General features: G+C 48.8%; 62 protein-coding genes and 2 tRNA genes (1 of these 64 cut by a window edge). 24 read left to right on the plus strand and 40 right to left on the minus strand.

The features are described 5' to 3' along the window. Nucleotides 1-1,692: the 3' portion of an FUSC family protein gene (locus tag ABVN44_RS00290; RefSeq protein WP_000777612.1), read on the plus strand. 348 nt of this gene lie to the left of the window's left edge; the window shows 1,692 of its 2,040 coding nt (coding positions 349-2,040); its start codon lies beyond the left edge, outside the window; the stop codon is at nt 1,690-1,692. On the opposite strand, the gene sodC2 is transcribed toward ABVN44_RS00290, so the two are convergent. The 3 genes from sodC2 to ABVN44_RS00305 form a co-directional block, all read right to left on the minus strand. Beyond that, nucleotides 1,668-2,189, minus strand: coding sequence for a superoxide dismutase [Cu-Zn] SodC2 (gene sodC2 / locus ABVN44_RS00295; protein ID WP_000826812.1), 522 nt, complete (start codon nt 2,187-2,189; stop codon nt 1,668-1,670). The two genes, ABVN44_RS00290 and sodC2, sit on opposite strands and share 25 nt — an antisense overlap. Before the next feature lie 79 nt (nt 2,190-2,268). After that, entirely contained in the window at nt 2,269-3,165 is an 897-nt protein-coding gene (locus ABVN44_RS00300) for an aldo/keto reductase family oxidoreductase (protein ID WP_063054242.1), read from the minus strand. 50 nt (nt 3,166-3,215) lie between these two features. Beyond that, nucleotides 3,216-3,455, minus strand: a complete 240-nt coding sequence (locus ABVN44_RS00305) for a DUF1289 domain-containing protein (protein WP_001538148.1) — start codon at nt 3,453-3,455, stop codon at nt 3,216-3,218. A gap of 102 nt (nt 3,456-3,557) precedes the next feature. On the opposite strand from ABVN44_RS00305, the gene ABVN44_RS00310 reads away from it, so the two are divergent. The 4 genes from ABVN44_RS00310 (at nt 3,558) to rnt (ending at nt 6,537) form a co-directional block, all read left to right on the plus strand. Continuing rightward, complete coding sequence (locus ABVN44_RS00310) at nt 3,558-4,157, plus strand: TetR/AcrR family transcriptional regulator (RefSeq protein ID WP_048348850.1); 600 nt, start codon at nt 3,558-3,560, stop codon at nt 4,155-4,157. Nucleotides 4,158-4,215: 58 nt separating this feature from the next. Next, entirely contained in the window at nt 4,216-5,313 is a 1,098-nt protein-coding gene (locus tag ABVN44_RS00315) for an alkene reductase (protein WP_023232036.1), read from the plus strand. A 68-nt stretch (nt 5,314-5,381) separates the two neighbouring features. Next, nucleotides 5,382-5,789 carry a lactoylglutathione lyase gene (gloA, locus tag ABVN44_RS00320; RefSeq protein ID WP_001237787.1) on the plus strand — a complete coding sequence of 136 codons (408 nt, stop codon included), beginning with the start codon at nt 5,382-5,384 and terminating at the stop codon, nt 5,787-5,789. A gap of 100 nt (nt 5,790-5,889) precedes the next feature. Beyond that, nucleotides 5,890-6,537: a ribonuclease T gene (gene rnt / locus ABVN44_RS00325; protein WP_001282272.1), complete on the plus strand. Its 648-nt coding sequence runs from the start codon at nt 5,890-5,892 to the stop codon at nt 6,535-6,537. A 77-nt stretch (nt 6,538-6,614) separates the two neighbouring features. Here the strand turns inward: rnt and grxD are convergent, their stop codons facing one another. Continuing rightward, entirely contained in the window at nt 6,615-6,962 is a 348-nt protein-coding gene (gene grxD, locus ABVN44_RS00330; protein ID WP_000108176.1) for a monothiol glutaredoxin 4, read from the minus strand. Nucleotides 6,963-7,296: 334 nt separating this feature from the next. On the opposite strand from grxD, the gene ABVN44_RS00335 reads away from it, so the two are divergent. Together ABVN44_RS00335 and sodB are read left to right on the plus strand one after the other, a co-directional pair. Beyond that, nucleotides 7,297-8,118 carry a C40 family peptidase gene (locus ABVN44_RS00335; protein WP_048348851.1) on the plus strand — a complete coding sequence of 274 codons (822 nt, stop codon included), beginning with the start codon at nt 7,297-7,299 and terminating at the stop codon, nt 8,116-8,118. A gap of 126 nt (nt 8,119-8,244) precedes the next feature. Next, nucleotides 8,245-8,826, plus strand: coding sequence for a superoxide dismutase [Fe] (sodB, locus tag ABVN44_RS00340; RefSeq protein WP_000007299.1), 582 nt, complete (start codon nt 8,245-8,247; stop codon nt 8,824-8,826). A gap of 81 nt (nt 8,827-8,907) precedes the next feature. On the opposite strand, the gene ABVN44_RS00345 is transcribed toward sodB, so the two are convergent. Next, the gene (locus ABVN44_RS00345; protein WP_000102277.1) at nt 8,908-8,997 is read right to left on the minus strand and encodes a YnhF family membrane protein; all 90 of its coding nucleotides are present in this window, start codon (nt 8,995-8,997) and stop codon (nt 8,908-8,910) included. A gap of 295 nt (nt 8,998-9,292) precedes the next feature. On the opposite strand from ABVN44_RS00345, the gene purR reads away from it, so the two are divergent. Continuing rightward, complete coding sequence (gene purR, locus ABVN44_RS00350) at nt 9,293-10,318, plus strand: HTH-type transcriptional repressor PurR (protein ID WP_000190992.1); 1,026 nt, start codon at nt 9,293-9,295, stop codon at nt 10,316-10,318. Here purR and punR read toward each other — a convergent pair. Continuing rightward, on the minus strand, nt 10,315-11,247 hold the full coding sequence (gene punR / locus ABVN44_RS00355) for a DNA-binding transcriptional activator PunR (protein ID WP_000269513.1): 933 nt from the start codon (nt 11,245-11,247) through the stop codon (nt 10,315-10,317). The two genes, purR and punR, sit on opposite strands and share 4 nt — an antisense overlap. 112 nt (nt 11,248-11,359) lie before the next feature. On the opposite strand from punR, the gene punC reads away from it, so the two are divergent. Both punC and cfa read left to right on the plus strand, forming a co-directional pair. After that, complete coding sequence (gene punC, locus ABVN44_RS00360; protein ID WP_393954233.1) at nt 11,360-12,565, plus strand: purine nucleoside transporter PunC; 1,206 nt, start codon at nt 11,360-11,362, stop codon at nt 12,563-12,565. Between the two features lie 289 nt (nt 12,566-12,854). Continuing rightward, entirely contained in the window at nt 12,855-14,003 is a 1,149-nt protein-coding gene (gene cfa, locus ABVN44_RS00365) for a cyclopropane fatty acyl phospholipid synthase (RefSeq protein WP_000098879.1), read from the plus strand. Between the two features lie 41 nt (nt 14,004-14,044). Here cfa and ABVN44_RS00370 read toward each other — a convergent pair whose 3' ends face one another. Continuing rightward, nucleotides 14,045-14,686: a riboflavin synthase gene (locus ABVN44_RS00370; protein WP_000493971.1), complete on the minus strand. Its 642-nt coding sequence runs from the start codon at nt 14,684-14,686 to the stop codon at nt 14,045-14,047. A gap of 216 nt (nt 14,687-14,902) precedes the next feature. Here ABVN44_RS00370 and mdtK point away from each other — a divergent pair, with 216 nt between their 5' ends. From mdtK to ABVN44_RS00385, 3 genes are all read left to right on the plus strand, one after another. Continuing rightward, on the plus strand, nt 14,903-16,276 hold the full coding sequence (gene mdtK / locus ABVN44_RS00375) for a multidrug efflux MATE transporter MdtK (RefSeq protein WP_024148470.1): 1,374 nt from the start codon (nt 14,903-14,905) through the stop codon (nt 16,274-16,276). Between the two features lie 151 nt (nt 16,277-16,427). Beyond that, nucleotides 16,428-16,504, plus strand: a tRNA-Val gene (locus ABVN44_RS00380). 10 nt (nt 16,505-16,514) lie between these two features. Continuing rightward, nucleotides 16,515-16,591: transfer RNA gene (locus ABVN44_RS00385), tRNA-Val, on the plus strand. A gap of 158 nt (nt 16,592-16,749) precedes the next feature. Here ABVN44_RS00385 and ssaU read toward each other — a convergent pair. The 30 genes from ssaU to spiC form a co-directional block, all read right to left on the minus strand. After that, complete coding sequence (gene ssaU, locus ABVN44_RS00390) at nt 16,750-17,808, minus strand: SPI-2 type III secretion system apparatus protein SsaU (RefSeq protein ID WP_001291715.1); 1,059 nt, start codon at nt 17,806-17,808, stop codon at nt 16,750-16,752. Beyond that, a complete protein-coding gene (gene ssaT, locus ABVN44_RS00395) occupies nt 17,805-18,584 on the minus strand; it encodes an SPI-2 type III secretion system apparatus protein SsaT (RefSeq protein ID WP_023232000.1) in 780 nt (259 codons plus the stop codon). Before ssaT ends, ssaU begins: the two co-directional genes overlap by 4 nt. Next, nucleotides 18,585-18,851, minus strand: coding sequence for an SPI-2 type III secretion system apparatus protein SsaS (gene ssas / locus ABVN44_RS00400; RefSeq protein ID WP_000999982.1), 267 nt, complete (start codon nt 18,849-18,851; stop codon nt 18,585-18,587). Next, complete coding sequence (gene ssaR, locus ABVN44_RS00405; protein WP_000056367.1) at nt 18,848-19,495, minus strand: SPI-2 type III secretion system export apparatus protein SsaR; 648 nt, start codon at nt 19,493-19,495, stop codon at nt 18,848-18,850. The genes ssas and ssaR overlap by 4 nt, the downstream gene beginning before the upstream one ends. A gap of 67 nt (nt 19,496-19,562) precedes the next feature. Beyond that, nucleotides 19,563-20,531 (minus strand): SPI-2 type III secretion system cytoplasmic ring protein SsaQ, encoded by a 969-nt coding sequence (ssaQ, locus tag ABVN44_RS00410; RefSeq protein WP_023231999.1) that lies wholly within the window; start codon nt 20,529-20,531, stop codon nt 19,563-19,565. Then, nucleotides 20,512-20,886: an SPI-2 type III secretion system apparatus protein SsaP gene (ssaP, locus tag ABVN44_RS00415; RefSeq protein WP_023231998.1), complete on the minus strand. Its 375-nt coding sequence runs from the start codon at nt 20,884-20,886 to the stop codon at nt 20,512-20,514. The genes ssaQ and ssaP overlap by 20 nt, the downstream gene beginning before the upstream one ends. Next, entirely contained in the window at nt 20,867-21,244 is a 378-nt protein-coding gene (ssaO, locus tag ABVN44_RS00420; RefSeq protein ID WP_129339501.1) for an SPI-2 type III secretion system apparatus protein SsaO, read from the minus strand. The genes ssaP and ssaO overlap by 20 nt, the downstream gene beginning before the upstream one ends. Nucleotides 21,245-21,246: 2 nt before the next feature. Further along, entirely contained in the window at nt 21,247-22,548 is a 1,302-nt protein-coding gene (gene ssaN / locus ABVN44_RS00425) for a SctN family type III secretion system ATPase SsaN (protein ID WP_048348852.1), read from the minus strand. Further along, nucleotides 22,538-24,583 (minus strand): SPI-2 type III secretion system apparatus protein SsaV, encoded by a 2,046-nt coding sequence (gene ssaV, locus ABVN44_RS00430; protein WP_023232143.1) that lies wholly within the window; start codon nt 24,581-24,583, stop codon nt 22,538-22,540. Before ssaV ends, ssaN begins: the two co-directional genes overlap by 11 nt. Then, complete coding sequence (ssaM, locus tag ABVN44_RS00435; RefSeq protein WP_000383706.1) at nt 24,568-24,936, minus strand: SPI-2 type III secretion system apparatus protein SsaM; 369 nt, start codon at nt 24,934-24,936, stop codon at nt 24,568-24,570. Before ssaM ends, ssaV begins: the two co-directional genes overlap by 16 nt. Before the next feature lie 57 nt (nt 24,937-24,993). Next, the gene (gene ssaL / locus ABVN44_RS00440; protein WP_000238886.1) at nt 24,994-26,010 is read right to left on the minus strand and encodes an SPI-2 type III secretion system apparatus protein SsaL; all 1,017 of its coding nucleotides are present in this window, start codon (nt 26,008-26,010) and stop codon (nt 24,994-24,996) included. Further along, entirely contained in the window at nt 25,976-26,650 is a 675-nt protein-coding gene (gene ssaK / locus ABVN44_RS00445) for an SPI-2 type III secretion system apparatus protein SsaK (RefSeq protein ID WP_023232142.1), read from the minus strand. The genes ssaL and ssaK overlap by 35 nt, the downstream gene beginning before the upstream one ends. Then, entirely contained in the window at nt 26,647-27,195 is a 549-nt protein-coding gene (locus ABVN44_RS00450) for a type III secretion system domain-containing protein (RefSeq protein ID WP_023199466.1), read from the minus strand. Before ABVN44_RS00450 ends, ssaK begins: the two co-directional genes overlap by 4 nt. Before the next feature lie 17 nt (nt 27,196-27,212). Next, nucleotides 27,213-27,962, minus strand: coding sequence for an SPI-2 type III secretion system apparatus lipoprotein SsaJ (gene ssaJ / locus ABVN44_RS00455; protein ID WP_000862878.1), 750 nt, complete (start codon nt 27,960-27,962; stop codon nt 27,213-27,215). Beyond that, nucleotides 27,959-28,207: a SctI family type III secretion system inner rod subunit SsaI gene (gene ssaI / locus ABVN44_RS00460; RefSeq protein WP_023232141.1), complete on the minus strand. Its 249-nt coding sequence runs from the start codon at nt 28,205-28,207 to the stop codon at nt 27,959-27,961. The genes ssaJ and ssaI overlap by 4 nt, the downstream gene beginning before the upstream one ends. Before the next feature lie 11 nt (nt 28,208-28,218). Next, the gene (locus ABVN44_RS00465; protein WP_000444713.1) at nt 28,219-28,509 is read right to left on the minus strand and encodes an EscG/YscG/SsaH family type III secretion system needle protein co-chaperone; all 291 of its coding nucleotides are present in this window, start codon (nt 28,507-28,509) and stop codon (nt 28,219-28,221) included. After that, nucleotides 28,487-28,702 (minus strand): type III secretion system needle filament protein SsaG, encoded by a 216-nt coding sequence (gene ssaG, locus ABVN44_RS00470; RefSeq protein ID WP_000350226.1) that lies wholly within the window; start codon nt 28,700-28,702, stop codon nt 28,487-28,489. Before ssaG ends, ABVN44_RS00465 begins: the two co-directional genes overlap by 23 nt. A 93-nt stretch (nt 28,703-28,795) precedes the next feature. Further along, on the minus strand, nt 28,796-29,485 hold the full coding sequence (gene sseG, locus ABVN44_RS00475; RefSeq protein ID WP_000805835.1) for a pathogenicity island 2 effector protein SseG: 690 nt from the start codon (nt 29,483-29,485) through the stop codon (nt 28,796-28,798). Beyond that, nucleotides 29,482-30,264, minus strand: a complete 783-nt coding sequence (gene sseF, locus ABVN44_RS00480; RefSeq protein WP_023232140.1) for a type III secretion systems effector SseF — start codon at nt 30,262-30,264, stop codon at nt 29,482-29,484. The genes sseG and sseF overlap by 4 nt, the downstream gene beginning before the upstream one ends. Before the next feature lie 15 nt (nt 30,265-30,279). Further along, the gene (sscB, locus tag ABVN44_RS00485) at nt 30,280-30,714 is read right to left on the minus strand and encodes a SycD/LcrH family type III secretion system chaperone SscB (RefSeq protein WP_000979962.1); all 435 of its coding nucleotides are present in this window, start codon (nt 30,712-30,714) and stop codon (nt 30,280-30,282) included. Nucleotides 30,715-30,765: 51 nt separating this feature from the next. After that, on the minus strand, nt 30,766-31,182 hold the full coding sequence (gene sseE, locus ABVN44_RS00490) for an LcrR family type III secretion system chaperone SseE (protein ID WP_000249606.1): 417 nt from the start codon (nt 31,180-31,182) through the stop codon (nt 30,766-30,768). Nucleotides 31,183-31,184: 2 nt separating this feature from the next. Beyond that, nucleotides 31,185-31,772 (minus strand): SPI-2 type III secretion system translocon protein SseD, encoded by a 588-nt coding sequence (gene sseD, locus ABVN44_RS00495; RefSeq protein WP_023232139.1) that lies wholly within the window; start codon nt 31,770-31,772, stop codon nt 31,185-31,187. A gap of 15 nt (nt 31,773-31,787) precedes the next feature. Next, the gene (locus tag ABVN44_RS00500) at nt 31,788-33,242 is read right to left on the minus strand and encodes a type III secretion system translocon protein (RefSeq protein WP_048348853.1); all 1,455 of its coding nucleotides are present in this window, start codon (nt 33,240-33,242) and stop codon (nt 31,788-31,790) included. A gap of 2 nt (nt 33,243-33,244) precedes the next feature. After that, nucleotides 33,245-33,718, minus strand: a complete 474-nt coding sequence (gene sscA / locus ABVN44_RS00505) for a SycD/LcrH family type III secretion system chaperone SscA (protein WP_000711023.1) — start codon at nt 33,716-33,718, stop codon at nt 33,245-33,247. Beyond that, the gene (gene sseB, locus ABVN44_RS00510) at nt 33,715-34,305 is read right to left on the minus strand and encodes an SPI-2 type III secretion system translocon protein SseB (protein ID WP_023232138.1); all 591 of its coding nucleotides are present in this window, start codon (nt 34,303-34,305) and stop codon (nt 33,715-33,717) included. The genes sscA and sseB overlap by 4 nt, the downstream gene beginning before the upstream one ends. Nucleotides 34,306-34,311: 6 nt before the next feature. Beyond that, nucleotides 34,312-34,638 (minus strand): SPI-2 type III secretion system chaperone SseA, encoded by a 327-nt coding sequence (gene sseA, locus ABVN44_RS00515; RefSeq protein WP_023232137.1) that lies wholly within the window; start codon nt 34,636-34,638, stop codon nt 34,312-34,314. A 262-nt stretch (nt 34,639-34,900) separates the two neighbouring features. Continuing rightward, complete coding sequence (ssaE, locus tag ABVN44_RS00520) at nt 34,901-35,143, minus strand: YscE family type III secretion system co-chaperone SsaE (protein ID WP_023232136.1); 243 nt, start codon at nt 35,141-35,143, stop codon at nt 34,901-34,903. A 7-nt stretch (nt 35,144-35,150) separates the two neighbouring features. Continuing rightward, nucleotides 35,151-36,362, minus strand: a complete 1,212-nt coding sequence (gene ssaD, locus ABVN44_RS00525) for a SctD family type III secretion system inner membrane ring subunit SsaD (RefSeq protein ID WP_023232135.1) — start codon at nt 36,360-36,362, stop codon at nt 35,151-35,153. Continuing rightward, nucleotides 36,343-37,836 carry an SPI-2 type III secretion system protein SpiA gene (spiA, locus tag ABVN44_RS00530; protein ID WP_393954235.1) on the minus strand — a complete coding sequence of 498 codons (1,494 nt, stop codon included), beginning with the start codon at nt 37,834-37,836 and terminating at the stop codon, nt 36,343-36,345. Before spiA ends, ssaD begins: the two co-directional genes overlap by 20 nt. Before the next feature lies 1 nt (nt 37,837). Beyond that, nucleotides 37,838-38,239 (minus strand): SPI-2 type III secretion system protein SpiC, encoded by a 402-nt coding sequence (spiC, locus tag ABVN44_RS00535; RefSeq protein ID WP_001562740.1) that lies wholly within the window; start codon nt 38,237-38,239, stop codon nt 37,838-37,840. Between the two features lie 400 nt (nt 38,240-38,639). Between spiC and ABVN44_RS00540 the strand changes: the two genes are divergently transcribed. The 4 genes from ABVN44_RS00540 (at nt 38,640) to mlrB (ending at nt 44,109) form a co-directional block, all read left to right on the plus strand. Continuing rightward, complete coding sequence (locus ABVN44_RS00540; protein ID WP_048348854.1) at nt 38,640-41,402, plus strand: two component system sensor kinase; 2,763 nt, start codon at nt 38,640-38,642, stop codon at nt 41,400-41,402. A gap of 30 nt (nt 41,403-41,432) precedes the next feature. Beyond that, nucleotides 41,433-42,071: a two component system response regulator gene (locus ABVN44_RS00545; RefSeq protein WP_000666334.1), complete on the plus strand. Its 639-nt coding sequence runs from the start codon at nt 41,433-41,435 to the stop codon at nt 42,069-42,071. 178 nt (nt 42,072-42,249) lie between these two features. After that, nucleotides 42,250-42,978 carry a MerR family transcriptional regulator gene (locus ABVN44_RS00550; protein WP_000122318.1) on the plus strand — a complete coding sequence of 243 codons (729 nt, stop codon included), beginning with the start codon at nt 42,250-42,252 and terminating at the stop codon, nt 42,976-42,978. Nucleotides 42,979-43,149: 171 nt separating this feature from the next. Next, nucleotides 43,150-44,109 carry a transcriptional regulator MlrB gene (mlrB, locus tag ABVN44_RS00555; RefSeq protein ID WP_001060723.1) on the plus strand — a complete coding sequence of 320 codons (960 nt, stop codon included), beginning with the start codon at nt 43,150-43,152 and terminating at the stop codon, nt 44,107-44,109. 95 nt (nt 44,110-44,204) lie between these two features. On the opposite strand, the gene fumD is transcribed toward mlrB, so the two are convergent. From fumD to ttrS, 3 genes are all read right to left on the minus strand, one after another. Then, nucleotides 44,205-44,417 (minus strand): fumarate hydratase FumD, encoded by a 213-nt coding sequence (gene fumD / locus ABVN44_RS00560; RefSeq protein WP_000165779.1) that lies wholly within the window; start codon nt 44,415-44,417, stop codon nt 44,205-44,207. 97 nt (nt 44,418-44,514) lie between these two features. Beyond that, on the minus strand, nt 44,515-45,135 hold the full coding sequence (ttrR, locus tag ABVN44_RS00565) for a tetrathionate respiration response regulator TtrR (RefSeq protein WP_000190927.1): 621 nt from the start codon (nt 45,133-45,135) through the stop codon (nt 44,515-44,517). Beyond that, nucleotides 45,110-46,888, minus strand: coding sequence for a tetrathionate respiration histidine kinase TtrS (gene ttrS / locus ABVN44_RS00570; protein WP_077248401.1), 1,779 nt, complete (start codon nt 46,886-46,888; stop codon nt 45,110-45,112). The genes ttrR and ttrS overlap by 26 nt, the downstream gene beginning before the upstream one ends. Before the next feature lie 181 nt (nt 46,889-47,069). Here ttrS and ttrB point away from each other — a divergent pair, with 181 nt between their 5' ends. The 7 genes from ttrB (at nt 47,070) to ABVN44_RS00605 (ending at nt 56,497) form a co-directional block, all read left to right on the plus strand. Beyond that, entirely contained in the window at nt 47,070-47,804 is a 735-nt protein-coding gene (gene ttrB, locus ABVN44_RS00575) for a tetrathionate reductase subunit TtrB (RefSeq protein ID WP_023206656.1), read from the plus strand. Beyond that, nucleotides 47,805-48,827: a tetrathionate reductase subunit TtrC gene (ttrC, locus tag ABVN44_RS00580; protein ID WP_000149774.1), complete on the plus strand. Its 1,023-nt coding sequence runs from the start codon at nt 47,805-47,807 to the stop codon at nt 48,825-48,827. After that, nucleotides 48,820-51,882: a tetrathionate reductase subunit TtrA gene (gene ttrA, locus ABVN44_RS00585; protein ID WP_048348855.1), complete on the plus strand. Its 3,063-nt coding sequence runs from the start codon at nt 48,820-48,822 to the stop codon at nt 51,880-51,882. Before ttrC ends, ttrA begins: the two co-directional genes overlap by 8 nt. Nucleotides 51,883-52,204: 322 nt before the next feature. Beyond that, nucleotides 52,205-53,431: a PfkB family carbohydrate kinase gene (locus ABVN44_RS00590; protein WP_000471822.1), complete on the plus strand. Its 1,227-nt coding sequence runs from the start codon at nt 52,205-52,207 to the stop codon at nt 53,429-53,431. Between the two features lie 11 nt (nt 53,432-53,442). Beyond that, nucleotides 53,443-54,180, plus strand: a complete 738-nt coding sequence (locus ABVN44_RS00595; RefSeq protein WP_023232085.1) for a glutamine amidotransferase — start codon at nt 53,443-53,445, stop codon at nt 54,178-54,180. A 58-nt stretch (nt 54,181-54,238) separates the two neighbouring features. After that, nucleotides 54,239-55,132 (plus strand): proline iminopeptidase-family hydrolase, encoded by an 894-nt coding sequence (locus ABVN44_RS00600; protein WP_001000508.1) that lies wholly within the window; start codon nt 54,239-54,241, stop codon nt 55,130-55,132. A 21-nt stretch (nt 55,133-55,153) separates the two neighbouring features. Further along, on the plus strand, nt 55,154-56,497 hold the full coding sequence (locus ABVN44_RS00605) for an APC family permease (RefSeq protein WP_000756089.1): 1,344 nt from the start codon (nt 55,154-55,156) through the stop codon (nt 56,495-56,497). Nucleotides 56,498-56,673: the final 176 nt, after the last annotated feature.

Below are 56,673 nucleotides of genomic sequence, written 5' to 3' on the forward strand. Positions count from 1 at the left end.
AATGCCGCTTATGCTTTCCAGTTGTCCGGCTACACGGCGGCGATCATCGCGTTCCCGATGGTTAATATTGTAGAAATCACGCAGTTGTGGGATATCGCCCAGGCACGTGTATGTGAAGTTATCGTCGGCATCCTCTGTGGCGGCATGATGATGATGATCCTACCCAGCACATCGGATGGCACTGCCCTGCTCACCGCGTTGAAAAACATGCATGCACGCTTGCTGGAACATGCCAGTCTACTGTGGCAGCCGGAGACTACCGACGCTATCCGCTCCGCGCATGAGGGCGTGATTGGGCAAATCCTGACCATGAACCTGCTGCGTATTCAGGCCTTCTGGAGTCACTACCGTTTTCGCCGCCAGAATGCATTGCTAAATGCATTGTTACACCAGCAATTACGGCTAACCAGCGTGATCTCCAGTCTGCGTAGAATGCTTTTAAACTGGCCGACGCCGCCGGAAAACAGCCGCGAAGTTATTGAACAACTCTTAGCCGCGCTAGCGAAACCGCGCGCGGACAGCTACACCGTGGCGCGGATTATTGCGCCGCTACGCCCGCAGGATGAACAGGATTATCGTCACCTCGCGTTCTGGCAGCGATTACGCTATTTTTGCCACTTATATCTGCGCAGCAGCCGCCAGTTATATCTGATCGAAAGCGGCGCGCCGGTGGATCAAATCCATATCCGCCGCACTCCCGGCCTTGCACGGCATACGGATAACGCAGAGGCCATCTGGAGCGGCGTACGTACCTTTTGCACGCTCACGGTGATTGGCGCCTGGAGTATTGGCGCGCAATGGGAATCCGGGCCCGGCGCATTAACCCTGGCGGCGATCAGTTGCGTTCTCTACTCCATCGTCGCCACGCCGTTTAAGTCGCTCACCTTATTGATGCGTACTTTAGTGCTGCTGTCCTTATTCAGCTTCGTGGTGAAATTTGGCCTGATGGTGCAAATCACCGATCTGTGGCAATTCTTGCTTTTCCTTTTTCCGCTGTTCGTCACGATGCAACTGCTTAAACTGCAGATGCCTAAGCTGGCGGGACTGTGGGGGCAGCTTATCGTTTTTATGGGCTCATTCATCGCCGTGACCAATCCGCCGGTGTACGACTTCGCCGACTTCCTTAACGATAATACCGCCAAGATCGTCGGCGTCGCGATTTCCTGGCTGGCGTTTGCGATTTTGCGCCCCGGTTCCGATGCCGTAAAAAGCCGCCGCCATATCCGCGCGCTACGCCGGGATTTCGTCGATCAGCTTAGCCGTCACCCTTCCCATAGCGAAAGCGAGTTTGAGTCGCTGACCTATCATCACGTCAGTCAGCTCAGCAATAGCCAGGATGCGCTGGCGCGCCGGTGGTTATTACGTTGGGGAGTGGTACTGCTGAACTGCTCGCATGTGGTGTGGCAGCTGCGCGCCTGGGAGTCGCGTTCCGATCCGCTTTCCCGGGTGCGGGATATTTGTATATCCCTGCTGCGCGATGTGATGAGCGAGCGCGGCGTGCAGCAACGCCCGCTTGCCGTCACGCTACAGGAACTACAGCGTATCTGCGACACGCTCGCACATCATCATCAACCCGCCGCGCATGAGCTGGCGGCGATTATCTGGCGTTTACACTGTTCGCTGTCGCAGCTGGAACAGGCTCCAGCACAGGGAACGCTGTCTCCGGGTTATTTAATGACGCCGCAGGCGTAACGCATTCCGCCGCCGCCGAGCGGTTTCGGCTGATCGGACATGTTATCGCCGCCCACATGGATCATGAGCGCTTTATCTTTCACTTCATCAAGAGACTTCAGACGCGGCGCAGTAACCGGTTCGGTGGCGATACCATCATTATTAACGACTAACACCGGGAGGTCGCCCAGATGCCCCTGGCCTTCCGGTCCTTCATGCTTACCGGTATTTTGTGGGTCCAGATGACCACCAGCGGCTTCTGCGGCAACCGCTTTGCCGTCTTTAATCGCGGGCTGGCAGCTACCGTTGGCATGAATGTGAAAACCATGCTCGCCCGGCGGCAACGCTTTAAGGTGTGGGGTAAATTTTAAGCCGCCTTCGGTTTCATCGATGACGACGGTGCCGATAGACTGTCCTACGCCTTGCGCCGTCACCAGGTTCATCTCTACTTTCTCGCTGGCGGCCTGCGCACCCGCGCAGGCCAACAGCGTTACTATCGCTAAACTTAATCGCTTCATAAAACCTCCGTTACATGTGGTCGCCTGTTAAGTGTAAACCACTGGCGAAAACATGAACGGAAAGTCAACGAGTTGGCGATTACGGCACGTCATAACCCAGTGCCGCCTTGCGGATTCGGAACCACTGTTGACGCGACAATGACAGCGTTTCCGCTTCTAGTGCGGCGCGTACGCGTTCGATTTTACCCGAGCCAATAATCGGCAGCGGCTGCGACGGCAAACGTAAAATCCAGGCATAGACCACCTGTTCAATAGAACTGGCGTTGAGTTCTTGCGCGATAACGGAAAGTTCCTGGCGCAACGGCTGATAAGCCTCATCATTAAACAGACGACCGCCGCCAAGACATGACCAGGCCATCGGACGAATACGCAGTTGCTGTAATTGATCTAATGTGCCGTCCAGCAACAAAGGCTGGTGAACCGGCGAGATCTCCACCTGGTTGGTCGCCAGGGTGAACGGCAGGCGCGATTGCAGTAACGTAAATTGCGCTGGCGTAAAATTAGAAACGCCAAAATGGCGCACTTTGCCGCTTTGGTGCAGATGTTGAAACGCCTCGGCGACGTCATCCGCATCCATTAACGGATCGGGACGGTGAATTAACAACATATCCAGATAATCTGTCGCCAGATTTTTTAATGACTGTTCGGCGCTCAGAATAATATGGCGGCGATCGGTAATATAATGACCGAGCCTATTTTCCGCTCTGGCGGTGGTCGCAATACCGCATTTGGTAACGATTTGCAGTTTTTCCCGCAAATGCGGCGCCAGCGTTAGCGCCTCGCCAAACGCCGCTTCGCACTGATAACCGCCATAAATGTCCGCATGGTCAACGGTGGTGACGCCCAAATCCAGATGTTCTTCGATAAAACTCACTAACTGACGCGCGGAAATATTCCAGTCCATCAAACGCCAGTAACCCATGACAAAACGCGAAAACTCCGGGCCTTGTGGAGCGATGGTGACACGCTGAACCATAACAGATTCCTCATAGAGAATAATGAGGTTGAGTATACGCAATTCCGCGTTTAAAAGAGTGAAGGTTGTTGAGGATCTTCCGATGGGAGAGGCTTATTTGCGCGTATTTTACGCAAGAAACGCTGGCGACAAAGCCGCAGTACATTTTGTTTCTCGGCATCGCTCATTTTTTGCCAGTTAAAGCGTTCGTCGCGGCTGCGCATACATCCCCGACAAAAGCCACGCTCATCAGACTGACAGATACCGCGACATGGGCTTGCTACAGGAAAAAACTCCAACTGCTCGGCCACATCCCCTCCTCAACGTTTGGCGCTTATGACTATTGAAGACGCTAACTGACATTATGGCAACTCTGCTTGCAGTAGACCGACTGGTCTACTATACTGCCTGTCATGAATAAGCAAACCGAACACGATACCCGCGAACATCTGCTGGCCACCGGCGAGCAGCTTTGTATGCAACGGGGTTTTACCGGCATGGGGCTTAGCGAGTTGCTCAAAACCGCCCAGGTGCCTAAAGGGTCGTTTTATCACTACTTTCGCTCGAAAGAAGCCTTCGGCGTCGCCATGCTTGAGCGACATTACGCCTGCTATCATCAGCGTCTTACGGCGCACTTCACCTCCGGTCCCGGTAATCATCGCGATCGTCTTCTCGCCTGGTATCAGGAAACGTTAAAGCAGTTTTGCCAGCAAGGCGCCATTAGCGGTTGCCTGACGGTGAAACTGTCAGCGGAGGTCTGCGATCTGTCGGAGGATATGCGCTCTACGATGGATAAAGGGGCGCAGGAGATCATGGCACTGCTTGCACGCGCGCTGGAAGATGGCCGTAATAGCCACTGTTTACATTTCACCGGCCAGCCGTTGCCACAGGCGCAGGTACTTTATGCCCTGTGGCTGGGCGCCAATTTGCAGGCCAAAATATCCTGTAGCGCCGCGCCGCTGGAAAATGCGTTGGCGCATGTTAAGACCATCATTGCAACGCCTGAGCAGTAACGGGCGTTTTTATTTCCTTTATTACAAGACGACCGGTCTACTTATATCAGGAGCCACTATGTCATCAGCAAAACTGTTTACCCCCCTCAAGGTGGGTGCCATCACGGCGACAAATCGCGTATTTATGGCGCCTTTGACGCGTTTGCGGAGTATTGAACCGGGCGACATTCCTACGCCGTTAATGGCGGAATATTACCGTCAACGCGCCAGCGCCGGATTGATCATCAGCGAAGCCACACAAATCTCCGCACAGGCGAAAGGCTATGCCGGCGCACCGGGATTACACAGCGATGAGCAGATCGCCGCCTGGAAAAAAATCACTCAGGGAGTCCATGCCCAGGGCGGCCATATGGCGGTGCAACTGTGGCATACGGGCCGTATTTCACACGCCAGCCTGCAACCAGGCGGACAAGCGCCCGTCGCGCCATCCGCTATCAATGCGGGAACCCGCACCTCTTTGCGTGACGAAAACGGCCAGGCCATCCGCGTAGAAACTTCCACGCCGCGCGCGCTGGATACTCATGAGATCCCCGGGATCGTCAACGATTTCCGCCTGGCTATCGCCAATGCCCGAGAGGCAGGCTTCGATCTGGTGGAGCTGCACTCCGCGCACGGTTATCTGCTGCACCAGTTCCTCTCACCGTCTTCTAATCACCGTACCGATCAGTACGGCGGCAGCGTAGAGAATCGCGCCCGTCTGGTGTTGGAGGTGGTTGATGCCGGCATTAAGGAATGGGGCGCGGACCGTATCGGCATCCGCCTTTCTCCTGTCGGCACTTTCCAGAATGTCGATAACGGCCCGAATGAAGAAGCTGACGCCCTTTATCTGATTGAAGCGTTAGGCAAACGCGGCATTGCTTATCTGCATATGTCTGAACCAGACTGGGCGGGCGGCGAACCGTACAGTGACGCGTTCCGTGAAAAAGTGCGCGCGCGTTTCCACGGTCCCATCATCGGCGCGGGCGCCTATACGCCAGAAAAAGCGGAAGATCTGATCGAAAAAGGGCTGATTGACGCCGTGGCGTTTGGTCGCGATTACATCGCTAACCCGGATCTGGTAGCGCGTCTGCAATGTAAAGCGAAACTCAATCCACAGCGTCCCGAAAGTTTTTATGGCGGCGGCGCGGAAGGCTACACTGACTACCCTACTCTGTAATTTCATTGATAGCGGCCGCACATCGCCGCTATACTTTGAATATCTTGACTATTTTAAGGACAACGAAAATGCGTTTATTGCATACTATGCTGCGCGTCGGCGATTTGCAGCGTTCCATCGCTTTTTACACTAACGTTCTGGGCATGAAATTGCTGCGTACCAGTGAGAATCCGGAATACAAATACTCGCTGGCCTTTGTGGGATATGGTCCGGAAACGGAAGAAGCGGTCATCGAACTAACTTATAACTGGGGCGTTGAGAGCTACGACATGGGCAATGCGTACGGGCATATCGCGCTGAGCGTTGACAATGCTGCTGAAGCCTGTGAACGCATTCGTCAGAACGGCGGTAACGTGACCCGTGAAGCGGGGCCGGTAAAAGGCGGTTCGACCATCATCGCCTTCGTTGAAGATCCGGATGGCTATAAAATCGAATTGATTGAAGCTAAAGACGCAGGCCGCGGTCTGGGTAACTGATCCCCCGCCGGGCGCAGGTCACTGCGCCCGTTGTTTTACTGCATCCCGGCGTAAAATTTGCCATAATACGCGCTGCATTTTTTCGTATTAAGAGACTCAGATGTCCGATAACGCTCAACTTTCCGGTCTGTGCGACCGTTTTCGTGGTTTTTATCCTGTCGTCATCGACGTTGAAACTGCAGGATTTAACGCTAAAACCGATGCGCTGCTCGAAATCGCCGCCATCACGCTGAAAATGGATGAACAAGGCTGGCTGATGCCGGACACGACGCTGCATTTCCATGTGGAGCCGTTCGCTGGAGCCAACTTACAGCCGGAAGCGCTTGCGTTTAACGGTATCGATCCCTCTAACCCGCTACGCGGCGCGGTGAGTGAATATGAGGCGCTACACGCTATTTTCAAAATGGTGCGTAAAGGTATCAAAGACAGCGGTTGTAGCCGCGCCATTATGGTCGCGCATAACGCCACTTTTGATCACAGTTTTATGATGGCCGCCGCAGAGCGCGCCTCGCTGAAACGTAACCCGTTTCATCCGTTCGTCACCTTTGATACTGCGGCATTGAGCGGACTGGCGCTGGGACAAACGGTGTTATCAAAAGCGTGCCTGGCGGCAGGTATGGAGTTTGACGGTGAAAAGGCCCACTCCGCTTTGTATGATACCGAGCGGACAGCGGTGCTGTTTTGTGAAATTGTCAATCGCTGGAAGCGCCTGGGCGGCTGGCCGTTACCTTTGCCGACGGACAAATAACGAGGCTAACAACGCCGCTCTTGCTCACGATGGCGGTAAAAAAGCGACCTTTACAGGTCGCTTTCTCCTTGCACAGATTACTCTGCGTCCGGCTCCTGAGTTTTATATTTTGCCGCAGTTTCTTTAATAAGCTGCTGCAACTCACCACGCTGATACATTTCAATCACAATATCACACCCGCCGACCAGCTCGCCGTCCACCCACAGTTGTGGGAATGTCGGCCAGTTGGCGTATTTCGGTAATTCAGCGCGAATATCCGGGTTTTGCAGGATATCAACATAGGCAAAACGTTCCCCGCAGGCTGAAAGCGCCTGAACGGCCTGCGCAGAGAAACCACAGCTTGGCAGTTTCGGTGAACCTTTCATATACAGGAGAATCGGGTTTTCAGCGATCTGGCGCTGAATTTTTTCGATAGTGGTGCTCATTGTCTCGCTTCCTTAAACTACTTTTACGACTGAAGCCTGTCATTGTAACGGGTCAGGCTGGCAACGGAAAATAACATTTTCATCATGCCTTATTATTTTACCGTCTGCGGGAATAAGTTGTATACAAAATATCTTTTAAGCGGGTTGCCGCGCAGTGATTTGTAGATAACGCGTTCGTGTTTAGCATTAATTGCTATTTTTTTACATCTGTTAACGAAACATAGCTTCAGAAACCAAAAGCAATTACCAATCTGTGCTTTTGTAGATTAGAATTATCAGGTTTTGTAAATCATACGCAGGCATGAATTGCCTGCCTTTAACAGAGGATTGCTCAGTGGCGCGGATAAACAAAATCTCGATCACGCTCTGTGCTTTACTTTTTACTACTCTCCCCTTTACGCCAATGGCCCATGCTTCCAGGCAAGCCAAAGCGACGCCTGCTGTTTCTCATGTCACGAAAACGGCAGATAAAAAGAAAAGCACAACTAAAAAGATCAGTAAAACCAGCAAAAAAAACGTAAAAAAAACCTCAAAAACCAGCCATTCTTCTTCCGCTTCTACGCCAAAACGTACCACCGCCTCCACAAAATCTCGTCATACGACGCATCGTCGTAACAGAACCGCGCCCACGTCAATCGCCGCCCTCGACGTAACGGAAAAATGCACGACGCGTAAAGGCCGTAAGCCGCACTGCGTGAAGGGGAAAGGAACATTGCCGGTCTCTATTGCCGATGCGCATCGTGCAAAAGTACAAAAAGCGACGAAAACCGCGATGTCCAAGCTCATGAATCAGATTGGTAAACCGTATCACTGGGGAGGCGCATCGCCGCGCACCGGTTTTGATTGCAGCGGTCTGGTTTATTATGCCTATAAAGATTTAGTGAAGATCCGTATCCCCCGAACGGCGAATGAGATGTATCACCTGCGTGACGCGGCGCCCATTGAGCGTAGCGAGTTGAAAAACGGCGATCTGGTGTTCTTCCGTACGCAGGGGCGCGGCACCGCCGATCACGTTGGCGTCTATGTCGGCAACGGTAAGTTTATCCAGTCTCCGCGCAGCGGTCAGGAAATTCAGATCACCTCACTGAACGAAGAATACTGGCAACGTCATTATGTCGGCGCCCGCCGGGTGATGACGCCTAAAACAATTCGCTAATATTTTATCCTGTCGTTTAACGACAGGATAACTTCTTCTTTTGCGCCACCTCTCAATTTGCTACCCTATCCTTACGCGCACCAGGGTTATTGTGCGTGCGCAATATTAATAATAAGGAGAGAAGCAATGTCGTTCGAATTACCTGCATTACCGTATGCCAAAGATGCTCTGGCGCCGCATATTTCTGCTGAGACGCTGGAATATCACTATGGCAAACATCATCAGACTTACGTGACCAATCTTAACAATTTGATCAAAGGCACGGCGTTTGAAGGCAAATCGCTGGAAGAGATCGTGCGCACTTCCGAAGGCGGCATCTTTAATAACGCCGCTCAGGTGTGGAACCACACCTTCTACTGGAACTGCCTGGCGCCAAACGCCGGTGGCGAACCGACCGGGAAACTGGCTGATGCTATCGCGGCATCTTTTGGCAGCTTCGCGGAATTTAAAGCGCAATTCACCGATGCCGCTATCAAAAACTTTGGTTCCGGATGGACATGGCTGGTAAAAAGCGCTGATGGCAAACTGGCTATCGTTTCTACCTCAAATGCCGGTACGCCGCTGACTACGGATGCAACGCCGTTGCTGACGGTTGATGTGTGGGAACACGCGTATTACATCGACTACCGCAACGCCCGTCCAAACTATCTGGAGCATTTCTGGGCGCTGGTTAACTGGGAATTTGTTGCGAAAAATCTCGCCGCATAAGTCTGAGTACGCAGAAGGTACGCCTTCTGCGTTTTAGAGAGGGATAGAATAGAGGAGACGCCCCCCTCAGAAGAGAGGAAATCAGTGCAGAGCGGCCGTTAATCCACCTGCGACAATCACGCCCAGAACAATCAGCGTAGTAATCAACGAAAATTTCAGGTCGGTACTCATCAAGTTTTCTCCTTTTTATTCCCACACAAAAAGTGATATAGCGCATTTTTGCACATTCCCGCCCAAAAATCTCTCATGTTTTATATTGATAACTGTTTTTAACGCTTCCCCTTTTCCTCAAGATCAGACAAAATTCCAGGCTTACTGAATTAGCGTAACGGCCATTGACCCCTTCCTGACGTTCCGTGTCGTTTTTCCGGCGTGCCGCAACCCTGATGTTGCGATTAGGGTGTGTGTAGGCAAACGTTTACCTGGCGTTTCTCAGGAGCTTAGCGAGGGTCTGGAGTGAAATGTAATGGCAACAATTAAAGATGTAGCGAAACGAGCAAACGTTTCCACTACAACTGTATCACACGTAATCAACAAAACGCGTTTTGTCGCTGAAGAAACGCGTAACGCGGTCTGGGCGGCAATTAAGGAGCTGCACTACTCTCCCAGCGCCGTCGCGCGTAGCCTGAAGGTTAACCATACCAAGTCGATAGGCTTACTGGCGACCAGCAGCGAAGCGGCCTATTTTGCCGAAATTATCGAGGCAGTTGAAAAAAACTGTTTCCAGAAAGGCTATACGCTGATTTTAGGCAACGCCTGGAATAACCTGGAAAAACAGCGCGCCTACCTGTCCATGATGGCGCAAAAGCGCGTGGATGGCCTGCTGGTGATGTGTTCTGAGTATCCAGAACCTCTGCTTTCCATGCTGGAAGAGTACCGCCATATTCCGATGGTGGTGATGGACTGGGGTGAGGCGAAGGCCGATTTTACCGACACGGTGATTGATAACGCCTTTGCAGGCGGCTATATGGCGGGTCGTTATCTGGTTGAACGCGGCCACCGGGATATCGGCGTTATTCCCGGCCCGCTGGAGCGCAACACCGGCGCGGGCCGGCTGGCAGGCTTTATGAAAGCCATGGAGGAGGCGCTGATCAACGTGCCGGACAACTGGATTGTTCAGGGCGACTTCGAGCCGGAATCCGGTTACCACGCGATGCAGCAAATCTTATCGCAGTCACATCGCCCTACCGCCGTTTTCTGCGGCGGCGATATTATGGCGATGGGCGCGCTTTGCGCGGCTGACGAAATGGGGCTTCGCGTACCGCAGGACGTTTCGGTGATCGGTTATGACAATGTGCGTAACGCCCGTTTCTTTACCCCGGCGCTGACGACGATTCACCAGCCCAAAGACTCTTTAGGCGAAACCGCATTTAATATGCTACTGGATCGCATCGTCAATAAGCGTGAAGAGTCACAGTCTATTGAAGTTCATCCACGCCTGGTTGAGCGTCGCTCGGTCGCTGACGGCCCGTTCCGCGACTATCGGCGTTAATCCCCGCTGTCGGGAGCCTCTTCTGGCTCCCGCAGCCACTCCCGATTCAACGTTTCGCTATCGCCCAAATAGTCCAGCAGCCATGCCAGCGCGGGCGAGGCCTCGTTTTGCTGCCACGTCACGCAACAGGCCGCATCGGGAAACGGATTCTCTAACGTCAGCGCCACCCATTTTCCGCTGTCTATCCACTGTCGGGCAAAATGCGTCGGCACCATTCCCACGCATAGTCCTGCCGACAGGCAGGTTGCCGATGACTCCCAGTCCGGTACGACGACCCTTTTTTGGTTATCCAGCAGCCAGGTAATCCGTTTCGGTAAGGTTCGCGAAGTGTCCTCCCTGACCAGCGACGGCCAGTTGCGCAGGGTATCATCGCTTAACGGCCCAGGCATCGACGCCAGCGGGTGATCGCTTGCCACTACGCAGCTCCAGCTCAGGGTCCCCATATCCCGAAAAGCGTAACGCCCCCCTACCGGAATCGCCTGCGTCGCCCCAATCGCCAGTTCGACACGCCCGTCGGAGAGCGCGTCCCAGACGCCGTTAAACACCTCCTGAAAAACCAGCAGTTCAACATCGTCAAAATGACGATAGAAATCGACGATCATCTGCCGGGTACGTTCTGGTCTGACGATATTGTCCACCGCAATAGCTAACTGCCCGCGCCAGCCATTAGCAATTTGCTGACACTGCTGGCGAGTGATCTGCATTTTTTTGATAACAGAACGCCCTTCTTTTAAAAACCAGATGCCAGCAGGCGTTAGTTCAACATCACGGTGACGTCGTACAAAAAGCGGTACGGCCAGCCACTCCTCTAACTGACGAACGGTGTAACTGACTGCTGAAGGCACACGGTGCAGTTCTTGCGCCGCCGCGCTAAAACTGCCATTGCGCGCCACGGCGTCAACCACTTCAAGCGAGTATTCCGACCACATAATTTGCCTACAAAAATTTTGAATTCACTGGACAAATATTAACGTTTCACAACCGTAATTTCACTCCCTACACTCTGCGACAATGTCTGTTTGATAAGAAAGAGAAACAAATATGCAACCTGGAAAAGGTTTTTTAGTCTGGTTAGCCGGCCTTAGCGTGCTGGGGTTTCTGGCTACGGACATGTACCTGCCCGCGTTTGCCGCCATACAGGCGGATTTACAAACGCCTGCCGCCGCGGTCAGCGCCAGCCTCAGCCTTTTTTTAGCTGGCTTTGCCGTCGCGCAACTCCTCTGGGGACCGCTATCGGATCGTTATGGCCGTAAACCGATTTTACTGCTGGGGTTATCTATCTTTGCGCTCGGAAGTCTGGGGATGCTGTGGGTAGAAAGCGCGGCAGCACTGCTGACGCTGCGCTTTGTGCAGGCCGTCGGCGTTTGTGCGGCAACGGTAATCTGGCAAGCGCTGGTGACCGATTATTATCCTTCGCCAAAAATTAACCGTATCTTCGCCACTATCATGCCACTGGTGGGATTATCCCCGGCGCTTGCGCCCTTACTGGGAAGCTGGATACTGACGCATTTCTCATGGCAGGCGATTTTCGCCACCCTGTTCGTGATTACGTTGTTGCTGATGTTGCCGGCGCTGCGCTTAAAACCATCGGTAAAAGCGCGTACCGAAGGACAGGATAAACTCACTTTCGCGACGTTGTTACGCTCTAAAACCTATCGCGGTAATGTGCTGATTTATGCCGCCTGTTCCGCCAGCTTTTTTGCGTGGCTAACAGGGTCCCCGTTTATTCTCAGCGCGATGGGTTACAGCCCGGCAGTGATTGGCCTGAGCTATGTTCCGCAAACCATCGCTTTTCTGATTGGCGGATATGGTTGCCGCGCGGCGCTACAAAAATGGCAGGGCTACCAATTGCTTCCGTGGCTGTTAGGGCTGTACGCGCTGAGCGTTATCGCCACCTGGGGAGCGGGCCTTCTGAATAATGCCTCACTGGTGGAGATCCTGATTCCTTTCTGCGTAATGGCGATTGCTAATGGCGCCATCTACCCTATCGTCGTCGCGCAAGCGTTACGCCCTTTCCCTCAAGCCACGGGGCGCGCTGCGGCGCTACAAAATACGCTGCAACTGGGGTTATGTTTCCTGGCAAGCCTGGTGGTTTCATGGCTCATCAGCACGCCGCTGCTGACCACCACCAGCGTAATGCTCTCTACCGTTGTTCTGGCGGCGTTAGGCTACAAAATGCAGTCTCATGCAGAGTGCGCTGAGACCGGGTTTCCACATGCCAATGTCGCCCACGACAAGTCTCACTAAAAGCTTGTTAACCGCTGGTAATTAGCACGCTAACAATTTTCGGTTGAATCATCAAAAATTGCGGCCTATACTGATTCACGGTTGTTTATATTACGATAATTATTAGGCATTAACGGGAACCGGAGCGTTCCCGATTCACCATGGATGGCCTTTTCGGCAAGGGTTCCTCCCTTCCTCTGTTCTACGTCGGATAACTGGCTCACGGAATTGCCCGTGGGATTTCTCACAAAGCCAAAAAAGCGTCTACGCTGTTTTAAGGTTCTGATCACCGTCCAGTGATGGAGAAACTATGAGTTCATCGTGTATAGAAGAAGTCAGCGTACCGGATGATAACTGGTACCGAATCGCCAACGAATTGTTAAGTCGCGCGGATATTACAATTAATGGTTCCGCCCCGTCTGACATTCGTGTTAAGAATCCCGATTTTTTTAAACGCGTCCTTCAGGAAGGATCGTTGGGGTTAGGTGAGAGTTACATGGATGGCTGGTGGGAATGCGAGCGTCTGGATATTTTCTTCAGCAAAGTCTTACGTGCCGGTCTTGAAAATCAACTCCCCCACCATGTTAAAGATACGCTCCGTATCCTCGGCGCGCGTCTGATTAATCTACAAAGTAAAAAACGCGCCTGGATTGTCGGCAAGGAACATTACGATCTTGGTAATGACCTTTTTTCCCGTATGCTCGATCCCTATATGCAATATTCTTGCGCCTACTGGAAAGATGCCGATACGCTGGAAGCGGCACAGCAAGCCAAGCTGAAATTAATTTGCGAAAAGCTACAGCTACAACCGGGGATGCGTGTGCTGGATATCGGCTGCGGCTGGGGCGGCCTGTCGCAATATATGGCGACCCATTATGGCGTTAGCGTGGTGGGCGTAACGATCTCCGCTGAACAACAAAAAATGGCGCAGACGCGTTGCGAAGGTCTGGATGTCTCCATTCTCCTGGAAGATTATCGCGACCTTAACGATCAGTTTGACCGAATCGTCTCCGTCGGCATGTTCGAACATGTCGGGCCAAAAAACTACAACACCTATTTTGAGGTTGTTGACAGGAATTTAAAACCGGATGGTCTTTTCCTGCTCCATACTATTGGTTCTAAAAAAACCGATCATAATGTCGATCCGTGGATCAATAAGTATATTTTCCCCAACGGTTGTTTGCCGTCTGTTCGTCAAATCGCCGAGGCCAGCGAATCACACTTTGTAATGGAAGACTGGCATAACTTTGGCGCCGACTATGACACGACTCTGATGGCGTGGCATGAGCGCTTTATCAATGCCTGGCCAGAGATTGCGGGCAATTATAACGAGCGCTTTAAACGTATGTTCAGCTATTATCTCAACGCCTGCGCGGGTGCGTTTCGCGCGCGTGATATCCAGCTTTGGCAGGTGGTATTTACGCGCGGCGTTGAAAACGGTCTGCGCGTTCCTCGCTAATCATCACCCCCGCATTTCATGCGGGGGAATCTTATTTTCCGTTAGCCAATGTCGGCCTGATTTCTGACCGCATTTTCTCGCGCAGCCAGTACGCGTTCTACGGTATCGACAACCGCCTGCGTTTGCGGATCGATCTCGATATTCACACGCTCACCCAGTTTTTTTCTGCCAAGCGTAGTACGTTCCAGCGTTTCCGGAATGAGATGCACGCAGAAGCGCGTTGGCGTTACCTCGCCGACGGTCAAACTGATACCGTCAACGCCGATAAAGCCTTTGTACAGGATATACTTCATCAGGGACGCATCCTGCACTTTAAACCACACCTGATGGTTATTTTCGGAGGTCAGGATTTTCGCGATCTCCGCCGTCGTAATAATATGCCCCGACATCAGATGTCCACCGATTTCATCGCTGAATTTGGCGGCGCGCTCTACGTTGACCTCATCACCTACCCTCAACGCGCCCAGATTGGTGATGCGCAACGTTTCTTTCATCAGATCAAAGCTTATCTGGTTGCCGTTTATTTCAGTCACCGTCAAACAGCATCCGTTATGCGCTACCGACGCCCCCGTCTCCAGCCCCTCCAGCATGTAGTCCGGTAACGTCACCACATGGGTGCGAAAGTTGGGTTTTTCATCAATCGATACCAGTTTCGCGGTACCCTGTACGATCCCCGTAAACATATCTTCAACTCCTGAAATAAATAAAAGCAGAACTGTTCAGCACAATAGCAGGTGGAAAAACAGCTTGCCAGCAATGCGCCGTTAACAACTGTTTTTTCGCTGGAGAAATAGTAATACCCCGCTACAATAGACTGAAATTTCCCCTGCTATTTCTTTTGGCTGCCACTACGGCGGCTTTTTAGTCTTTCATATAACAACAAAATAAAAGGTGAATACGTGCAGAAGTATACCAGTGAAGCGCGTCAGTTATTAGCGTTAGCGATACCGGTGATCCTTGCGCAAGTGGCACAGACCGCAATGGGATTCGTCGATACCGTCATGGCGGGAGGCTATAGCGCTACGGACATGGCTGCCGTCGCTATCGGCACCTCTATCTGGCTTCCCGCCATTTTGTTTGGTCACGGCTTACTGCTGGCCTTGACGCCTGTGATTGCGCAACTCAATGGCTCCGGCCGTCGTGAGCGTATCGCGCATCAGGTTCGACAAGGGTTCTGGCTGGCGGGCTTTGTCTCCGTGCTGGTGATGATCGTCCTGTGGAATGCCGGATACATTATCCGCTCTATGCATAATATTGATCCGGCGCTGGCCGATAAAGCCGTGGGTTATCTTCGCGCGCTGCTGTGGGGCGCGCCAGGATACCTTTTCTTTCAGGTAGCGCGAAACCAGTGCGAAGGTCTGGCCAAAACCAAACCGGGTATGGTGATGGGATTTTTGGGCCTGCTGGTAAATATTCCGGTGAACTATATTTTTATCTATGGCCATTTTGGTATGCCGGAACTCGGCGGTATCGGCTGCGGCGTTGCGACCGCGGCGGTCTATTGGGTGATGTTTATCGCCATGCTTTCTTACATTAAACACGCGCGTTCAATGCGTGATATTCGTAATGAAACAGGCTTTGGCAAACCCGATAGCGTCGTCATGAAGCGCCTGATTCAACTGGGGTTGCCGATTGCGCTGGCGCTGTTCTTTGAAGTGACGTTGTTTGCGGTCGTTGCGCTGCTGGTTTCACCATTAGGTATTGTGGATGTCGCGGGTCATCAGATTGCGCTTAACTTTAGCTCGCTGATGTTCGTGCTGCCGATGTCGCTGGCTGCGGCGGTAACAATTCGAGTGGGTTATCGTCTGGGCCAGGGCTCAACGCTGGATGCGCAAACCGCAGCGCGTACCGGTTTAGGCGTCGGCATTTGTATGGCTGTGGTTACCGCGATCTTTACCGTTACTCTGCGTAAGCATATTGCTTTGCTCTACAATGACAACCCTGAGGTCGTGGCGCTTGCCGCGCAATTAATGCTGCTCGCTGCGGTTTACCAGATTTCCGACTCTATACAGGTTATCGGCAGCGGTATTCTGCGCGGTTATAAAGATACGCGTTCCATCTTTTTTATCACCTTTACCGCCTACTGGGTGTTAGGTTTACCCAGCGGTTATATCCTGGCGTTAACGGATCTGGTGGTGGAGCGTATGGGACCGGCAGGCTTCTGGATGGGGTTCATCATCGGCCTGACCTCGGCGGCGGTGTTAATGATGCTACGGATGCGCTATCTACAACGTCAGCCGTCCGCCATCATTTTGCAGCGCGCTGCGCGATAATACGACGATAGCCGTCGCATGGCGGCTATTTTCTCGACATGTTGCATATTTCCACCGCAATCAGGTGATTTCAGGAAGAAAATTGCGATTTCCCTCTTGCCTCATTGCAGTTGTGACGCTAATATTCGTCCCCGTTGTCACCTACAACGTTGCGTTCATAGCTCAGTTGGTTAGAGCACCACCTTGACATGGTGGGGGTCGTTGGTTCGAGTCCAATTGAACGCACCATCATTTTAATGCGTCTGTAGCTCAGTTGGTTAGAGCACCACCTTGACATGGTGGGGGTCGATGGTTCGAGTCCATTCAGACGCACCAATCCATTATTTTGTTTAATTTTATAATACGCTATCTGGCGCTTGTGCCAGGCTAAAAGCGATTATTTTCAGTCTCTCACCTTTATCGTCAAGCGCTGCTCTATACGCTATTACCCCTCTTAACCTTCGCAGTGTCTTGAAGAAGCATACCAAAAGCATTTATGGTGTTTCGGTAGAATGCGCATAATCTATCTTCATCACCATACGTAACAAGGCTGCAACGGGTTCAAATAACGTTTCAGGAATTTTATCTCCGCGTTCCACTTCAAAAAATAATGAGCGGGCCAGCTCAACATTTTCAACAACGGGGATGCAGTTGCGTTCAGCGATGTTAACAATATAGTTAGCTTGAGCATCACTGCCTTTTTCCAGGACGCGTGGTATTGGCATATCGGTGGGATGATAGCCAAGACAAACCGCAATATGCGTTGGATTACGCACTACCGCAACAGATTGTTTAACAGATTGAGCTAAACTCCCACTTTGTATTTCACTCTGCATTTCCCGACGCCGTGTCTTCATTTGAGGGTCGCCCTCCAGATCTTTATGCTCCTGTTTTACGTCATCTTTACTCATTTTTAGATCTTTTCTAATCTTATAATATTGAAAAGAATAGTCCAGTATGCCAACGACGATATAAAAAGCCATCACCCCTACCCATAACCATTTTATTAAAGAAGAAACCACAAGCACGCCACAGGCTAACCCACAGTACGGTAGCGCCCGAAAAGTACTGGCATAATAATAAAAGAAAAAGGCAAAGATAAGAGATAACATGATAACTTTCAGGCTGGATTTACATAATTCTACTACGCTATGTAAAGAGAATATCTGCTTAAAATTACTTACCGGATTTATGTGCTCGCTTTTAAAACCAATGGCCTTGCTGGCAATAACCACCCCCACCTGAAGAAACACGCTACCCACAGTAGCAACTATTACCCCAGCGCCCAGAAACAGCAGTGCAGAAGTCAATGACTCTATTAAAGCATGACTCAATTGCGTTAATGCATAAGAAAATGGTTTATTTACTAATTGTAATGTGAAAGTTATTGACTCAATCAGTATCAAAATCATCTTTTCAGTAAAGAAATGAAAATACAAATAAAGCGCAATCAGCTGAAATAATGATGTTATTTCGATACTTTTGACGACCTGCCCTTCCTTACGACCATCACGTAATTTCTTTTCTGTAGGCTGTTCTGTTTTCTCGCTCATACAGATGGGAACCAGTCTTTCAGATAAATATAAAACTTATCACTTTCAACCAAATAGTAATGAAGAGCATAAGGGAATGAGATCAGGAGCGTGAGTAGAACTAATATACTTTTGAGCGGCATTGAGAAGAAAAACACATTCAATTGTTGTGCCGACCGATTTAAAAGACCTAAAGCCAGATCGGCTAATACCATACATATTATGGCAGGAACAGAGAAACTGACACATAATTGATAAAGCGTTCTCCACTCTGCCTGGATATATTTTAAAAATTGCCGGTCAAATAATAAAGTACGCCCTGGTGGTAAATATTGATATGACCCATACAGAATATTTAATATAAACTCCATGCCGCCGCTTATAAAGAAAATAACACACAAAAACTGGCTGAAAAGCAAGCCAAAAAGTGAGGTTTCAGCTTCCATTGTAGAATTGAATATCGTACCCATTGTCGCGCCACGTAAAGTATCAAGCAGAAACCCCGCCATATCAACGGCCCAAAAGGGAACCGCCGCACAAAACCCAATTAAAAAACCAATAATCACCTCTCCGGTAACTAACCCTAACCAACTGTAATCTTTACCAATATGCATCATAATCTTCTGCTGGTAAATGATTGGTAATATCGGAAAGGTAAGTGACATAAGCACGCCATTACGTAAAAGTGCGGCCCCTAAACTGCCACTTTTTAATAAGGGAAGTAATAAAGAAAGGCTCAATGGTCGAATAAAAGCCACAGCCAATGCAATAAGCCACTCATTTACCTGTTGTGCCATTCAACCATGCTCTCCAATTCGTAACATTATCTGCCGGGTATAATTCAACAGGATACCGCTAAGCCATGGGTAGCTGACCATTAAGGTTATTGCAATTGCCAATAATTTAATCATAAACTGTAGCGTTTGGTCCTGTATTTGAGTCAAGGCCTGAACAAGGCTTACGATGACACCAACTACCGATGCCACCAACACTACCGGCATAGACGTAAAAAGGACGATCCATAAAAGTTGCGTTACAAATTGCGTCAATTCAGAATCATTCATGAAAAGCTCTGTACCAATTGCGCCAGTGTCAGATCCCAACCACCTGCCAGTAAAAATATTAGCAGCTTAAACGGTAATGAAATGGTCATCGGCGACACCATCATCATCCCCATAGCCAGCAGTATATTTGAAATAAGCAGGTCAATAGCCAGAAAGGGAAGATAAATAAGTAATCCAATCCGAAATGCCTGCGTTAACTGACTCACCGTAAATGCCGGAATTAATATGAGCAAAGAATCAGGTTTTATCTTTCTTTTTATGTCTTCAGGCCAGGTTCGTTTTATCAAATTCCGAAAATAATTGGCTTCCTTCTCTTCAGAGTTTTTTTGCAAAAACTGTCGATAAGGCGCTAATGCTTTACTGTCCCACTCAGACGTCCAGAAAGGAGCGCCAGCGACCTGAACCGGATGCCAGCGCTCTTTTACAGCTAATAGCGTCGGCCCCATAATGAATAAGGAAAGTACAAGCGCAAGGCCATACAGTGCGATATTTGGGGGAACTTGTTGAATACCCAGAGCATTTCGTAAAATCGAAAATACCACCGCCAGTTTAAGGAAAGAAGTTCCCATGACGATAATGAGAGGCAGTATTGAAAGCAGAAACAATATACCAATCAGTTGCAAAGGCGAATCGGGTAAAGACATACTGTATCTCTCATGACACGACCTGGAACGCTATTATATTGTTCGCATATTATTTTTCTTATCAGGTTTACGCTGTATTTTTGGAAAGATACCAACGTGTAATACGCACCATAAATTCATTGCCACAGGCAATCAACTCACCTTGCCCAATAATACGGTCATTTACTCTTATCGTCACCTCTGGCGCAAAACATCCCCCTACAGGCAAAACGTCCCCCGTTTTAAGTTGTCGTAATTGTCCAATTTCCAGACTCGCACGTCCGACCTCAAAGAGCACCTGTTGTGGTATCTGCTCAAGTTCGACTGAAGACGTTCCGTCACTCTTTGACATTGGGCTCCCTGACGCAAGTAGCGTTTCGATATCCTGGACTAATTCGTCAAATTTCATCGTGTTATCCTCTGTCAGCAACACCCTTGCGTAGATTCCCCCAGGTAGTTGAATAGCAAAAAAACCGAGTCTGATGTCGCCGAAGCAATGAATCCGAACGCCCATGCCGATTTCGATAGACTCAAGTTCAATTAATGTAAGCTGGCACCAGCCTGAATATACAGGGACTACCACAGGAGGGGCAGGATAAATCTGTTGACGCTCAGCAGAAAGCTCTCCGACTATATTGCGCAGAAAACCCGTTGGCCATGTAAAAATAATGCTATGGAACTCATGTTCTTCAACTATCCATTTAATATGCAACGCTAGCTGATGTGGTAGATTACTGCAGGATGTTGGCGGTTCGTTCTGACAGAGGGTTGCATCACTGGCTTGCAATAACGGCGCCAGCCCCCATTCAGCTATTCCATATAGCAATTCAGGATCGATAACCGATCGATTAGCGGTGCCAATTAACCCTTCACACCAGCGCTGCCAGCATTGTTCTGCAATCCACACCCTACCCAGCTCATTATGATAATGTATGGTAAATAATGTCCCTTGCTGTGCTGGATATTGTTGCATACTCAATGTCAGCTCACCAATGGTAGCGCCTTGCGTTGGAAGCATCTCCATCCACGGACGCTCTTCATTCGCTATTCTTAACATAGAATATCTCCAGGGAAATTATATACCCCATATGCAACAACTGAGACTCCAGCCACTGCTTTAGCGCTTTCATCGAACGGTAAATTTCATGATGAGGGACATTGACTCTTAACTGGATTAGCCCCCCTGATTCACATACTTCACACTCTACACCGTCAAGATAACCACCACTAACACGATAACGTTGCGTGAAAACCACGTTCTTGTTCAATGCTACAGGAGGATTATTCTCACCAATGGGCAATACCTGGTGCATGAGTTGTTCAAAGTCCATACGTTCCGCCTCCGCCTCGTTATCATCCTGATAAGACTGGCATGGCAACCCAAGACTTCCCTCAACTTTGGTAATACGCATCGCTTAATACCATAGTAATTTTTTCTTTCTTTTTCATAAGCGCATTAAAATTCTTCTGTAATTCGCTTCGCCGGGAGACAAGCTGCTGATACTGATTCTCTAACTGCTGCCGTTGCGTCAAAAAGCTCTGCGCCTGAGTGAATAACCCGGCCATTTGTTGTTTCTTATCCAACAATAAATGACAAGATAACGTACCTTGCCAGCCCATTAATTCTTTCAGTCTGGTAGACACTGCTAAAGCGCGCGTCTGGCAAATCTGCTGTTCCGTAATAATCGCCTGTTGCTGCTGATCAAGTACGGTAAGTTTGCCGCATAATTGCTTTTCACGCCGCGCGATTATCTCCAGCAAAGTTTCCATGATCACTCGGTGAGTATTTGGTGTAATTTTTCTATGAGTAGCTCGGGTCCGCATACTTCATCCTTACTTTGTCGCAAAAATGTGCAAATATCCGGATAGGTATCAATGGCTTTGTCAGTATCAGTATCAACTCCTCGCTGGTATTCCCCAATGCGTATTAATAGTTCAACCTCCTGGTAAAGCGCCAGGCACCGTCGCAATATCGCCGCCAGTTGACGATGCTCATGGCTGGTAACGACTGGAAAAACGCGGCTGAGCGTTGCCAACACGTCAATGGCAGGATAATGCCCCCTCTCTGCAAGCCGTCGGGATAGCACAATATGTCCGTCAAGCAGTGAACGGACTTCATCCGCCAACGGCTCATTCATATCATCGCCTTCCACCAGTACCGTATAAAATGCGGTAATACTGCCTTTTTCCCCCATTCCTGTACGTTCTAAAAGTCGTGGCAATGCACTAAATACGCCTGGCGGATATTCTCCAGAAACTGCGGTCTCTCCGGCGGCCAGAGCGATTTCCCGCGCGGCCCTGGCATAACGCGTCAGTGAGTCGGCAAGCAAGACGACTCGCTTTCCATTATCGCGAAAAAATTCTGCTATCGTGGTGGCCACAAACAGCGCCCTCACGCGCTCTAAGGCGGGTCTGTCAGAGGTTGCGACAACAATGACACAACGTTTTCGGGTCTCTTCAGACAGTGTAAAATCGATGAATTCGCGGACTTCTCGTCCACGCTCACCAATTAACACCAGAACATTGCTGTCTGCGTCTGGAGCATTACACAGCATCGCCAGAAGCGTGCTTTTCCCCACGCCAGGAGCAGAAAAAATACCCACTCGTTGCCCTTCGCCACAGGTCGCAACGCTATCAATAGCGCGAATCCCCGTCATTAATGGTTGAGTGATAGGCTGTCGAACCATTGCGGGAGGAGGCATTGCATCATAGTCTTTCCAGCAGACGTCGGGCAGTTCGCAGCCATCAAGGGGACGCCCAAAACCATCAATGACTCGCCCTAATAACGCTTCGCCCACGGGAACCTGATGGCGTCGCCTTAAGGCCATCACTTGCTGCCTGCAGTGAAGCCCGATAGTACTCGTAAAAGGAGATAGCAAAGCTTTGCTGCCATTAATCCCCACGACTTCAGCAAGTTCTTCTCCAGGCTTTATACAGCACAACTCGCCCATAAATACCCCAGGCAACCACGCATTTAACAACGTTGCGCTGACATCCTGAATTCGGCCCCATCGACAATAACCATCGGGGGGCGGATATTTCAGCCTCAGACGTTGCATCAATTCATTCTTCATTGTCCGCCAACTCCTCTTCGCTAAGGTCAATACTTTCTACCACTTGTATAAGGCTCTCCTCTCCTAATTCCTGCCATGACAAAATCGGTACGTCGAACAAGGTGGCTTCTGTAATTTTTCGCAAGAAACGTCGGGTGTCGACAGAAGTGACAATGAATAATTTGGCTGACTGCTTCAGCGCCTGCTCGATAAGTTGCAGGATCTGCGTCTTATGACGAGACGACAGCGCAGTATAGGTCCCCATTGCCGTCTGGCGAATGGATTCACGCACGAGGTTCTCAATACCTTCGCCGATCCGCAAAATCGGCAGCGGTTTTCCTTCCGGATTAAGACGACGCAGAATATGACGGCGAAGCGCGATACGGACATATTCTGTCAACATCAGGACATCTTTTTCACGTGGCGCCCAATCAATTAAGGTGCCGAAAATAAGACGTAAATCTCTAATAGAAACCCGCTCTGATACAAGCCGTTGCAAAGTTTCAGCGATTTTATTAATGGGTAACTGGCGCTGAAGCTCTTTCACCAGCTCAGAGTAGTTTTTTTCCATCGCATTCATTAGATAACGCGTTTCCTGAACACCAATAAACTCTCCCATATGCCGAAGCAGGACACATTTTAATAAGACAGAGATACGTTGGCTGCCTGCGAAAACGTCCAGTCCAAAACCTTGCGCCTTATGGGCCATATCTTTTGTAAGCCAACAGATCTGTCCCATCCCGTTCGGTAACGTCTGGCTGTCACCCACCACACTAGCGTCCGCGCCTATCAATAAATAATCCGCCTGGGCGGGAATAGATAAACTAAATACGGGTTCCTGATATAGCAGTACCGTTAATTTTTCGGTGGGTTCAGGCAAAACTTCAATATTCACCTCAGGGAGAGGAACGCCGGTATCCTCAAATAAAAACCATCGCATGGCGTCAATATCACGAATCAGGTCGGCAGAATGTAACGTCGGGGTAAGACGTAAGATTAGAGGACATGCGCCGGGAACCATACTATCTTTTTCCGGCGCTTCGACGCCATTTGCGGAAACCACAGACTTTTTGCGGCGAATGAGGATAATTGGCAATGCTAACAACGCTGAAAAGAAAGCGAGAGTGATAAAAGGAAAGCCAGGAATTAAAGCGAGGAGCATTAAAACAACAGCGGTTAATATGAGCGACTGAGGTTGTCTGGCAATTTGAGAACTCAACTCTGTCGCCAGGTTCTGGCGTTTCTCACCCGGAACACGGGTGACAATAATTCCCGCGCTAAGGGAAATCAGCAGCGATGGAATTTGCCCACATAAACCATCTCCGATTGACAGTACGCTATAAGTGTGAATAGCCTCACTCATCGACATATCATATTGCACGATAGCGATAATGATACCGCCGATAATGTTCACCAGAACAACAATAATACCGGCAATCGTATCGCCTTTAACGAATTTCATCGCACCGTCCATCGCACCGAGAAAGCGGCTTTCCTGCTGGACGTGCTGTCTTAATGTACGGGCATGGTCTGCATCGATAACTCCGGCACGCAAATCGCCATCGATACTCATTTGTTTGCCTGGCATCCCATCAAGCGAGAAACGTGCGCTAACTTCCGCCACCCTCTCGATACCTTTTGTAATGACAATAAACTGCACGATAGTAATGATGGTAAATACGACCAACCCAACGGTGAGATTTCCTCCTACGACAAACTTACCGAAGGCATCCACAATATTACCGGCATTATGTTGTAACAGTACCAGCCGTGATGTGCTGATTGTGAGTGACAAACGATATAATGTAGTAATAAGTAATAAAGACGGGAATACCGATAAATCGAGAGGGTCACTAAGATAAATAGCAATTAAGAGCAGGATCACTGAAAACATAAGGTTGATAGTAATCAGGATATCAACCATCCAGGTCGGTAAAGGTAACAGCATCATCACAATAGCGATTAATAACACCGTCGCCAGAACCATATCCTGCCGACCCGCGCATACACTGAGCCACTGTTGCGCCCTGATTCCCTCACCTAACCATGAACGCATTGCGACTCCAGAAATTTTATTTGTCGATGATGTAATCGTAACCAGAGCTCGGCGGAGCTGGAAAGAGGAGGAGAACAGCTCATTGCAAGCCCATCGCGCAACAAAAATAATCGCTGAGGAATACCCTGGAACGCTGCAGGTTTCCAGTGAGTTAAGGCTTTAAAAAGCAGATCTTCGTCTAAGAAGGTTTGCTTGAGTATCTGACATAAGTGAATACGACCGTTATGATAGTTTAGATAGGTTTCATATTGTCCTTGCCGCCAGAACATATTGGTTGCTAAAGGCCGTTGAGCTAATCCTGCTAATTGAATAAAAAGCTGAATATTACGTTCAGTAATGAGATCCCAATCCATCCTGCCGCCTCATGATGAGCCAGAACGCCAATTTACCTAAATATTGAAAGCCAGGTATCAGAATAAAACCTGATTTACCTTTACTTCACGAAGCGTTTCGAGAATTTGTTCACGTTGATCTTCGTCGTTAAAACAGTTATCGGGTATCAGCATAAACTGCGCATCAAGTTGTTGGAGTAACCGATTGAACATCTTCGATGAAGAAACTATAGCGGTAAGTCTATCAAGCAACCAATCACTGAAAAGCCAACGCTCACAAATGATATCGAGTAGTAGCGGCAGTAATGTATTAGGCGGCAACTGGCAAATCCACTCCTCACGCTGGCACTCTTTTTCAAGGCCAAGGAATAACAACAAACGACGCAAACGTACTAATGCTGCGGCCAAACGACTTTGCTCCGAGGGTTCGATGCATATGCTAAGTTCAAAGGCTATTGCTCTTAGCAAAATACGGACCCGTTCACAGCGATCCGGCCAGTCTGCCACTCGTCTGAACCACTGCGATAAGGGCATTTCATCGTTGTCTATCGCCTGTTGCATAAAACGCTTCAGCGAGGACAGCGTAGCGGTATCCACTTCGCCAAGTTCCAGTAAACTAAAAACGGCAAGTTCCCATCCCTCCTCCGCTGTAAGCGTATCCAGTTGCGATTGCAAATCGCGTTTTTTCTTTTTTGACAACCCGCCGGCAGTAAGCGCCATTGCAAGAGCGATAATTTGATACGCATTCTGTAAATCAGGATCACTATTCTCTTCAGTAAGCGGACGCAACGTTGCCCCATTATCCTCCTGTATTTGTTTTATCAAACGCAGCAAAGCCTGCTGTCTGCGCTCCAGTTTCTCAGCATCCGTGAATTTATAACTTTCGCGCAGTTTACCACTCAACGCCATTCCTATTTCTTCCATCGTCTCATAGAGCGCTGCCCCCGTCGTTTCCTGTAACTCCTGGAGAGCTAACATTGAAGGCGAAATAACCTCTTGTTCCTCTATAACCTGACCAGGGGTAAATGCTGTAGGGGGCGTCATTTTTATCTCATTAATTTTAATATTCATCGCTACCTCTTTTATCTTCACCATTACGTAACCATTTCAGTAACGCGTTGAAATGACGAGAAAGTGAAAATTCAACGGCATATCGTGTTGAGGAAAGTTCAGCCTGATCGGGAGAGAAACCAGGCTCGATAATCAACGTAAACCGCTTGCCAAAAGTTTCACGCATCAATGCCTCTTTTTCAGGATGAATACGCAAATAAAGCGCTCCCTCTTCCGCCATAGCCGTGGCCTGGCGTGCCAGACGATGGCACATAACACTGTCTACCGACTGTTGGTCGAACCAGGCCAACAGAACCTGTTCTATACTATTTTTAATATGATGCGCGGCGTGATCGACCAATGAACGAAATTGATTTTCATCGTCTTGTAAATGTTTTACATGCTGTTCCAGCCATTCCACTTCCATTTTTTCCAGCGTATTTTTACGCAACCACGCTAGTTCTTGTTGCTGCTCAACTTTCTGTTCACGCTGATAACGATAGGCGTCTCGGATGATTTTTTCAGCCTTACGGTAAGCGGAGCTCACAATAGCATGTGAAACTCTCTTAGCTTGTTGCTCTTGTGCAAATAAAGTTAATTGTAATGTTATCCACGGTGACTCAATAATATTTCGAGCGGGTAGCTTATGGTTAATTTCCGTCAGCGGAAGTGAAGTAAAACTCATAGCAAATGCTCCATGAAGATAATCTCGGTAAGAGAAGTCTTCGGCCAAAGTATACGCTGCGGAGGGGGTAATAATACTAATAGCGCATGTAAAACCGCATCATCATGCGCTTCCCGATTAAGAATGGCGGTACCGATCTGCAATGCAGTTTGTTGCATCACTTGCGGAGGAAGTAATTTGCCATCTTTTTGCCCCAACCAACCATATAGCTGCCAGATCTCATCCTCGCTAAACCACTGTAGAAGCAATTGCCGATACTCTGGTAGCATAAAATAGTCACTACACCTGAGTTTGAATAATCCCAGCCCAAAGGCAAATGCCGATATACGCGGCGCAAGACGAACCTGCCTTTTTTGCCTGTCATTTAAACAGGCTGGAATAACAGAGCTTCCTCTTAGTCTATTTAACGCTCTGTCAAGAAGACGATCCAACTCGGGCCGATCGCCATAACGCCAGCAGTTTGAAAGATGAAAGCCCAGCTTATCCAGCCATTCCGGTACAGCGTAACGAGCAGGTTGCCAGAAATAACGATAAAGTTGCAACACCTCGGGATCAGGTCGGCTCAAAAACGGCGTCTCAGGCAAAAATAGCCGATCAGGATGCCCACTCCTAATAACAGTCCTGTCAACGATAACATCAACTGATAAGGGTATTTCATCAACCACTTCTCCACCTTCCCTTTATTGGCGTTGATCACGTCCATAATCCAGAATGTTTGTCTCGCGGGTACATCAGGTACCATTCTGAATTCAGCAGGCTGCATCAAGATACTAATCTTACTGTATTGCAACCCAGGGATTGACATCTCTATTAAATCTTTAATTTTTACCCGAAAGGCCTCCATATTGACCTGAGGTGAATATTTTATAAATACGGCAACTGAGCTCGGAGAAGCGTTACTTCCCTCATCATAAGTCGGTAGCGCAATGGTCACTTTTGCATTAATCACGCCCTCCATCTGACTCAGCATTCCTTCAATTCTTTGTTCTTTTAAAAAATTAATCTTCTGCTGTTCTTCCTGGGGTGATACCACTAACTGATTAGCCGGAAACATCTTATCCGCCGTTGTAAACTGCCTATGCGGATAACCGTTAAGTCTAAGTAGCTCAACCGCATTAATAAACTGCGACTGCTCGACACGTAAGGTTACACCATCCTCTTCCTGTTTTTTTTCCGCATCAATATGATGCTGCATAAGTAATGCCAGCATTTGATTCGCCTCATCTTCTGGCAATGAGCGATAAAGATCCACATCACATGCCGTAAGAAAGAACGTAAGGACAGTAAGAAATACTATACGATGAACCTTCATGTCATATTATCCAGCTTATTAAGCGCTTGCGATGCTGCGCCTGATATTCTGGCAAGATAATCGACGCCTACCGTTAACTGCATATAATCCATTTGTCTGGTCAACATAACCTGCGGTAATAAAGCACTGGCGTTACTGGTGGATGCATCATCTTTCAGCAATTGTTCAAAAAAATTAATTTGCTCCTGGCTCGGTTCTGCAGAGGACTTTACATAAGATTGAGTGCTTACAGGCACTACGCTCATATCAGAAATATTCAATTTTCAAACCCCTCATTCGGTGCAGGAAATAACAGACGCAGCGCCATAGCCTCTGGCAAATCAATATCCGATAAAATTTTCGCGGCTTTTAGCGGCTCATTTAAACCCGCCAATAATAATGCCAGACATACCAACTGTAATTTTTTATCCGGAACAATAACCGTTAGCGCTGGTAACATCGCATGTACCTGGGAAATCAGGCTATGGTTAACGCCCGCAAACATGATTTCCAGCAGCAACCGTCGAACATCGTCGCTAATAACTTCAGATTTTAGCAATGATTCCACTAAGCATATCCTTGATCATTTTGATCAGTGAACTTTCGTAATTAATAAATGTAGAATACTGCTGTAAGGCAAATTGCGCTTTAATCATCGATTCTGGGTTTAGCAAATCATTACCATTCATTTTGTCATTAATGGCCTGACCTGCCTGGTGCGCCATATGGGAGAGCATATCCACTAATTGTGCAATATCCATAATGCTTTTCCTTAAAATAAATACATCGTAAGGATACTGGCAACATAGCAAAATTTTGAAAGCAATGAACATCCGGTATATACCTGAAAACGATTACTCCGGCGCACGTTGTTCTGGCGTCACCTGAGCCAGCAAACGATATAATGGGCTGCTGACCTGCATACCGGTCATTGCCATCCCATCCATACCGAAGCGAGTAAAACTCATTAGTCCATAGGTAATATCATTAAGACGCTCTAATAAATGAGGCTGTAATCCCAAACTACCACTCCAGTATGAATGCGTCATTACCGTCGCGGTTAAGGCTAATCTACCGCCCAGGGAGACGGCTTTAGCAATCGCCATACTTTTGCGTTGATTGGCGAAACAATTAGCAATATAAAAAACGGCATTGCCTATACTGTCGTGAGCCATAGGCAAATGATGTTTATGATGGTAGATAAGACAGGCGACATCCGCGATGGCAATAGCAAGGCCAATCCCTGCCAGGGCTACGAGCGGCGCGCCTCCACCACTTAGCACTGTTAATGCTATTCCAGCGGAACAGCATAAAATCTGTCCGCCCAAAATAACCGTTTGCCAACTAAAAATTTCTTTTGGAAAACACTCTATCACTCGTTTCGCAAGTCCGGCCAATAACCGCTCTTTTCCTTGTTGAGGACCTATTCTACCACTCTCCATATTGGTTTCCGGATGTGGCAATGAAGGACATGGAGGTGATTCCTCAGGCGCGTTAACAGGACGTTGCCCTGCTACCTGAGCATTTGGGCTAACAGGTTTCATGGTTCTCCCCGAGATGTATGACCAGAACTGTCCATTAATGCAGGTGCAGTAGCAGATTGACAGAGCGCTGCCATTTGTTCTGCCAATAACACACTGGAATCGGTATGAAGTTCATCAACAGAATTTTCCTGATCGTCGCCAGAGGGGCGGGCAAGGCAATAATCCAGTACCGCACCTATCGCCGTCAGGCTAACGGAGGTAATTACACTCCCCATGTCCAAAGAGGCCGCAATATTTTCAGCGGCGGGCAGCGGAAACTGTAGGTGTATAACCAACGAAGAAATAGCGATTCCTGAACGTATTAATAAAGAAAGACAATTAGCAAGGGTGTTAGCGCAGTTAAGACTTGCCCCACATTTTAAGGCCAGCGCACTGACCACAAGAGCAACGCTATCACTGGCGGTTTGTAACGGCTCCTTTTGCTGACATATCAATTGATAATTATGATACGCACAGCAAGCATCCCCAATAGCAATCACGAGCGCCGCCCCCGCAAGGATAGCAATGGGTAATCCTGCTCCGCCAGAAATTACCGCTGCAGCAACCGATAATCCAAACACGACTGTCGCACCCAGCGCACGAATAGTGTATTGCATAAAATGTATCGCATAATCCCTCTGCTGCCTTATTTGTTCAGGCGTAAGCAGTACTGGGGCTGCGGGGGTGCCAGGGGCTGGAATTTCAGGGGGAGGAAACGATGCCTCCTTCGCTTGTATATCGGAAGGAGGACTATTACCATCGACTATATTGCTTGCCGCTGACGGAATATGAATTTTCATATTTCGTTCTGTTATTTAAGCAATAAGAGTATCAACCATTATTTGCGCATTCTGGCGAATCTCACTCCATGAGGCATCCGCATAACTCATCTTGATTGCGGTTTGAAAAGCCTCTCTCGCCAACCCGGGTTCCCCCATCATTTTGAGACAGACGCCCGTTTGGTAAACCGGTTCTGGATGGCTGGCATCCAGCATCAAGGCATGTCCATAGAAATTAATGGCTGTCGTGTATTCTTTAAGCATCATCCAGGTGCCAGCCAATGCAATATGGGCACGCCAACTCCATGGCTGGGCCATCACCAGCCAACTAAAATCGATTACGGCGCGCGAATAATCCCCCTCCTGCCATGAGGCGTAACCACTGGCATAAACGCTTTCCGGATCAACGGATAAGAGCTGTTTCAGAATGTCTTCGGGTATTTTATTTTTCTGATCTTCTTTCATCATCATACCTATTGATTGTTATTTTCACGTGATAATGATTTACGTCAGGAAGGTTATTTAAAAACGTCGCTGGATAAGATGCTCGGCGGATAAAACTGTCCAGTTATCGCCATCAAGCTGTGTAAAGGTCGCTCCCATTACTGTCAGGATGCGCAATAATTTCCTGCGTAGCATGGCTTTTTTTTCATCCAGAACGTCGGTGATTATCAACATCTTTAAACATGTTAACTGCGGGTGATGCACAAATATCCCGCGTAAAAGTCCCAGTAAGTGAAACAATTGCTGTGGTCGAGGTTGCCCGGGCGTCAGGCGCCTGAACTCACAAATAATCATTTCTTTTGCCTCAATACGATAGATCACCAGGTAAGGCGATAATATAAACTGTTGCCCAAGTAATATGGCGGTCTCCCCTAAATATGCAGGCTCAGTAAACACCTGATGCCGACGCAACCATTGCTCTATTTCTTGCACCATGTTTACCTCGTTAATGCCCGGAGTATTTCAGCAAGAACCGCGACCATTGACGACCCCACGCCCATGATTTGCTGCATAATTTCAGCTGCTTTCTCCATAATTTCCGTCAGGGATTTATTATAAGATTGGGCCCCATTTTGTTGCAGGTCGGCAATCGCTTTATCCTGATCACTTTGACGTTGCGCTGCACCGGCCCCCAGGCCCATGACTCCCCCAGCTGTGTGGCCTACGGCTTGACCCGCTATAAGACCGGTCTCCCCGCCTACGGCCCCTAATCCTATCGTCAGCACGCCCGACAATATTGCGCCACCCGCAGTAATCATTGATGCTCTAAACGCTTCATCAATTGTTTTCATTTGCGTCTGTAAAACATTGACCTGTAGCCCCCAGGCCAGCTGTTGTTTTACTACGTTATAGTCGCGCATGATATTGCGCAGCTTTTTGGCAAGCTCCATTAGCTTCATCCAGATATCATCAAATAACAGAAGCATTGATTCAGTACCCATTCCCTCCCCGGAGGGAGATGGAGTGGAAGAAGGCGTTAACAAGGAAGGTGCTGGTAATACCAGTGCTACGTTACTCGCTTCCATATTTTTATCCTCAGATTAAGCGCGACAGCCAGCTATTCTCGACTGAACGCTACTATAGTGATCAATGGTATCTAATACATCTCTAAGCGCGGCACCGCTACTCTTATAAAGCTCCTCTAAGCGTTTTTGTTCTAACTTTTTTTGGTCTTCCGTTTGTTGCATTATGAAATCCAGAAACCGTTGCTGAGTTATTAATTGCTCTATTTTCTTTTCGAGCTTCGCTTTATCTGCGTTAACCATGCCAGTATTCATCTGATTGGCACCCTCGGTTGCACATCTGATAGCCTGTAAGCCTTTAAATGAACAATCACTCAGTAAGGCATACAGGATTTTTTTGAACATATTCCAGAGAACTTTATTACGAAAATTTTTTAACAGAAACTTTCCCCCTTCCTGCGCATATTTTTCCAGGGCTTCTTTTGCCGCTTCTTTTGCCATGGCTTTCACCCCCGCTTTCGTAAAACTTTTTCCCGCATTTTTTGTCATATTTTTTTCTACGTTACGAGAAAATTCGGCAGACTCCTCTTCCATCTCACCCGGCGAAACCATTTCACGTTCAATCGCCTCAAATTGTTTGGAAAAATTTTCGCTCACCTCTTCGCCAAACTTTTCAGCCAACTCCTCTATTTCTGCTTCCCCTGCACCTACCATACGCTCAACCATTTCTTCGCCTAAGCCGGAGTCAAGCACTTTTTCAGCTGCGCCAGATAAGCCTCTCGTCGCCATAAAAGCACGACCAATCTGGAAAACATCCAGTGCCATCGCGACGACTTCACAACCAACTTGAATTTTACTTGCCACGTCAATAATCGCCTGACAGGTATCGTGGTCAGCACCGCACATCATTGCCGTTTCAGCTCCGGCTTTAACCATTCCTGCACAACCTGCGGCTATATAAGCTACGCCGCTAGCCATTTCTGCGGGATTACCGGACAGAAAACCTTCCACAACTTTTAAGGCGCCAATCACGGTTTCAAATATGCCGGTAAGCCAGTCAAAAATAGCGCCAAAAATGCCCGCTTTACGCGCTTTATCCTCCTGCTCTATCGCTTTCTGGATCTGCTCCTGATACTCCTTTACCTGCTTATTACGCAATGCATTTTGCACCTCAGTTGCCCGCTCAAGCTGTTGGCATAACGATTGGGCGTTATTACCAAAGACGTTGAGTATTAATGTCGTCATCATCATTGATAAAACAGTGGGATTGATATGCAAAAAGTCAGGCAATGATGGACGCTTATGATTTCCGGGTACGGCATCAAGCAGTTGCTTCAACGCATTGCTTGCCTCCTGAAGACTAATTTTCCCTGATAGCAGAGACGTGGCGTTGCCATCGCCAAAAGTAGAATTCACACGATGCTGGCGCTTTCCCAGCGAACCTGAGGAAACGCAACTGACATTGCTTAAGTGATGATGTGTTAAGGCGGTTACTCCTGCGGCGCTATCGCTATTACTGTGAATTCGATTCATTTTTAGCTCCTGTCAGAAAGTTGCTGTAACATCTTTTCTGCACGCAATCGGAGGATTTGATGTTCACTGACCTCGCCGCAAATACGCACCACGGCCTTTAACGCTTTTATTGCATAACAAACGTTATCACACGCGAGGTAGCATTCCGCTGCGGCCCATGGCGCCTGCGGCGCATCAATCTTAATTTGTGCCGCGCGTCCATAAGCGTATATCGCTTCCCCCCAATGTTTTTGAGCCTGGCAGCATTCCCCTAACCGAAACCAGTAGTCAAATGACCAGGCATCATATATCGTCAGCAATTGAAAAAGTCGCGCTGCGCCAGCGAATTCTTTTACCTCCATAAGCTGCATGGCATAGCGATACAGAGTATTAAGCGGCTGTGTAACATCGTCATCCAACAACATACGCAGCGAGCCGCCACGCCGGAAAAACCGCATCGTGTCATGTGCCTGTTGTAGGGTCGGGTCTTTTTTCATGAATACGTTTTCTGCGCTATCATACTGGAAATCTCCCCCCACTTACTGATAAGCCCCGTCAGTTGGGTAAGGACAGCGTTAAGCTCCTGAGACATTTTTTGAATTATTATCTGCCCCTGACTCATAAGATCGGTATTCCGGTTGGCGTCATTATCCAAAGCCGCTTTGATCGCCTGTAGGCCACCTTTATCCAGCTTCCCATGATCGCCATATTTAGCCATGTATTCATCAATGGTCAGACCATCGATGAGAATACCATTATCACGCATGTATTTAATTACATCCTCAGGTACCTCCTCTTTGGTTTTAGCATCCCCTTTGGCTGCTTTAGCAATCACCTCATCCATCTCATTTGACTTTTCCTGGGTATTTCTGGCACGTTCAGCGTTCTTCTGGACTTCAATAAATTTATCGTTTGCAATAGCCTGAATAACCATAAGGAGAATAAGCAAAACACCATACCCTTCGGCAAACGGATTTTGCTGGGATAAGTCATCCTGCCCCCCGGTATCAGTGTTGCTAACGCCGAAACTATTTTTAAACACAATAGGGTTTTGACTTCCCCATAAGATGTTTCCTGAAGACATTATGCTTTACCTTTTTGTTTTTCCTGACGGTATCTCCATCGGGGCTTGAGCATTAAGTTGTTTCAGTCGTACTTCAAGTTGTTTAAACAAACTTACTATTTTCTTTAAATCCTTCTCGGCCTCCTGGTTAACCCCGGCAACGCCTTGTGGAAATAGGTTATGAAGAATACTCTCTGTCTCTCTGCTTTTTTTGGGGCTCTCTGCCCTTTCAGCAAGCTGTTGACTCACCTTAGCCCGGATTTGGTGAAATTTTTTAAGACAGTGATTTAGCTGCATGTAACTTTGCTCTAAATCACGATATTCACTAAACGCAGCCTTTTTCTTTATCATCATTCCCCTCCATATACACGATAGATAATTAACGTGCTAACTAAGAGCCTATCCCATTAGGGCTATTTTACTTGCCATTTTGGTCCTGGGCAGTGCTCGCCAAAACGCGTTAGCGTTTTGAACGCCGCTAGCGGCGGCCCGAAGGGCGAGCGTAGCGAGTCAAACCTCACGTGCTACGTGTACGCTCCGGTTTTTGCGCGCTGTCCGTGTCCAGGCTGGCTGCGCCAATAACGCCTGGTGGGATAGGCTCTAAGATATTTTTACTTTACTCTTGCTCACTCACTACAAGTGCGCTGTTATGGTAACGATAATAAATAATGTTGATGATATTTTCGGCCTGCTCGATCGCTTCAAGCAATAAGGTGTTTTGCTGATATTGCTGCGGATCCTGTAACCTACCGTTGTTCTCTTCTAACTGTTTCCGGGCAGCCCTTAATTGTAAAATTATGCCTTTGGCCTCTTCATGCGAATGAAGCAGCAAATCTTCTAACCGGGTCAGAGTTGTCATTTTCCACTCACTTAAAATCTAATGGATAGTTAATCAAAGTATCATAATGTTTAATCGTTACCACATCGGCACTCAGATGGACAATTTCTCCCCCATTGGGTAACAATGCCCCTACACGTAAACGCTCTTTATTCGTCAGTAATAAGTAATTACCATGGCGACTCTGTACAAAGCCAGCCACTGGCGCAGGCAGATACTTGCTTTCATCATGAGAAGGCGCAATATCCTGATAAATTAAAGAAAGAGCGGGGTCCTTTTTCTTTAATGCTGCTAACGTTTCTTGCAAAATGCGTTGATGAGATTCATCCAGTACACCACTGATAACAAAAGAGCGCCGCATTGGCGTAACATTGACAAGGCCCACTAAACCGTTCTCTATTATCGCAGAAATAATATCATCCCCCTGAGACTGATGAGAATGACTAATCTGCCAGTGCAATAACCCGGGAATATCTGCAAGTAATGGTTGAACCTTACGCCATTGCTGATCCATTTGTATATCATCATGAATTAACACGCTTCCCGGCCCTTCGCTGGATACTTCAGCATGCGGGTAACCCATTTTTATCAAAACATCCTGCACTTCTCGTATCAATAAGTCATCACAGATTACACCATCCCGATACATGACCCCCCATGATTCGAGAGTCGCTCTCACCTTTTGCATCTGTTCGCTTGACGAGCAATAACCGGACAACTGCAGGCTTCCATCTTCTTTCCATTGCGCCCGCACATAATGAATATTGCTTTTGTCTAATAAAAACTTAACCCGCAAAGGTAAATCATTTACCGTTTCAGGCTGACCGCCAATACTTAACAGGACACCCATTCCACCGATGAAAATCAAGAATACGCCAGCCAACCACCAGTACCCTGATCTGGAAACGGGTATTTGATAATCAGCAAGTTCACAATCCTGTTTACCAAACGCGATAGCCACTCCCGCAACCTGCAAAACCCCACTGGATGGTAGCGGCTTATTTGGATTAAATCTGCGGCCATTAACTCTAACTCTGGCTTTCCCGGCATCAACAAATAAACTATCTGCCTGTTCTCTCAGAATAATTTTTTCATTTATAGTAAGCGGAATACAAATATCGCATCCTTTCTCCCCCAGTGACAGGTTACCTTCATTCAGCCATACTTCCCGGCCTTGTAAAACGTGACCTAAAAAACGTATTTTCCAGGAGCTCTTTGGATTAACCATGAGATATGCCATTATTTACTACTGAGGCTTTAATCAAAAACAGCCTGATTACACTATGTACTTGAGTCGTATCATTGCGAAACAAATGGCCTACGACAGGAATATCGCCCAATAAAGGGATTTTGTTTTGCGAGTGGATTTGTTTACCTTGTTTAAATCCTCCCAGCAATAGACTCTGTCCGGCTAATAATGTGGCTTGCGAAGCAATTTCAGAATTTTGCACTTCGGGTAGCGGATCTGTTTCGCTTTGCGTATCACTTTGTTGTCCATCCTGAATATTAAGATTAAGCATTATTTTTTGCGTGCCATTGTCATTTAACAAGCGAGGTGTAATGCGCAACAAAGAACCCGTAGTGATGGATTCAAGTTTAGCCACTTTTTCTCCCTGCAGTTTGGTATAGAAAGTAATATTTTTATCCAGCACAGCCTGGATATTATTTAAAGTCACCACAGATGGCTGGGAAAGTACATAAGCCTGAGAGCTTTTTTCCAGGGCATTCAAACGCACCATAAAGTTTGAGGTATCGCTGATTACCGTTGAAAAACCGCTAGCAGCGCCGTCATTCAAACCTGTATTGAACGCAATTTTCTTGCCACCCAGCGACACTGCCGTTCCCCAGTCGATGCCTAACTGGTTAATATCTCCAGCATTAACATCGATAATTTTCACCGAAATCTCTATCATCTGCTGGCGTTGATCTAATTCTGTGATGAGTTTCCGATACCCGGCCATATTGGCCGCATAATCACGAACGATCACTGCATTCTGGCGTGGGTCGGCAGCAAACATGGGCAATGCCTGTGTAGCGGGTGAACCATTGGTCGTCGATGACGCCGGTACGCTGGTTTTACTCATCTCACGCAATACACTCACGCCCCCTGGAACCACGACGGACTGATCGCGATATTGGTATTGGGTATCCATCGCAGTGGCATACTTAAGCGTGTATATACTTACACTCACCGCACTGTCTTTTCGTTTGATTAACGCATTATCCAGCACTGAAGCTAATTGACTAATACGAGTCAGACAGCTGGGAACACCACTCACCTCCACAGCTCTGGTACCGGTAATTTCTTTAACCTCGCATCCCGGTGATGAAAGGATATTCTGGCTGCGTAAGTAATGAATGAACCGTCCAGTAGATAAAATATTGAAAGTGATAACCTGATGTTTTAATAACGATGCAGGATATACATATAACATGCTACCATCAAACCAGGTTAGCAAATCATATTGTGCTGCCAGGTTATTCAAAATATCGACCGGTGGTCCAGGCGGAATTTTTCCACTAAATGTAGCTGTTATCAATGGGCTAATAGTAATAGCCGTATCATAGTTCTCTGAGAGCAGATGTAAAACCTCTGCTAATGGCATTTGTCTGGCATAAAGGGTGAAGTCATTACCTTTCCATGATAACTCATCACTCTTTGCTGTATTGAGTATAAATAGTAAAATTAAGATTAAACGTTTATTTACTACCATTTTATACCCCACCCGAATAAAGTTTATGGTGATTGCGTATTACATTTTTTAAAATGCAAGTTAAAGCCAGGTGTTTTTCTATCTCAATAGCAATAAGCTCAGAGCTACTACTTGTGGTATAATAACCGTTTAACCATCCCCCATCCGCTGTGAGCTGTATAGCATAATCATGGACGTCCGGGTGTGCTGCAAGCAGTAGTGTCACATAGGCAAGACAAGGCTTAGGTAAGCTTTCCAGGTCATTTAAGAACAAAGAAATAGAAAATGCTTCTGAGAAAATTTCTCCTCTGGCAGGATGCCCATCAATAGTCATTATCCAGGATCGGCTATTACCTTCGGCCTTGATATCCTGAATTAATGGAATACCTTTTAAAACTGCCAGCATGAATCCCTCCTCAGACATAAATGGGAGTTTCTATCAAATTCGCTCACAACCACATCCGTAAAAAGCCTGATTCACATTTATTTCGACTATACTCTTCTTGTACAATATCAGGATGCTGTCTACATATACCTTGTCACAGGCGATTCTATCATTCGGATTTTCCGATAAATTCACAATTACACTTTCAGCATTGACATAAAAAATTACAATTTGAAAAATTATTTATTAAATAAACTGTTACGATGTTTTTACATCGCCACCTTATTAAAAAGTAATTGTAGTCATCGACTGGGTTATATATGAAGAAATTTATCTTCCTAATGATAACACCATCGATTAATCTTCTGATGAAACTATATGTACTGCGATAGTGATCAAGTGCCAAAGATTTTGCAACAGGCAACTGGAGGAAAGCATTATGAATTTGCTCAATCTCAAGAATACGCTGCAAACATCTTTAGTAATCAGGCTAACTTTTTTATTTTTATTAACAACAATAATTATTTGGCTGCTATCTGTGCTTACCGCAGCTTATATATCAATGGTTCAGAAACGGCAGCATATAATAGAGGATTTATCCGTTCTATCCGAGATGAATATTGTACTAAGCAATCAACGGTTTGAAGAAGCTGAACGTGACGCTAAAAATTTAATGTATCAATGCTCATTAGCGACTGAGATTCATCATAACGATATTTTCCCTGAGGTGAGCCGGCTTCTATCTGTCGGTCTTTCAAATTGCACGCCGACGCTAAACGGAGAGAAGCATCGTCTCTTTCTGCAGTCCTCTGATATCGATGAAAAAAGCTTTCGTCGCGATAGTTTTATTCTTAACCATAAAAATGAGATTTCGTTATTATCTACTGATAACCCTTCAGATTATTCAACTCTACAGCCTTTAACGCGAAAAAGCTTTCCTTTATACCCAACCCATGCCGGGTTTTACTGGAGTGAACCAGAATACATAAACGGCAAAGGATGGCACGCTTCCGTTGCGGTTGCCGATCAGCAAGGCGTATTTTTTGGGGTGACGGTTAAACTTCCCGATCTCATTACTAAGAGCCACCTACCATTAGATGATAGTATTCGAGTATGGCTGGATCAAAACAACCACTTATTGCCGTTTTCATACATCCCGCAAAAAATACGTACACAGTTAGAAAATGTAACGCTGCATGATGGATGGCAGCAAATTCCCGGATTTCTGATATTACGCACAACCTTGCATGGCCCCGGATGGAGTCTGGTTACGCTGTACCCATACGGTAATCTACATAATCGCATCTTAAAAATTATCCTTCAACAAATCCCCTTTACATTAACAGCATTGGTGTTGATGACGTCGGCTTTTTGCTGGTTACTACATCGCTCACTGGCCAAACCGTTATGGCGTTTTGTCGATGTCATTAATAAAACCGCAACTGCACCGCTGAGCACACGTTTACCAGCACAACGACTGGATGAATTAGATAGTATTGCCGGTGCTTTTAACCAACTGCTTGATACTCTACAAGTCCAATACGACAATCTGGAAAACAAAGTCGCAGAGCGCACCCAGGCGCTAAATGAAGCAAAAAAACGCGCTGAGCAAGCTAACAAACGTAAAAGCATTCATCTTACGGTAATAAGTCATGAGTTACGTACTCCGATGAATGGCGTACTCGGTGCGATTGAATTATTACAAACCACCCCTTTAAACATAGAGCAGCAAGGATTAGCTGATACCGCCAGGAATTGTACACTGTCTTTGTTAGCTATTATTAATAATCTGCTGGATTTTTCACGCATCGAGTCTGGTCATTTCACATTACATATGGAAGAAACAGCGTTACTGCCGTTACTGGACCAGGCAATGCAAACCATCCAGGGGCCGGCGCAAAGCAAAAAACTGTCATTACGTACTTTTGTCGGTCAACATGTCCCTCTCTATTTTCATACCGACAGTATCCGTTTACGGCAAATTTTGGTTAATTTACTCGGGAACGCGGTAAAATTTACCGAAACCGGAGGGATACGTCTGACGGTCAAGCGTCATGAGGAACAATTAATATTTCTGGTTAGCGATAGCGGTAAAGGGATTGAAATACAGCAGCAGTCTCAAATCTTTACTGCTTTTTATCAAGCAGACACAAATTCGCAAGGTACAGGAATTGGACTGACTATTGCGTCAAGCCTGGCTAAAATGATGGGCGGTAATCTGACACTAAAAAGTGTCCCCGGGGTTGGAACCTGTGTCTCGCTAGTATTACCCTTACAAGAATACCAGCCGCCTCAACCAATTAAAGGGACACTGTCAGCGCCGTTCTGCCTGCATCGGCAACTGGCTTGCTGGGGAATACGCGGCGAGCCACCCCACCAGCAAAATGCGCTTCTCAACGCAGAGCTTTTGTATTTCCCCGGAAAACTCTACGACCTGGCGCAACAGTTAATATTGTGTACACCAAATATGCCAGTAATAAATAATTTGTTACCACCCTGGCAGTTGCAGATTCTTTTGGTTGATGATGCCGATATTAATCGGGACATCATCGGCAAAATGCTTATCAGCCTGGGCCAACACGTCACTATTGCCGCCAGTAGTAACGAGGCTCTGACTTTATCACACCAGCAACGATTCGATTTAGTACTGATTGACATTAGAATGCCAGAAATAGATGGTATTGAATGTGTACAATTATGGCACGATGAGCCGAATAATTTAGATCCTGACTGCATGTTTGTGGCGCTATCCGCTAGCGTAGCGACAGAAGATATTCATCGTTGTAAAAAAAATGGGATTCATCATTACATTACCAAACCAGTGACGTTGGCTACCTTAGCTCGCTATATCAGTATTGCCGCAGAATACCAACTTTTACGAAATATAGAGCTACAGGAGCAGGATCCAAGTCGCTGCTCAGCGCTACTGGCGACAGATGATATGGTCATTAATAGCAAGATTTTCCAATCACTGGACCTCTTGCTGGCTGATATTGAAAATGCCGTATCGGCTGGACAAAAAATCGATCAGTTAATTCACACATTAAAAGGCTGTTTAGGTCAAATAGGGCAGACTGAATTGGTAAGCTATGTCATAGACATTGAGAATCGCGTAAAAATGGGGAAAATCATCGCGCTGGAGGAACTAACCGACTTACGCCAGAAAATACGTATGATCTTCAAAAACTACACCATTACTTAATATTATCTTAATTTTCGCGAGGGCAGCAAAATGAAAGAATATAAGATCTTATTAGTAGACGATCATGAAATCATCATTAACGGCATTATGAATGCCTTATTACCCTGGCCTCATTTTAAAATTGTAGAGCATGTTAAAAATGGTCTTGAGGTTTATAATGCCTGTTGCGCATACGAGCCTGACATACTTATCCTTGATCTTAGCTTACCTGGCATCAATGGCCTGGATATCATTCCTCAATTACATCAGCGTTGGCCAGCAATGAATATTCTGGTTTACACAGCATACCAACAAGAGTATATGACCATTAAAACTTTAGCCGCAGGTGCTAATGGCTATGTTTTAAAAAGCAGTAGTCAGCAAGTTCTGTTAGCGGCATTGCAAACAGTCGCAGTAAACAAGCGTTACATTGACCCGACGTTGAATCGGGAAGCTATCCTGGCTGAATTAAAGGCTGACACGACCAATCATCAACTGCTTACTTTGCGCGAGCGTCAGGTTCTTAAACTTATTGACGAGGGGTATACCAATCATGGGATCAGCGAAAAGCTACATATCAGTATAAAAACCGTCGAAACACATCGGATGAATATGATGAGAAAGCTACAGGTTCATAAAGTGACAGAGTTACTTAACTGCGCCCGAAGAATGAGGTTAATAGAGTATTAACCAGGGGCATCCGATGGTATTAAGCATTGGTCATATTTTGATGAGCCTTACGCCACGCAGTATTGCTCATCATCGACAAAATCCATACGGATGCCCTGGTATGCCGCACCATTTATCACTACCTTAGTCTTCATTTAATCATGATATAGTAGAATCCCCTTATTTAACGGGCTTTACCATGTCGTATTCTATCGGCGAATTTGCCAGACTATGCGGTATCAATGCCGCCACGCTAAGGGCATGGCAGCGACGCTATGGTTTATTGAAACCGCAGCGTACTGATGGCGGGCATCGCTTATACAGCGATGACGATATTCGACAAGCGCTTAGCATCCTCGACTGGGTGAGAAAAGGCGTACCGATAAGTCAGGTCAAACCCTTACTGTCGCGTCCGGTCATTCGCCTGGGCGATAACTGGATAACGATTCAGGAGACGATGCTTCAACATCTCCACGAAGGGCGAATTGACGCGCTGCGGCAGTTGATTTATGACTGTGGCCGGGAATATCCCCGCGCAGAACTGGTGACCCATTTATTGCGTCCGTTGCGCAGCAAAGTGTCCGCGCATCTTCCCGCCGTGATGACGCTGCGCGAAATACTGGATGGCATCATTATTGCCTACACCTCTTTTTGCCTTGAAGGCGACAGAAAAGCGCCTGGCAACAATGCCTTTATTAGCGGATGGCATCTCTCGGATCACTGTGAAATCTGGCTGGAAGCGTTGACTCGTACCGGACAAGAGCTGCGGCTCAATGTGCTTCCCTCTCCACCAGCCATGCTGGCGCCCGAGCTGTTCGCCCAGAGAAAATGGTTCCTGGTGACCACCGGAAAGCTCACTGCCGGGCAGAAAAAACAGCTTGCCCAGTGGCGCAACGTGGTCGCTTCGCTGGAGGTTATCACACTATAAGCGCTGAAATAGATTTCTTCCCCTCATTCTATCTTATTGATATTTAACTACGTCAAAAAAATCTCCGCGAAAACTTAGACAAAAAAACAAAGTTGTGTAAGTTTTAAATCAGCGTGAGATAACATTTTGCGCCATTGGCGTCAGTCGTCGTACTTTCAATAAGGGGGAATCATGAATAACAAACCCGTAGTCGGCATTAGCGGATGTCTGACTGGCGCCGCGGTACGCTTTGATGGCGGACATAAGCGTATGGATTTTGTCATGAACTCTCTGGCGCCGTGGGTGGACTACAAACCGATCTGCCCGGAGGTGGCGATCGGCCTGCCCGTTCCTCGCCCTGCGCTGCGTCTTATCCAGACGACCTGTGGCGACATTCGGATGCGCTATAGCCATGCCCCGCACGATGACGTCACCGAGCGAATGAATGCCTTTGCCGATCGGTTTCTGCCAACAATAGGCGAACTGGCGGGGTTTATTGTGTGTGCAAAATCGCCCAGTTGCGGAATGGAGCGCGTTCGCCTGTATGATGAAAAGGGTAACAGGGGCCGCAAAGCTGGCACGGGGCTGTTTACCGCCGCGATGATGGACAAATATCCCTGGCTGCCGATAGAGGAAGATGGTCGCCTGCACGATCCGGTACTACGCGAGAATTTCATCGCACGTATCTTCGCGCTACATGAATTAAATGCGCTACGCGCGCAGGGCTTGAGTCGTCACAGTTTGCTCGCGTTTCATAGCCGATACAAACTTCAGCTTCTCGCCCACCACCAGGCCGGCTACCGCGAAATTGGCCCTTTCGTCGCGCGTCTGCATGAGTGGGACGATCTGGATGCCTTCTTTGTCCGATACAGAGAAAAACTGATGGCTATCCTGCGACACCCCGCTTCACGTAAAAATCACACCAATGTGCTGATGCATATCCAGGGCTATTTTCACCGCGCGTTGAACAGCAGGCAACGCGCGGAATTACGCGAGGTGATTCTCGGCTACCGGGCGGGCCGACTACCTATCCTGGCACCGTTAACGCTGCTGAAGCACTATCTGGCGGAACATCCCGATGACTATCTACGCAGCCAGAATTATTTTGAGCCGTACCCTGATACATTAGGGCTGCGCTTAGCCATCACCTGATAACCCTGCGCATCGCTAACGGCGGGCAACCCGCCCGCCATGGTGACAATCGCGACAATTCAAAGGCGATGTCGTTATTGCCACCCTGATAGCGGCTATGACCGCGCCAGAGCGTTAATCACGGTTTCCATAGCCTGTTTTTCTAACGCGCTACGTTGGATGCGTTGATTCGCCAGCGCGGTTCTTAACACGCCCGCAATAACAATATATTTAGGCTCCTGCCCCAGATCGCGCATTTCCAGCACGACCTTGCCCACCACCCGGCACATCTCGCGGTACAGTTCGTCATCTTTTGTCGGTTTTGTCATACGTTTTACTCGTCGCCAGCTCAAACCAACAGAATATAACAGTCTTCTCAATTAAACAAAATTTGATGCAAATCAAAGAAATAACGCAGTTTATTATTCATGGCTCATACGTTGTTCGTATTCTGGTCTCTGGCGAGGCCATTTTTTCGAAACGCCTAATCAGTTCCGCCAGGCTACCGGCCTGCATTTTTTCCATGACTCTGGCGCGGTGCACCTCTACGGTGCGCACCGCGATATTCATCGCTTCCGCAATTTCACGGTTCATAAATCCTTTTGCCACCAGGCTGGCCAGCTCACGCTCTTTCGGCGTCAACTGCTGGTAACACAGTATAATCTCACGGCGCGCCACCGCTGCCGATGAAACCGTCAGCGCACGCTCCAGCGCCGCCTGTAGCGGTTTTACCGATACCGGTTTTTGCAGAAAATCGACGGCGCCGCGTTTCATCTGCTCCACGGCCATCGGTACATCGCCATGCCCGGTAAGAAAAACAACCGCCAGGGTACTTCCGCACTGGCGCAACGCATCATGAACGCCCTGCCCATCCAGTACCGGCATTCGCATATCCAGTAATACGACTCCGGCCTGATACAGACTGGCCTGCGCCAAAAAATCCGCCCCCTGCGTCCAGCATTTTACGTCATATCCCAGACTTTCCAGTAAAAACGCGCACGCGTTAGTGACCGCCGTATCATCATCCAGTAGATGAATTGTCGCCATCCCTGCCCCCATGTTCATGTAAGAAATGTATCGTGACCACCGTTCCCGACAGACCGTCCGGCGCGGTCTGGTTCCTGATGCTGATATCGCCCCGCCCATACCGCACCAGCCGCTGGCAAATCGCCAGCCCTAAGCCCATCCCCTCTTTACGGGTGGTCATAAACGGCTGAAACGCCTGACGTAATAGTGCCTCATCGATTCCCCCGGCGTTATCCTGTAAAACAATACTGATGCCGTTTTCAGTGCGTTCAGCAACGACCCATAAATGGGTGGCGCCCGCCTGAGCCGCATTAAGAATGATATTCGCCAGCACCTGTTCCAGCAGCATTGACGGCAGCGTTACGCGCAGCGCAGCGCTAACCTCGGTATGCAGAGTCACTGTCGGAAACTGTTGCGCCATACGCAACAATTGCCAGACATGATCAATCGCCTCGCGAATGGCTATGGCCTTCCACGCTTCGGTTAGCACCGGGTTGCCCTGCGCCTGGCTAACCCAGTGACGCAGGTTACGCAGAGTATCCGCACCGCGTTGCGCCTGCTGGTCAATCTGCTCCAGCGCCGGCAGCAAGGGATGCTGTTCATCTGCAGCGCGCAGTCGAATCAGGCACCCCTGGGCATAATGTCGAATCGCGGAAAGCGGCTGATTAAGCTCATGGGCAAACCCGGAGGTCATTTCACCCAACACGCTCATTTGCCGGGCGGTTTCCAGCGCCCGCTCATGCTGATGAAGAACTACGCTATTACGTTCCAGTTGCTTTCCACGTCGACGCACCAGCAGCATGACCCAAATATAATTGAGCGTGAGCAACAGGAACGCCAGAATCACGCCGCCGACCATTAGCTGGTGCTGGATTAACCAACTTTTGACATCCAGCCACAGTCGACGCTGCTGAGGGTGCTGACGAACATCACGCAGCAACGCTTCTACCTGACTGGTCGACGCTGGCGCGCCCCAGTGAAATGACGCGGCGGCGGGCGCGTTGAATAGCGCTCGCGTTACGCGATCCGCCAGCGCATCGCTTACCGCAGGTAGCGCCGCGAACGACCAGTCAGGATATAACGGCGTACTGGTTAAGCAAGGCAGGGGCGTCGGTCGGGCAAGCAGCGCGATAAAGTCCTTTTTATTAATCAATCCTTCCTGATCCATATTTTCTAACAGGCACACTGGCACAATTGCCGCCTGCACCGCTTTTTCGCGCAGCATATAGATTAAGGCATCGCCAGGAAATCCGGTAAAACGAAGATGAAAATCGCGCTCCGGGCGTAAGCCCGCGTCGCTGAGCGCTTTATAGCCTAATAAATAGCCGCCAAACGCCTGAGCATCAATCGCGCCGACTGTCTTACCGATGAGATCATGCGCCGTGGTGATGCCGCTATCGCGCCGGGTCAAAATCACGCTGCCAATAACATTACTCACCGCTTTCCCATCGCGCGTGGAGCGCAGGGAAGCTAACCAGCGGAGCGGCGCATGGCTGTTCAGTTGGACAAATTGCGCCGGGTTGGTTATCACAAACTGCACGGTTCCCTGGTTAACGGCCTCCTGCATTTGATGCAGATCCAGCGGCTGGATGTGAAAGGTTTCGCCTGGAAGCTGTTGGCTTAATGTCTTTGCCAACGGTTGCCAGTGGCTACGCGTAGACGCCTCGCCGCGCATGGCCAAAATACCGATATTCCACGTCCCTGCCCACGCGCCATGACAAAGTAGCCCTACTGCCGCCAACACCGCCAGGCGCCTTACGGTTTTACCTCTCACCCCAATATCCCTGTCAATTATGTTGTTTTAGATCAACAACAAGCCGGGTATGTGGTTAACCACAATAGAGCGCACCCCGCCTCGATTTTTACACTGTAAATCATCGACATTTTTTATTCATTACACATGAACCAACATCGTGACAAATGTTTCATTGTTGGCAATGTGGACGGGAGTCAATATGGACAGCAGTAAACGGCAATTTCTCCAGCAGCTCGGCGTCCTGACCGCTGGCGCCTCGCTGGTTCCGCTGGCTGAAGCGAAATTTCCTTTTTCGCCGGAGCGGCATGAAGGCTCTCCCCGACACCGTTACGCCATGCTTATCGACCTGCGGCGTTGTATCGGCTGTCAGTCCTGTACCGTAAGTTGCACTATTGAAAACCAAACGCCGCAGGGCGCGTTTCGTACGACGGTGAACCAATACCAGGTCCAGCGTGAAGGTAGTCAGGAAGTCACGAATGTGCTATTGCCGCGTCTGTGCAACCATTGCGATAACCCCCCCTGTGTGCCGGTCTGCCCGGTACAAGCCACCTTTCAGCGGGAAGATGGCATTGTGGTGGTGGATAACAAACGCTGCGTCGGCTGCGCCTATTGTGTCCAGGCGTGTCCTTACGACGCCCGATTTATCAATCATGAAACGCAAACTGCCGATAAATGCACGTTTTGCGTCCATCGTCTGGAAGCCGGGCTGTTACCCGCTTGCGTAGAGTCCTGCGTCGGCGGCGCGCGTATTATTGGCGATATCAAAGATCCCCATAGCCGCATCTCCACCCTGCTTCATCAACATCGCGACGCTATCAAGGTATTAAAGCCGGAAAACGGCACGTCGCCCCATGTTTTCTACCTGGGTCTGGACGACGCCTTTGTCACCCCATTAATGGGCCGTGCGCAGCCCGCGCTTTGGCAGGAGGTCTGAATGACGCATTCACTCATCATTGAAGAAGTGCTGGCTCACCCGCAGGACATTAGCTGGCTGCCGTGGGCGGTACAATATTTCTTTTTTATTGGCATTGCCGCCTGCGCCGCACTGTTTGCCTGTTATCTTCACTGGCGGAAAAAAGACGCCGCAACAGAAGAAAATCGGGCATTACTGATTGCCATTACCTGTGCGATTACCGCACCGCTGGCGTTGACGGCGGATCTGCACCAGACCGCCCGCGTCTGGCATTTCTATGCCTGGCCGACGCCCTGGTCGTGGATGCCCTGGGGAGCGTTGTTCCTGCCGCTGTTTACCGGATTTCTCGCTCTGTGGTTCCTGGCGCAGCAAATAAAACGATTACTCAATAAAAGTTACAACGTCACTAAATGGTTGGCGTTAGCCAGCGCGCTTTGCGCGGTGGGCCTGTTGATTTATACCGGCCGCGAAGTCTCCATTGTGCTGGCGCGCCCAATCTGGTTTAGCTACGCCTTCCCCGTGGCGATGTTTCTTAGCGCCTTACAGGCGTTCTTCGCGCTGATGATTGTCGCCGCCCGACGCGACTCGGTAAGGCTGCCAAAAATATTGTGGGGACAACTCTGGACGCTGGCGGCGCTGGGACTGGTGGTGGCTATGTGGGTTAGCGGCGATACGCTTTCCGGCACGGCAATCCGTCAGTGGATTACCGTCGCCCTGTCAGCCAAATATTACGCTGTCGGCTGGGTGGCGCTGTGGGTATTCACACTGCTGTTCTGTAGCCTGGCGCTACGCCATCCGTTATCGCAGCTAAGACGCGTCCTGCTGGTTCTGAGCGCGCTGGCGCTATGTTGGCTGATGCGCTGGACATTGTTGATTCAGGTACAAACCGTCCCCAAGTTCAACGCGCAATTTAACCCTTACTCGTTACCAGGCGGAACGGATGGCTGGCTGGCTATTCTCGGCACCTTCGGCCTGTGGATAGCGCTACTGATTATTATTCGTGAAACGCTGAACGGACTCACCAGGAGATTACAACATGGCTAATTTAACCCGTCGTCAGTGGCTAAAAGTCGGTCTCGCCGTCGGTGGGATGGTCACTTTTGGTCTGAGCTACCGTGATGTGGCGAAACGCGCAATTGATGGCCTGTTAAACGGGACGTCCGGCAAGGTAACGCGCGACCGCATCTTTGGCAACGCGTTAATTCCGGAGGCGCAGGCGCAAACACACTGGCAGCAAAATCCACAACAAACCATCGCCATGACGCAATGCTTCGGCTGTTGGACACAGTGCGGTATCCGCGCCCGGGTTAATGCCGATGGCAAAGTGATACGCATCGCCGGCAATCCCTATCACCCCTTGTCGCAGGAACACCCGATTGACTCGTCCGTCCCTTTTAGCGAAGCCATGGAGCAACTGGCGGGAGAAAGCGGTCTTGACGCCCGCTCAACCGCCTGCGCGCGCGGCGCCACGCTGCTGGAAAGCCTGTACAGTCCGCTACGACTGCTTGAACCGATGAAACGCGTGGGTAAACGCGGCGAAGGGAAATGGCAGCGCATCAGCTTTGAGCAACTTATTGAAGAAGTCGTGGAAGGCGGCGATCTGTTTGGCGAAGGTCATGTGGACGGACTGCGCGCTATTCATGCGCCGGATACGCCAATTGACGCAAAGCACCCCAGTTTCGGGCCCAAAACCAATCAGTTACTGGTCACGAATACCAGCGACGAAGGCCGCGATGCGTTTCTGCGTCGTTTTGCGCTAAATAGCTTCGGCAGCAAGAATTTCGGCGCGCATGGCGCCTACTGTGGACTGGCTTACCGGGCCGGCTCCGGGGCATTGATGGGCGATCTGGATAAAAACCCGCATGTCAAACCCGACTGGGAAAACGTGGAGTTTGCGCTCTTTATGGGCACCTCCCCGGCACAGTCCGGCAATCCGTTTAAACGCCAGGCACGTCAGTTGGCGAGCGCCCGACTGCGTGAGAATTTTCAATACGTCGTGGTCGCCCCCGCCCTCCCCTTATCAACGGTGCTCGCCGATCCTCGCGGTCGCTGGCAACCGGTCATGCCCGGCAGCGATTCGGCGCTGGCAATGGGGATGATCCGCTGGATCATGGATAATCAACGTTATAATGCTGATTATCTGGCGATTCCCGGCGTACAGGCGATGCAGCAGGCCGGCGAGCAAAGTTGGACCAACGCCACGCACCTGGTCATTGCGGATGAACTGCCGACGCTTGCCGGACAACACCTGACGCTGCGCCATCTTACGCCCGATGGCGAAGAGACCCCCGTCGTGCTGAATACCGACGGCGAGTTGGTCGATGCGTCCACTTGCCGACAGGCACGGCTTTTCGTGACGCAGTACGTTACGCTCGCCGACGGCCAACGGGTCACGGTGAAGAGCGGGTTGCAACGCCTGAAAGAGGCGGCAGAAAAGCTCTCGTTGGCGCAATACAGCGAACAGTGCGGCGTACCGGAAGCGCAAATTATCGCGCTGGCGGAAACCTTTACCAGTCACGGACGTAAAGCCGCGGTCATCAGTCACGGCGGCATGATGGCCGGCAATGGGTTTTATAACGCCTGGTCGGTCATGATGCTTAACGCGCTGATCGGCAACCTCAGCTTGTCCGGCGGCGTCTTTGTCGGCGGCGGCAAATTCAACGGCGTTAGCGACGGCCCCCGCTACAACATGAACAGTTTTGCCGGAAAAGTGAAACCGTCCGGGTTAAGTATTGCCCGTAGCAAAACCGCTTATGAAGCATCGGAAGAATACCGCGACAAAATTGCCGGCGGGCAATCCCCTTATCCAGCCAAAGCGCCGTGGTATCCCTTTGTGGCAGGCCAGCTTACCGAACTGTTGACCTCCGCGCTCGAAGGCTATCCTTATCCGCTTAAAGCCTGGATTTCCAATATGAGCAACCCGTTTTACGGTGTTCCCGGTCTACGCGCCGTGGCGGAAGAAAAGCTAAAAGACCCTCGCCGACTGCCGCTCTTTATCGCGATTGACGCCTTTATGAATGAAACGACGGCGCTGGCGGATTACATTGTGCCGGATACGCACAATTTTGAGAGCTGGGGCTTTACGGCGCCCTGGGGCGGCGTAGCCAGTAAAGCCACTACCGCCCGCTGGCCGGTTGTCGCCCCCGCCACTCGCCGAACGGTGGACGGGCAACCTGTCTCAATGGAAGCATTTTGTATTGCGGTAGCAAAACGGCTCCGTCTGCCCGGCTTCGGCGACCGGGCGATAACCGATCCGCAGGGCAATACTTTTCCACTGAACCGGGCGGAAGATTTCTATCTGCGCGTAGCCGCTAATATCGCCTTTATGGGCAAGACGCCGGTCGCGCTGGCAAATCAGGAAGATATTTCGCTTACCGGCGTCAGCCGCATTCTGCCAGCAATTCAGCACACGCTTAAAGCTGATGAGGTCGGTCGCGTGGCGTTTATCTACTCGCGTGGCGGCCGGTTTGCGCCCGAGGATAGCGGCTATACGGAGCAACGGTTAGGTAACGCGTGGAAAAAACCCTTACAGATCTGGAATGCAGATGTCGCCGCCCACCGTCACGCCATCACCGGGGAGCGCTTCAGCGGTTGCCCGGTCTGGTATCCGGCGCGTTTGTCAGATGGTCGTGCGATTGACGACCAGTTTCCCATTGGGCAATGGCCGCTGAAACTGATTTCATTTAAATCAAATACCATGTCCAGCTCAACAGCCGTCATCCCGCGCTTACACCATGTGAAGCCAGCAAACCTGGTGGCGCTGAATCCGCAAGACGGCGAGCGTTATGGACTGCAACATGGCGATCGGGTACGGATCATTACGCCGGGCGGTCAGGTCGTGGCGCAAATCAGTTTGTTAAATGGCGTGATGCCAGGCGTCATCGCCATCGAACACGGATATGGCCACCGCGAGATGGGCGCAACGCAGCACTCTCTGGATGGCGTGCCTATGCCGTATGATCCACAAATCAGGGCAGGCATAAATCTTAACGATCTGGGCTTTGCCGATCCGACAAGAACCATTACCAACACCTGGCTCGACTGGGTTTCTGGCGCGGCGGTACGTCAGGGGCTGCCGGCAAAAATCGAGCGTATATAACCCCAGGGCCGGAGAGCGATATCGTCTTATTTCGTCGAGGGTAGCGACTGATAAGCGAACGCTGTCCGGCTGCATATACTCACTGAATCGTGCAAGCCCAACTATTTTACGTTCACCCTGTCATATTACATAGAAAATATATGACAACACTCACAAAACTATTTTCCCCTTCTGTAAGCAATTAATATTTAACACATTGGCTGCGCTTCTGATTATTGACATTCATTTGGGGTTACTTCCGGTTGACCGCATAATCTGTGATTGAATTCACCGCATGACAACATTGCCATAAATACAATTCAACTCACTACCCGGAGGCAATATGTTTAAAGAAGAAAGACGTCATGCCATCATCAATTTACTGATAAAGGATAATAGTGTTAGCGTCAGTAAACTTTCAGACCTTTATAAGGTTAGCCAGGAGACTATTCGTTCCGATCTACGCTATTTCCAGAAATCAGGTATGCTTCAGCGTTGCTATGGCGGAGGAATTTTAAACCGTGACGCGCTGAGTAAGCTTATCACTGAAAATAAGATTGATATTTCCAGCACTATCGCCACGCCAATCCATCAGGATGCAAAACTGCGCCGGGAAAACACAAAAAAAGCAGGCAAGGTGTGTGTTTTAGGCTCATTCAATATTGATGTTTCAGCAACCGTGCCGTGGTTTCCACAAAGCGGAGAATCCATTCTGGCCAGTCAATTTGGATTCTATCCTGGCGGTAAAGGAGCCAACCAGGCTTTAGCGGCAAACAACGCTGGCGCTGCGGCACATTTTATTTTTAAAGTGGGCAAAGATCAGTTCAGCGCATTTGCTATGAATCATATTATTCAATCAGGCATCACCTCATACAGCGCGTATCAAACAGATAAAGCACCCACCGGTAGCGCATTGATCTATGTCTCCGCCGTAGATGGCGATAATATTATCGCCATCTACCCTGGCGCCAATATGATGCTCACCACACAAGAGATTAACGAGCAACACCGTTATATCGCCGAGTCTGACGTTATGTTAATGCAGCTCGAAACGAACATTGAAGCGTTGACTGAATTTATTCGCCTGGGCAAACAAGAAAATAAAATGATCATGCTGAATCCTGCCCCCTATACGAAACAGGTGACGCATTTATTATCTGATATTGACATCATCACGCCGAATGAAACTGAAGCCTCTTTTTTATCCGGCGTAACCATTACTGATATTAATGATGCGAAAAAAGCCGGAAATATTATTCTGCAATCCGGGGTGAAAAAAGTCATTATTACCCTTGGCGCCCGTGGTTCTCTGCTCTGTGAGCACGCCCGCACGTTGTATATTCCTGCGTGGAGCGCCGTGGTAAAAGATGCCGCCGGGGCCGGTGACGCTTTTAATGGCGCCTTAGCCGCCGCGCTGGCGCGACAAGCAGATATGGTCGCAGCCATTCAATATGCCTCCGCTTTCGCTTCTCTGGCGGTGGAACAAGTCGGTGCGTCGAGTATGCCTCAGCACTTGCAGGTTTTACATCGAATGCGTACCCAATCTAATAAAGTCATTCACATTAATTAACAGGTGACATAATGAAAATTTTATTTATTGGCGAATCCTGGCACATTCATATGATTCACTCTAAAGGTTTTGATAGCTTTACATCGAGCAAATATGAAGAAGGTGCAGACTATTTATTATCCTGCTTACGCCAGGGTAATATCGATGTGGACTACATGCCTGCCCATATTGTGCAAACTCGTTTTCCACAAACCGCCGAAGCATTAGCCTGCTATGATGCGATCGTCATCAGTGATATCGGTAGCAATACGTTCCTGCTACAAAACAGAACGTTTTATAATATGGACATTATTCCTGATGCATTACAACTTATCGCCGATTATGTTGCTGAGGGCGGCGGTCTGTTAATGATCGGCGGGTATTTATCCTTTACGGGAATAGAAGCAAAAGCCAATTATAAAAATACGGTTCTGGCGGAAGTATTGCCGGTTGATATGCTGGATGTAGATGACCGCGTAGAACTACCGCAAGGATGTAAAGCAGTAAATACTGCGGTAGAGCATATTATTACCCAGCCATTTAGCGAATGGCCGCCGCTGTTGGGCTATAACAAGCTTATCGCCAAAGAAAATAGTCAGGTCCTTGCTGAAATTAATGGCGATCCACTGTTAGTTATGGGTACTTACCATAAAGGGAAAGTATGTTGCTTTGCCAGTGATTGTTCACCGCACTGGGGAAGCCCGCAGTTTCTGCAATGGGAACAGTACGCCACCTTCTGGTGTAATGTTTTACACACAATAAAAAAATAATATTACCCAGGCGAATATAAATTTCGCCTGCCCTGCCACACACTGAGTCATTAAGAATATGAATGATACTTATCTCTATGGCGAAATGTTTTCTGAAAACATATTGACAAGCTATCGGATTTATGGAGACAGAAAATCATTACTCACGCCGCTCATTATCCTTCATGGCGGCCCTTCTGGCGGCTTTGATTATTTATTAAATTATCGCCGTCTGGCTGATGACGGGCGCATGGTAATATTTTACGATCAATATGGCTGCGGTCGTTCAACGCATTTTCCTCATGCTGACGCGTCTTTCTGGACTATTGCGCGTTATCTCCGTCAATTAACCCAATTAATTCATCACCTGGGTATTGGACACGGGTATTCGATACTGGGACATTCCTGGGGCGGAATGCTTGCCGCAGAGCACGCCTGCTTACAGCCTGCCGGGCTTCGCGGGACGATACTGGCCAGTTCGCCGGCCAGTATCGCCCTGTGGCAACAGGAAGCCATACGGCTCTTTAACGCTCTGACGCCAATGTCCGATGACGATATCAAAAACGTCATTATGCCCGCCGTCATTTATCAAAACCCACCGGAACAGCTGGTCGCTTATTATGCCAGGCACGTTTATACCCTCGCGGAAGAAGCCGTTCATGTTCAGCGATCTAATGCGCAGTTCGCCGCCGACCCTACGGGTTATCACATTTTATGGGGAACCAATGAACTGGCGGCAAATGGCAAACTTGCCGACTGGGATATTACGCCCCATTTGTGCCAGATACGCTGTCCTGTTCTGGTACTGCGCGGCGAAAACGATCAGGCAACCGAGCGCGTCGTCTCTCCGCTGCTCTCTCACATTTCAGACTGCCGCGCGGTCACTATTCCCGGCAGCAGCCATAACCCGCATGAAGAAAATATCGCGCCCTGCCTCGCAGCGGTAAGCGCGTTTTTACGCGATCTGGCATAAAAAGCCATTAAGGTATTTATCATGAAAAAAGTCAAAAAATTGTCTCTTACCGATTTAGTGCTTTATGGTCTGGTGTTTATGGTGCCTATCGCGCCAGTCTCTCTTTATGGCGTCGTTTATAATCTTTCGCACGGTATGGTTGCGCTGGTTTATATTATTGGCGCGATCGCGATGTTTTTTACCGCGTACAGCTACTCTACCTTATCGCAGCATATCTCCTCGTCGGGTTCGGCCTATGCGTATGCTGGCGTATGCATTAATCCCGCCGTAGGGTTTCTGACCGGATGGATATTACTGCTGGATTATCTTTTGTTCCCTACGCTCGTGGCAGTGCTGGGCGGCGTCGCGGTCCACGCTATTTTACCGCAAATCCCGGTCTGGGTCTGGCCGTTGATTTATGTGGCTATTGGCACCGGAGTCAACTATCTCGGGATACAGCAAACGGCGAAATTCGATAAGTTACTGGTCTTTATTCAACTCGGTATTCTGGCGATTTTCGTGCTACTCATTGTCCGTCTGATGCTGCTGGACAGTAGTCAGATAACGCTTTCCTTCCGGCCTTTTTTCGATTCACAGTGGTTCACCCCAGGGCTCATCGCGACGGCGATTTCGGTGGCTGCGCTGAACTTTCTCGGCTTTGACGCTATCAGTACATTAAGTGAAGAAAGCGAAGGCGGGGGACGCGCCGTCAGTAAAGCAACGCTGTTGGCGTTAGTTTTGGCGACGGTACTGTTTATTATCGTTGTGGCGTTTGCGGCGTTCGCCACCGGTAATGTCGACCGCTTCGCGGAAGGCAATGCGACGAATGAAGCATTTTTCACCATTGCCGGCAACGTTGGCGGTATCTGGCTCAAAGTGGCATTTTCCATCATTGTGGCGTTTGTGTGCGCCGTCGGCAACATTATTACCGCGCAAACGGCGGTGTCCAGAGTGCTATTTTCAATGGGGCGCGACCGAATGTTGCCCGCCTTCCTCGCTCACGTCCATACCACGCGTAAAACGCCGGATTATGCCATTCTGTTTACCGGCGGCGTCACCCTGCTGCTCAGCTACCTGTTTTCCGGCAAGATTGAATCTATCTCCACGCTGGTGAACTTTGGCGCGCTTTTCGCTTTTTTTGTCGTGAACCTGTGTGTGTTTATCCTGTTCAATTTCCGGATGAAAGCCCAGCGGCGCATTTTCGCCCATGTCATTTCGCCGATCATGGGGATGATCGTCATCGGCTACGTCTGTTTAAACATGAACATTCACGCTCTGATACTCGGAATTAGCTGGGCGGCGATCGGGATAGCGATTCTGTGCTATCGAAAAGCACACAACCAAAACATCGCCATCGACCTGGAAGGCAAAAAGTTGCTCGATTGACATTATGCGCAACAACACCCACTGTTGCGCAACGCCGCCCCTGTTCGGGCGGCGTTATCGCCAGCGACATCGTAAACAGCGTAATAACAAACCGTTGTGGATCTGCACAGATGTCTTTTGAAACAGGGTTTTCATTTTCCTTTTTTGTAAATTTCAGCGTATAATGCGCGCCAATT

The organism is Salmonella sp. SJTUF15570, from assembly GCF_043357055.1.
Lineage (GTDB): Bacteria > Pseudomonadota > Gammaproteobacteria > Enterobacterales > Enterobacteriaceae > Salmonella > Salmonella enterica.

Excerpts from the sequence above, each read along its gene's own strand:
- sodC2 (WP_000826812.1), bottom strand. The coding sequence starts at position 2,189 with ATGAAGCGATTAAGTTTAGCGATAGTAACGCTGTTGGCCTGCGCGGGT.
- ABVN44_RS00300 (WP_063054242.1), bottom strand. The coding sequence starts at position 3,165 with ATGGTTCAGCGTGTCACCATCGCTCCACAAGGCCCGGAGTTTTCGCGT.
- ABVN44_RS00310 (WP_048348850.1), top strand. The coding sequence starts at position 3,558 with ATGAATAAGCAAACCGAACACGATACCCGCGAACATCTGCTGGCCACC.
- ABVN44_RS00315 (WP_023232036.1), top strand. The coding sequence starts at position 4,216 with ATGTCATCAGCAAAACTGTTTACCCCCCTCAAGGTGGGTGCCATCACG.
- gloA (WP_001237787.1), top strand. The coding sequence starts at position 5,382 with ATGCGTTTATTGCATACTATGCTGCGCGTCGGCGATTTGCAGCGTTCC.
- rnt (WP_001282272.1), top strand. The coding sequence starts at position 5,890 with ATGTCCGATAACGCTCAACTTTCCGGTCTGTGCGACCGTTTTCGTGGT.
- grxD (WP_000108176.1), bottom strand. The coding sequence starts at position 6,962 with ATGAGCACCACTATCGAAAAAATTCAGCGCCAGATCGCTGAAAACCCG.
- sodB (WP_000007299.1), top strand. The coding sequence starts at position 8,245 with ATGTCGTTCGAATTACCTGCATTACCGTATGCCAAAGATGCTCTGGCG.
- ABVN44_RS00345 (WP_000102277.1), bottom strand. The coding sequence starts at position 8,997 with ATGAGTACCGACCTGAAATTTTCGTTGATTACTACGCTGATTGTTCTG.
- purR (WP_000190992.1), top strand. The coding sequence starts at position 9,293 with ATGGCAACAATTAAAGATGTAGCGAAACGAGCAAACGTTTCCACTACA.
- punR (WP_000269513.1), bottom strand. The coding sequence starts at position 11,247 with ATGTGGTCGGAATACTCGCTTGAAGTGGTTGACGCCGTGGCGCGCAAT.
- punC (WP_393954233.1), top strand. The coding sequence starts at position 11,360 with ATGCAACCTGGAAAAGGTTTTTTAGTCTGGTTAGCCGGCCTTAGCGTG.
- cfa (WP_000098879.1), top strand. The coding sequence starts at position 12,855 with ATGAGTTCATCGTGTATAGAAGAAGTCAGCGTACCGGATGATAACTGG.
- ABVN44_RS00370 (WP_000493971.1), bottom strand. The coding sequence starts at position 14,686 with ATGTTTACGGGGATCGTACAGGGTACCGCGAAACTGGTATCGATTGAT.
- ssaU (WP_001291715.1), bottom strand. The coding sequence starts at position 17,808 with ATGAGCGAGAAAACAGAACAGCCTACAGAAAAGAAATTACGTGATGGT.
- ssaT (WP_023232000.1), bottom strand. The coding sequence starts at position 18,584 with ATGGCACAACAGGTAAATGAGTGGCTTATTGCATTGGCTGTGGCTTTT.
- ssas (WP_000999982.1), bottom strand. The coding sequence starts at position 18,851 with ATGAATGATTCTGAATTGACGCAATTTGTAACGCAACTTTTATGGATC.
- ssaR (WP_000056367.1), bottom strand. The coding sequence starts at position 19,495 with ATGTCTTTACCCGATTCGCCTTTGCAACTGATTGGTATATTGTTTCTG.
- ssaQ (WP_023231999.1), bottom strand. The coding sequence starts at position 20,531 with ATGTTAAGAATAGCGAATGAAGAGCGTCCGTGGATGGAGATGCTTCCA.
- ssaP (WP_023231998.1), bottom strand. The coding sequence starts at position 20,886 with ATGCGTATTACCAAAGTTGAGGGAAGTCTTGGGTTGCCATGCCAGTCT.
- ssaO (WP_129339501.1), bottom strand. The coding sequence starts at position 21,244 with ATGGAAACTTTGCTGGAGATAATCGCGCGGCGTGAAAAGCAATTATGC.
- ssaN (WP_048348852.1), bottom strand. The coding sequence starts at position 22,548 with ATGAAGAATGAATTGATGCAACGTCTGAGGCTGAAATATCCGCCCCCC.
- ssaV (WP_023232143.1), bottom strand. The coding sequence starts at position 24,583 with ATGCGTTCATGGTTAGGTGAGGGAATCAGGGCGCAACAGTGGCTCAGT.
- ssaM (WP_000383706.1), bottom strand. The coding sequence starts at position 24,936 with ATGGATTGGGATCTCATTACTGAACGTAATATTCAGCTTTTTATTCAA.
- ssaL (WP_000238886.1), bottom strand. The coding sequence starts at position 26,010 with ATGGTGAAGATAAAAGAGGTAGCGATGAATATTAAAATTAATGAGATA.
- ssaK (WP_023232142.1), bottom strand. The coding sequence starts at position 26,650 with ATGAGTTTTACTTCACTTCCGCTGACGGAAATTAACCATAAGCTACCC.
- ssaJ (WP_000862878.1), bottom strand. The coding sequence starts at position 27,962 with ATGAAGGTTCATCGTATAGTATTTCTTACTGTCCTTACGTTCTTTCTT.
- ssaI (WP_023232141.1), bottom strand. The coding sequence starts at position 28,207 with ATGAGCGTAGTGCCTGTAAGCACTCAATCTTATGTAAAGTCCTCTGCA.
- ssaG (WP_000350226.1), bottom strand. The coding sequence starts at position 28,702 with ATGGATATTGCACAATTAGTGGATATGCTCTCCCATATGGCGCACCAG.
- sseG (WP_000805835.1), bottom strand. The coding sequence starts at position 29,485 with ATGAAACCTGTTAGCCCAAATGCTCAGGTAGCAGGGCAACGTCCTGTT.
- sseF (WP_023232140.1), bottom strand. The coding sequence starts at position 30,264 with ATGAAAATTCATATTCCGTCAGCGGCAAGCAATATAGTCGATGGTAAT.
- sscB (WP_000979962.1), bottom strand. The coding sequence starts at position 30,714 with ATGATGATGAAAGAAGATCAGAAAAATAAAATACCCGAAGACATTCTG.
- sseE (WP_000249606.1), bottom strand. The coding sequence starts at position 31,182 with ATGGTGCAAGAAATAGAGCAATGGTTGCGTCGGCATCAGGTGTTTACT.
- sseD (WP_023232139.1), bottom strand. The coding sequence starts at position 31,772 with ATGGAAGCGAGTAACGTAGCACTGGTATTACCAGCACCTTCCTTGTTA.
- ABVN44_RS00500 (WP_048348853.1), bottom strand. The coding sequence starts at position 33,242 with ATGAATCGAATTCACAGTAATAGCGATAGCGCCGCAGGAGTAACCGCC.
- sscA (WP_000711023.1), bottom strand. The coding sequence starts at position 33,718 with ATGAAAAAAGACCCGACCCTACAACAGGCACATGACACGATGCGGTTT.
- sseB (WP_023232138.1), bottom strand. The coding sequence starts at position 34,305 with ATGTCTTCAGGAAACATCTTATGGGGAAGTCAAAACCCTATTGTGTTT.
- sseA (WP_023232137.1), bottom strand. The coding sequence starts at position 34,638 with ATGATGATAAAGAAAAAGGCTGCGTTTAGTGAATATCGTGATTTAGAG.
- ssaE (WP_023232136.1), bottom strand. The coding sequence starts at position 35,143 with ATGACAACTCTGACCCGGTTAGAAGATTTGCTGCTTCATTCGCATGAA.
- ssaD (WP_023232135.1), bottom strand. The coding sequence starts at position 36,362 with ATGGCATATCTCATGGTTAATCCAAAGAGCTCCTGGAAAATACGTTTT.
- spiA (WP_393954235.1), bottom strand. The coding sequence starts at position 37,836 with ATGGTAGTAAATAAACGTTTAATCTTAATTTTACTATTTATACTCAAT.
- spiC (WP_001562740.1), bottom strand. The coding sequence starts at position 38,239 with ATGTCTGAGGAGGGATTCATGCTGGCAGTTTTAAAAGGTATTCCATTA.
- ABVN44_RS00540 (WP_048348854.1), top strand. The coding sequence starts at position 38,640 with ATGAATTTGCTCAATCTCAAGAATACGCTGCAAACATCTTTAGTAATC.
- ABVN44_RS00545 (WP_000666334.1), top strand. The coding sequence starts at position 41,433 with ATGAAAGAATATAAGATCTTATTAGTAGACGATCATGAAATCATCATT.
- ABVN44_RS00550 (WP_000122318.1), top strand. The coding sequence starts at position 42,250 with ATGTCGTATTCTATCGGCGAATTTGCCAGACTATGCGGTATCAATGCC.
- mlrB (WP_001060723.1), top strand. The coding sequence starts at position 43,150 with ATGAATAACAAACCCGTAGTCGGCATTAGCGGATGTCTGACTGGCGCC.
- fumD (WP_000165779.1), bottom strand. The coding sequence starts at position 44,417 with ATGACAAAACCGACAAAAGATGACGAACTGTACCGCGAGATGTGCCGG.
- ttrR (WP_000190927.1), bottom strand. The coding sequence starts at position 45,135 with ATGGCGACAATTCATCTACTGGATGATGATACGGCGGTCACTAACGCG.
- ttrB (WP_023206656.1), top strand. The coding sequence starts at position 47,070 with ATGGACAGCAGTAAACGGCAATTTCTCCAGCAGCTCGGCGTCCTGACC.
- ttrC (WP_000149774.1), top strand. The coding sequence starts at position 47,805 with ATGACGCATTCACTCATCATTGAAGAAGTGCTGGCTCACCCGCAGGAC.
- ttrA (WP_048348855.1), top strand. The coding sequence starts at position 48,820 with ATGGCTAATTTAACCCGTCGTCAGTGGCTAAAAGTCGGTCTCGCCGTC.
- ABVN44_RS00590 (WP_000471822.1), top strand. The coding sequence starts at position 52,205 with ATGTTTAAAGAAGAAAGACGTCATGCCATCATCAATTTACTGATAAAG.
- ABVN44_RS00595 (WP_023232085.1), top strand. The coding sequence starts at position 53,443 with ATGAAAATTTTATTTATTGGCGAATCCTGGCACATTCATATGATTCAC.
- ABVN44_RS00600 (WP_001000508.1), top strand. The coding sequence starts at position 54,239 with ATGAATGATACTTATCTCTATGGCGAAATGTTTTCTGAAAACATATTG.
- ABVN44_RS00605 (WP_000756089.1), top strand. The coding sequence starts at position 55,154 with ATGAAAAAAGTCAAAAAATTGTCTCTTACCGATTTAGTGCTTTATGGT.